The sequence below is a fragment of the Haemophilus paraphrohaemolyticus genome (assembly GCF_002015045.1).
In the GTDB taxonomy this organism is placed as follows: Bacteria; Pseudomonadota; Gammaproteobacteria; order Enterobacterales; family Pasteurellaceae; genus Haemophilus_A; species Haemophilus_A paraphrohaemolyticus.
In genome coordinates this window covers 181,710-225,569 of sequence record NZ_MUXX01000003.1, presented here as the reverse complement: position 1 = coordinate 225,569, position 43,860 = coordinate 181,710, and the positions used below count along the sequence as shown (strand labels likewise).

Genomic DNA, 43,860 nt, shown 5'->3' with positions numbered 1-43,860 from the left:
AGTAGGGCATCGCCAGATTTTATTTCCTTAGTTTTCTTAAAGAAAGAGCATTAAGGAAATAAAGAATTTGATTGATAACCAGAGTGCAGTGGCTCTACCTGATCCCATTCCGAACTCAGAAGTAAAAAGCTGTAACGCCGATGGTAGTGTGGGGTTTCCCCATGTGAGAGTAGGGCATTATCAATCTTCAAAATTTGCGGAGCGGTAGTTCAGCTGGTTAGAATACCTGCCTGTCACGCAGGGGGTCGCGGGTTCGAGTCCCGTCCGTTCCGCCACTTATATTAAAAGCGAGTAAGATGCTCGCTTTAACTTTAGGGGCGTAGTTCAATTGGTAGAGCACCGGTCTCCAAAACCGGGTGTTGGGAGTTCGAGCCTCTCCGCCCCTGCCATTAATTTATAATAAAAAAACCTACTAAAAGAATTTAGTAGGTTTTTTTATTTTATACACTCTTATCATTTTACTATCTTTAGAAGATTGTTTCTAAAAATCAGTGAAACCTGTCTAGAAATAAATATGGCATATAGGACAAAATAGTTGGTAAGTATTAAATTTGATAATCTTTACCAGCCTTTTTATTTAAAAAATCCTGTATAAACAATATCTTATGCTTCTCGTTAAACCACTTTGAGGGTGTAGTGGTCAACTAAAACCACAGTCTCCGATAAGTTGTTTTATTGAAAATCGATGGTAATACTTGATTATAGCGATGTGGTCGAACAAAATTGTAGTACATTACATAAATAAAAGGATAATATTACCTATAAATAAATAGAAAACTCCACTTCCACTTTTAACGCCTCTAATACCTTGGCCGAATGCTGTTCGGCTTCTGCTAGTAGGCTAACCCCATCACTTAACGTCCAAGCGGTTGGATTTTGAAAATATTTTGCAAAAAACTCGGCTAAATCGACCGCTTTTTCATTGAGTAGTTGAAAAATCAGCTGTTGGAAATTTTGCTCTCGCAAGCATTTTGGCACGGCTGAAATCATCAAGCGAGTTTGTGACTGCCAATGTTTTTCGCTGATTTGAAAACCAAGATTTTCCAGTCCATTTCTCACTTTTTCCCAATGCTGTTGTTGTGTTTCGTCTAGCGTTAAGCTAAGTGGAATCAGCAAAGTTTGTGGTTCGGCTTTTTTGAGCTGCTCAATAAATTTCAAACGTTGCAATTGATTGAGCGAAACTAAATAGAAATCGTCATTTTCTTTGAGCAATAATGCTTTATTTTTCACTACTGCAAGCACGCTGGAACGTGTTGAAATTGCTGTTTTTGCAACATATTCGGTCTTTTCGACCGCTTGTGTTTGAATCACTTCTGGCTTTGCAAAAATCGGGCTTGCTTGATGTGGTTTTAATCCTGCAAGCGGTGCAAAATCCGATTCTGTTTGCAAATCCGTATTGCTTTCGGTTTTGACGAGTTCGTTATACCAACGCTGAGCCGATTTGCTTGAAATGTTCAAACGTGGCGTATATTGAGGTGAATGTGCTCGATGTTGCATAGAATGATCTGAAAATTGTACCACTTGTGGGCGAGATTCACTCTCTGTAAACGAAGGTACAAATATATTCGAACCTGCGGCTTGACGGTTGCTATCTTGCACATAAGTAGGGAAACTCTCGTGAACTTTATCTACAGGTGTTGGATTTGCTGTGATTAAATTTGCTTGCGGTTGCAACGCTTGCAACACACCTTGTAAGATAAAATCGTGCACCAAGCGTCCTTGATGGAAACGCACCTCGTGTTTGGCTGGGTGTACATTGACATCTACGTGAGTTGGGTCTAAATCTAAAAACAGCACAAATGCTGGATAGTCGCCCTGTGCAATATGCTCTCCGTAGGCTTGGCGAATGGCGTGGTTAATGGTTTTATCCCGCATCATACGCCCGTTTACGTAGCTATAACAGAGATCGTTTTGCGGTCGATCCAGTTCAGGTGAGCCAATCCAACCGTGTAGATGTAAATCCCCGTGCTGCCAGTCCAAATAATTTGCGTGCTGAATAAACTGTTCGCCACAGATTGCTGCTACACGTTTCTGTTTTTGTTCAATCGAATTGTCTACAGTTTTGCGGTATTGGCGAACAATTTTGTCATTGTGCGAAAGGGTAAAACTCACGTGTGGTTTGGCAAGTGCAATGCGGCGAACCACTTCATCTATATGCTGAAATTCGGTTTTGTCGGTGCGTAAAAATTTACGACGTGCAGGAGTATTAAAAAAGAGATTATTCACCTCAATGGTTGTGCCGACAGGATGCGAAGCGGGTTGAATGTCAACTACCATTTCTCGCCCTTGAGCATAAGCCTGCCACGCTTCCGCTTGCCCTTCAGGGCGAGAGGTTAAAAGTAGACGCGAGACCGAGCTGATACTTGCCAATGCCTCCCCACGAAAGCCAAGGCTTAAAATTGCCTCTAAATCTTCCAACGAGCTGATTTTACTGGTGGCGTGGCGTGCTAAGGCGAGTACTAAATCTTGTTTGGCAATGCCACAGCCGTTGTCGCGGATTTTAATCAGTTGCGAACCACCCTTTTCAATCTCAATTTCAATCTGCGTTGCTCCTGCATCAAGGCTGTTTTCAACCAATTCTTTGACGACAGAGGCAGGGCGTTCTACCACCTCGCCCGCCGCGATTTGGTTAGCAAGTTGAGGCGGAAGAATATTGATGAGGTGTTTTGTAGTATGTTGTTCTGTCATTTTCAGTTGTCGAGTAATAAATGTTCAACTCATTCTGTGCGACGGTTCCTGAACTTGTTGAAGGATTAGTCGCAGCAAGTGTTTTAAGCATAATTAAAAATGAAATCACGCATATTTAGCCTAATCCTTCGACAAGCTCAGGAATCGTCTCAATATGCATCTTTTCAATTTTATTATTTGTTGCATTTTGCCAGATTTTAGCATAATTTGACCGCTAACGACGTTTTCAAAAAAGGATAAATGATGACCAACATTTTACAAATTGCTCAACAAGCAAAACAGGCGAGTGTAGAACTTTCCCCATTCGGTCAAACCGCCAAAAATCAGGCACTACTTACCATTGCCGACAGCCTTGAAAGCCGTTCGGCAGACATCTTACAAGCGAACGAAAAAGACATTGAATTTGCAAAAACACAAGGAATTTCAGCTGCCATTATCGACCGCTTGTTGCTTACCGAAAGCCGCTTAAAAGCGATTGCCGATGATGTCCGCAATGTGGCAAGCCTCGCTGATCCAGTTGGGCAAGTGATTGACGGTGGCGTGCTTACAAGCGGTTTGAAAATCGAACGCCAACGTGTGCCTTTGGGCGTGATTTTAACCATCTACGAAGCTCGCCCGAATGTCACCATTGATGTGGCTTCACTTTGCTTAAAAACAGGCAATGCGGTGATTTTACGTGGTGGTAAAGAGACCAAATTTACCAACTCGGTATTGGTTGAAGTGGTGCAAAATGCGTTGGAAAAAGCAGGCTTGCCTAAATTAGCTGTGCAAGCGATTAGCAATCCCGACCGAGCCTTGTTGCTTGAGTTGCTCAAACTCGATCGCTACATCGATATGGTTATCCCACGTGGTGGAGCGGGTTTGCATCAGTTTTGCAAAGAGAATTCGACCATTCCAGTAATTGTAGGCGGGATTGGTGTTTGCCATTTATTTGTGGAAAAAACAGCCGACCAAGAGAAGGCGTTGGACGTTATCGTGAATGCGAAAACGCAACGCCCAAGCACTTGTAACACCTTGGAAACCTTGCTTGTTGATCGTGCGGTTGCAGAGGAATTTTTACCGAAATTAGTTGCTAAAATGAAAGCAGTAGGCGTAACACTTCACAGCGACGATTTACAAAACTCAGACGGAATTGAACCGCTTGATCAAGAAAAATTACGCCAAGAGTGGCTTTCGCTTGATTTAAGCGTGGTTGTAGTTGATGGCTTGGATGCGGCTGTTGCCCACATTCGTGAATATGGCTCGCAACACTCGGAAAGCATTTTAACCAGTGATTACAAACGTGCTCGCCAATTCGTTGCCCAAGTGGATGCCGCAGCGGTTTACATTAACGCTAGCACACGTTTTACCGATGGTGCCCAGTTTGGATTAGGAGCAGAAGTGGCAGTGAGTACACAAAAATTGCACGCCCGCGGACCAATGGGATTAGAAGCACTCACCACTTACAAATGGGTGTGTGAGGGGGATTATTTGGTGAGGGGGTAGGTTTCTGACACGATAAGCGGTAGAATTGTGCCAGAGATTTACAAATAATTGGTTGATACAATAGCCTTTTTTAAGGATCCTATGAACTACTTACAAACCGCCAAAGAAACCCTTGACCTTTACACCCAAGAAATTGACCGCTTGAATCAGCGTTTATCAGATGAATTTAACCAAGCGGTTGAGCTAATGCTCCACTGCGAAGGGCGTGTGGTAGTGGCAGGAATTGGCAAGTCAGGCTTAGTGGGCAAAAAAATGGTGGCTACCTTCGCTTCTACGGGTACACCAAGCTTTTTCTTACATCCGACCGAAGCATTCCACGGTGATTTGGGTATGCTCAAACCGATTGATGTAGTGATTTTAATCTCTAATAGTGGCGAAACCGATGATGTGAATAAACTCATTCCAAGCCTGAAAAACTTTGGCAATAAGATTATCGCCATCACGGGGAATCCGCATTCCACGTTGGGTAAATATGCCGATGTGGTGCTGAACATCCACGTAGAGCGTGAAGCTTGCCCAAATAATCTTGCCCCGACCACATCCACATTAGTGACGATGGCATTGGGCGATGCTTTGGCGATTGCCTTGATTACCGCCCGTGATTTCCGTGCTGAAGATTTTGCACGCTTCCACCCCGGCGGCAGTCTAGGTCGTAAATTGCTCTGTCGCGTGCGTGATGTGATGAATGCGAATGTACCAGTAGCAGAACCAACGGCAACATTCAGTGAATGCCTCTCTGTGATGAACGAAGGCAGAATGGGCGTAGCGGTGATTATGCAAGCGGGCGAATTATGTGGAATTATTACCGATGGCGATATTCGTCGTACACTCGCCAAATTCGGGGCAGAAAGCCTGAATAAAACTGCTGAGCAGATTATGAGTCGCAACCCGAAAACCATTGCTGACAGCACATTCTTGGGCAAAGCGGAAGAGATGATGAAACAGCTACATATTCACTCGCTCATTGCTTTAGATGATGAAGGTAAAGTGAGTGGGTTGATGGAGTTTTCAAATTAACCATAAAATAAAACCGCTTGTAGGAGATACAAGCGGTTTTATTTACATGATTAAGCCAGCACCGCTAATGCAGCATCGTAATTTGGTTCTTCTTTAATTTCTGAAACCAATTGGCTGTATAATACTTTATTTTGATCATCTAAAACGATAACCGCTCGTGAAGTCAAACCTGCAAGCGGTCCAGTTTGGATGGATACACCTAATTGTGCGTGCACTGCGTGGTTACGGAAAGTTGAAACGGTTTTTGCGTTTTCAATCCCTTCTGCACCGCAGAAACGAGCCTGTGCGAACGGTAAATCAGCTGAAATGCAAAGCACAACGGTATTGTTTAAATCTGCCGCTCGTTGGTTAAATTTACGCACAGAAGTCGCACATACCCCAGTGTCGATGCTTGGGAAGATGTTTAACACTTTGCGTTTGCCTGCAAAATCATTTAATGAAACATCGGCTAAATCGTTGCCAACTAACGTAAAGTTTTCCACCGTTTCGCCCGCTTGTGGGAAGTGTCCGCCAACCTCAATTGGGTTGCCTGCTAATGTTACTGCCATAAAATCCTCTTTTTTGTTTGGAAAAAACAAGGTTACTATACCCAATCTGCTTTTCAACACAAGCCAAAATAAACCTTTTTCTCTAATAGTTTATTTTTTGCTATACTCTTTGCCTGACTTTTGAGGAAATTTTATGTTAAAACTTATTCGAATTTTGTTAGTGCTATGTTGCTCGATTTTTATCTCTGTGGCTGGTGTTTTTTATGCGTTAGTCCGTTTACGCAATCCAGATTGTGTAGGTGAGATTGCTTATTGGTATAGCAAAATGCATAAACTGCTTGGCATTAAGTTAATTCGCAGTCCGTATACTGGCGAACGCCAACCAGCGATTTATATCGCCAACCATCAGAATAACTATGATATGGTGACCATCTCTTCGATGATGCCTAAAAAAACGGTAACCATCGGTAAACGTAGTCTGATTTGGATTCCATTTTTCGGCTTAGTTTATTGGGCAACGGGTAATATTTTCATCAACCGTGAGAAACGCAGCAGTGCTATCAGCACAATGACAAAAGTGGGCGAGATTATCCAACAACGCCAGATTTCAATTTGGATGTTCCCCGAAGGCACGCGTAGTCGTGGACGTGGTCTATTACCATTCAAAACAGGGGCGTTCCATACCGCTATTTCTGCAGGCGTGCCGATTATCCCGATTGTTTGCTCAACGCTTCATAACAAAGTAGATTTAAACCGCTGGGATAATGGCACGGTGATTTGCGAAGAGCTGGAGCCGATTGATACCAGCGGTTACAACCGTGATAATTTGAAAGAGCTTATCGAACATTGCCATCAAGTCATGCAAAAGAGAATTGCGGAGCTTGATGCGGAGATTGAGCAGTTGGATAAATAAATTATAATTGTAATTGCCTATCGTAGGGGCGGGTTTTATTCCCGCCCGAAAATTGCATATGAAAATGGGCGGAGATAACCCCCGTCCCTACGCTAAGAGCAACATTGTTGTTACAACAAACACTTTATCATATACCCAATGAATAAACCTCTTCACTTAACCCGTCGCCAACTTTTACAACGCTCGGGCTTGGCTTCAGCGATGGTTGCACTGCCCTCGCCTGTGTGGGCAAATTCGCAACCTGCATTAAAAATTCCACCGCTTGTCGATGTGGGGCGTGGGCGTCCTGTGCGTATTGATCTTCGCCCTGCTCAAACGCAATTTAATACGGGGAAGTTGGTTGATGTGTGGGGCGTAAATGGGCAATATCTCGCCCCAACTGTTCGTGTGCGATCGCAAGATTTTGTGAAACTCACTTACTTAAACAACCTCCCGCAAGCAATTTCAATGAATATTCAAGGCTTGCTTACACCCAGCGAGATGCTCGGTTCTTCACATCGTAAGCTTGAGCCCAAAGCCAGTTGGTCGCCAATTGTGAGCGTAAACCAACCCGCTTGCACTTGTTGGTATCACGCCGATACTTTGCTCAATTCAGCATTTCAGGTTTATCGTGGCTTGGCGGGTCTGTGGATTATTGAAGATGCTGAAAGCAAAAAGACCAATCTGCCGAACCAATATGGTGTAAATGATATTCCACTCATTTTGCAAGACCAACAAATCAATAAAGAGGGCAAGCAGGTACTCGACCCGAACCAACCGCAATTTTTCGGTTCACGCCTGTTTGTGAATGGGCAAGAATCGCCTTATTTGAAGGTACAAGCGGGCTGGATTCGCTTACGAATTGTCAATGCCTCACTCTCTCGCACGTATGAGCTACGCTTGGACAATGGGCAGCCGTTGCAATTGATTGCTACTGGGTTAGGGATGTTTGAAAAGCCGATTGCCCAGGCGATGGTGATGCTCGCCCCGAGTGAACGGGTGGAGATGTTGGTCAAAGTGGAAGAAGATACGCCTGTGTCGCTGATTACTGGCGAACCACGCAGCTTGCTGGATAAGGCAAAATTGCTGTTTAGTGATGGCAATGAGCTGGCGGATAATGTCATTTTAACTTTACAGCCACAAGGCTTGGCAGCAGTATTCACGCAGATGCCAGAAACGGTGCCGTTTAAGCTAGAGGATTTCAAAATGAACATCGTCAATGAGCGAAAATTTAATCTTCGTCCGCTGGATTATCTGATTAACCAACAACGCTTCGACCCAAAACGGATTGATTTTAGCGTGAAAAAAGGGAGCGTAGAGCGTTGGTATCTCACGAGCAACAGCGATATTGGCTTTACCTTACAAGGGGCGAAGTTTGTGATTGAAACCCGCAACCGCCAACGTTTGCAAAATAAATATTTAGCGTGGAAAGATACTGTTTGGTTGTCGAAAGATCAGGAAGTTACGCTGTTAGTTAAATTTGAACACGAAGCCAGCAATGAGCTGCCATTTAATTTTGGCGTGTCGGATTTAATGTTGCGAGATCGCGGTGCAATGGGGCAATTTACGGTTGAGTCGTAAACTGAAGCGTAAAATGCAAGCGGTCGGATCTGTATAGAAATTTACAAAAAATTGCATAAAAATGGCCGCTTTTTAGCACAATTTGCTGTCTATCAGGTAAAATAAGCCGATTTTTCACATTACTATATTGGGTAGAGCAACTTCAGTTCGCCAACAATAAAATCAAAAAGTTATAAAATGACGGACTGAAGTCCGCCCTACAAAACCTGTTAATAACCCGATTTTCTATAAAATAGGATAACGTATGGAATATTTAGATTTTGAACTACCAATTGCCGAACTTGAGGCGAAAATTGAGTCGCTAAAGGCAGTGGCAGAACAAGATGACAAAATCAATCTTGATGATGAAATCAAACGTTTAGAGAAAAAAGCGCAAGAGCTTACCAAAAAAACCTTTGCGAATTTAGATGCGTGGCAAACATCCAAAATGGCGCGTCACCCGAACCGTCCTTATACTTTGGATTATATTGATCATATTTTCACCGAATTTGATGAGCTTGCGGGCGACCGTGCTTTTGCTGACGATAAAGCGATAGTTGGCGGAATCGCGCGCTTAGAGGGGCGCCCGGTGATGGTTATCGGTCATCAAAAAGGCAGAAGCACAAAAGAAAAAGTGATGCGTAACTTCGGGATGCCAGCGCCAGAAGGCTACCGCAAGGCATTGCGTTTAATGGAAATGGCAGAACGTTTTAACCTACCGATCATTACCTTTATCGACACCCCAGGAGCATACCCTGGTATTGGTGCAGAAGAGCGCGGTCAGGCAGAAGCGATTGCCCGCAACTTGCGTGAAATGTCACAACTTAAAGTGCCTGTGATTTGTACCGTAATCGGCGAAGGCGGCTCAGGTGGTGCATTAGCCATCGGTGTGGGCGATAAAGTGAATATGTTGCAATATTCCACTTATTCGGTAATTTCGCCAGAAGGCTGTGCCTCTATTCTATGGAAAAGTGCCGAAAAAGCCTCAACCGCTGCGGAAGTAATGGGCTTAACCGCACAACGTTTAAAAGAGTTGAAACTGATCGATGAAATCGTAGCAGAACCTATCGGCGGTGCTCACCGTGATTACGCTGAAATGGCAGAAAACCTCAAACAACGTATTCTGACTGATTTACACGAATTGGATAATCTGGATAAAGAAGCGTTGTTACATCGCCGTTATCAACGTTTGATGAGCTACGGTTATTGCTAATCTTGAATTAGCAAAGATAAGTGGTAAGGTTTTAAAAGAATCTTACCGCTTGTTTTTTATCGTTATGCTACTTGTTCCGTTGAAAGCTGCCAACCTTGCTGACGATATTGTTTATAACGCTCACGGGCTTGGGCTTTTTCGGTTTCATTTACAGGTACAAACTCAATCACTTGATTAAAACTTGTCACAAATTCAGGAATTTGCGTTTGCAAACTGATCAATAGATCTCGGCGTTGGGCGTTGCGTTTGCCTTTCCAGCTAATTTCAATCGGCGTTGGATATTGCGTCGTTTCGCCCGAAAGATTATGTGGCACAAAAGAATCCGGCTCTCTTGCCCAAAGTAGTTCATCAATTTCAAAAGCTTGTTGATCAGTTTCGCACGCGATCAATACGCGCTTGCCAAGTCGCCACGCTTTTGCTGCTAAATCACACGCTTGTTCGTGAATATTATCTTTGTTTAAAACGTAAAATTGAGCTTGTTTCACTACTTTTTCCTACTTTAAATCCCCTAACCCCCCCTTTCCAATTCAATCAATACGTGGTAATACAAAATACGCAATCACAATACAGAGTCACTTGTATGGGGCTACACAGTATGAGGTGAAACTGCCCGTGGTTTCTGCTTTAAATTTTAATTGCTATGCCTTAAGCGAGGTTGTATTCGCCTTAAATTGGAACGCCTAATTTCGATTAAATTTCGCTTAGCCAATTCGCCTGTTGAATTTGTGTATCCAATTGGCGATGCTGTTTGGCAAGCTCATCAATCTGTTTGCGAATAGCTTTCACATCAATTGCCGCAAGGGTTTTGATCTCGCTACGGCTATAACGATCAAAGGTCTGGGTTGCACTATCTGCAAGGTTAATTAAGGTGCTATGTTCTGCTTTTAAGCGGTCACGTTTTGCAAGTGCTTCAACCATCAACTGCCCGTTTTCAAGTGAAATGCGATTATTCGCAAGGTTGATTTTTATGATAAGTTGTTCAAGCTCTGTTGCGGTTTGGCGATACTCGGTGAGTAGGGTATTTGGATCTTCTGCAGGTTTTTCGCCCTCTTGATATTGGGCATTTTGGTTTAAGCGTTGTTTTAGTTGCTCTAAACGGCGTTGCAAATCGGCACGTTCAATTAAAGCTTCGGCTAATTTCATAAGTTATCCTTGAACTAAAAAAATTTACAATACTCTAACACAACACTGACACTATTTCGATAAAAATAGTGTTAAGATCATTTCTCTTTTTATATTGATAAACAAGGATATTATTATGGGTTTATTTGATTTTGTAGGCGATATTGGTCGCAAATTATTTAATAAAGAAGAAGAGGCTTCACAAGCCGTAACAGAACATTTAGCACAAGACAACCCCGGTGTAGAAAATGTGCAAGTCACAGTTGAGAATGGCGTAGCGACTTTATCTGGCGCAGCAACGACAGCCGCAGCGATTGAGAAAGCGGTGTTAATGGCAGGTAATGTAGCAGGGATTACTTCTGTCAATATTGATAATGTGCAGCTTGCAAGCGGTGAAAAAATCGGTGCGGATGACGAATTTTATGTGATCCAAAAAGGCGATAGCTTATGGAAAATTGCAGAAAAAGCTTATGGCAACGGAGCAAAATATACAGCTATTTTTGAAGCAAACCGTGAAGTGATTAAAGATGCGGATAAGATCTTCCCAGGTCAAAAAATCCGTATTCCAAAAGGTTTATAATTTCATTTAATATAGAAAAACGGAGAAAATTTTATCCCTCTCCGTTTTTTTATTTTATGTATTAAATCCCTTGCATTGTTAGTACTTGCAAGATATGGCTTTGAACGTTACAATGCCTGTCTATTTATCTATCTTTTATATACTCACCATTGAGGTTTAAGAATGTCAATTTCTATCGAAACTTTAGAAGGCTTACAACGCCGTGTAACAATTATCGTAGCAGCAGATAAAATCGAAGCAGCTTACAAAGAACAATTAAAAGGCTATGCGAAAAACGCTCGCGTAGATGGTTTCCGTAAAGGTAAAGTACCTCACTCAATTATTGAACAACGTTTTGGCGTGGCAGCTCGTCAAGATGTGTTATCTGATGAAATGCAACGTGCATTCTTTGATGCTGTTATCGCAGAAAAAATTAATCTTGCAGGTCGTCCGACTTTCACACCAAACAACTACCAACCAGGTCAAGAGTTCTCTTTCTCTGTCACTTTTGAAGTGTTCCCAGAAGTAGAATTAAAAGGCTTAGAAAACATTGAAGTTGAAAAACCAGTTGTGGAAATCACTGATGCGGATTTAGACAAAATGGTTGATGTTTTACGCAAACAACAAGCAACTTGGGCAGAAAGTCAAGAAGCTGCGAAAGCAGAAGATCGCGTTGTAATCGACTTCGTAGGTTCTGTTGATGGCGAAGAATTCGAAGGCGGTAAAGCAACTGATTTCGTGCTTGCAATGGGTCAAGGCCGTATGATCCCTGGTTTTGAAGAAGGTATCGTAGGCCACAAAGCGGGCGAGCAATTCGACATCGATGTGACTTTCCCAGCAGAATACCACGCTGAAAACTTAAAAGGTAAAGCGGCGAAATTCGCGATTACCTTGAAAAAGGTAGAAAATATCGTATTACCTGAATTAACGGAAGAGTTCGTTAAAAAATTCGGTAACGCAAAATCAGTTGAAGATTTACGTGCAGAAATCAAGAAAAATATGCAACGTGAATTAAACAACGCAGTCACTGCACGTGTGAAAAACCAAGTAATCAATGGTTTAATTGCACAAAACGATATCGAAGTGCCTGCAGCAGCAGTAGCGGAAGAAGTGGAAGTATTACGTCAACAAGCGGTTCAACGTTTTGGTGGTAAACCAGAAATGGCAGCACAATTACCAGCTGAATTATTCGAAGCAGAAGCAAAACGTCGTGTTCAAGTAGGTTTATTACTTTCAACCGTAATCGGTTCTAACGAATTAAAAGTGGATGAAGCACGTGTTGAAGCAATGATCGCAGATATCGCATCAGCTTACGAGCAACCAGCTGAAGTGGTGGAATACTACGCGAAAAACCGTCAATTAACTGAGAATATCCGCAACGTGGTATTAGAAGAACAAGCGGTTGATGCAGTATTAGCAAAAGCGAAAGTGACTGAGAAAGCGATGTCATTTGACGAGTTAATGCAATCACAAGTTCAAGCCTAATCTTTAAAGCCGCTCCGCTGTGAGCGGTTTTCGTGTACAAGCGGTTTGTTTTCGCAAAACTTTTGCAAAATCTGACCGCTTGATTTGCATTATTTGCAACCAAAGAGAGGATTTATGGACTTAACGTTTACTCAACAACTTCAACAATTTATTGGAAATCATCCTTTGCTGATTGCAGCGTGGGTGGCAGTATTTGTGATTACCCTTTATACCTTATTCAAAGGAGCAACCAGCAAATTCGAAGTGATTGAAAATGCTCAAGCGGTGCAGCTAGTGAATAACGAAGAAGGCGTATTCTTAGATGTGCGTACTGATGATGAATTTCGTAAAGGGCACATTGTGGAAAGCCACTTAATTCACCCAAGCAATATTAAAGATGGTAAAACCACTTCAATCGACAAATTCAAAGTCCGTCCAGTAATCGTGGTAGATGGCAATGGTTTTGGTGCAGCTAAAATCGCAGAAGAGCTTGTCAAACACGGCTTTGAGAAAGTTTATGCACTTAAAGAAGGTATGATGGGCTGGAAAGCAGCAAATCTGCCAACAGTGAAAAAATAAGGAAATAGTATGGCTGAAGAAAACAAAATTGCTGAAACAGCAGAACAAGAAGCACAACAGTTCGAATTCCAAATTCAACGTATCTATGTCAAAGATGTTTCTTTCGAAGCACCAAACCTACCAACCATTTTTAACCAAGAATGGGCGCCTAAATTAGGTTTTGAACTCGATACTGAAACGCGTGAATTAGGCGAAGATCTTTATGAAGTGGTATTACACATCAATGTTTCAACCACATTAGAAGGCAGTGGCGACACAGCATTCATCTGTGAAGTAAAACAAGCAGGCGTATTTACCATCAAAGGTTTAGAAGGCATTCAATTGGCTCACTGCTTATCTGCACAATGCCCAGAAATCCTTTACCCTTATGCTCGTGAGTTAATCGCAAGCTTAGTAAACCGCGGTACATTCCCTGCATTAAATCTTTCTCCAGTAAACTTTAATGCACTATTTGCGGATTACCTTGAGCGTTTAGAAGCAGCATCTGAGGAAGAAGACGAAGAGAAAAGCAAAGAAAAAGCAAACTAATTTTGTTTTTTTTAAAGAATAGGTATGTGAAAACATACCTATTTTTTTAGATGCGATATAATGCGAAAATCTTATTTTCCTCTTTACCTTGTGGGAAGAGTTTACAAGACAAAGGATGAACTATGACTGCAACCTACTCCGCGCCTGTAACCGTGCTCGGTGCTGGTTCTTACGGCACAGCATTAGCGATTGCACTTGCTCGCAATGGACACAAAACCTACCTTTGGGGGCACCAGCCTGAAGCCATGGCAAAATTGTCGTCTGAACGAATGAACCAAACCTTTTTGCCTGATATTCTTTTCCCTGAGGCACTTGAAATTGAAAGCGATTTGGCACAAGCATTAAGCAAAGCACGCGATTTGCTGATTGTTGTACCAAGCCACGTGTTTGCCGAAGTGCTACAAAATATCAAGCCGTTTATTAGCCCTGAGCATCGCATTATGTGGGCGACTAAAGGTTTAGAGCGTAACACAGGGCGATTATTGCAAACAGTAGCGGAAGAGATTTTAGGTAAATCGCATTCACTAGCGGTCTTATCTGGCCCAACTTTTGCAAAAGAACTCGCTGCTGGCTTACCAACCGCCATTGCTCTTGCTTCAAACGATCCGCAGTTTGCGGATGAAATGCAGCAACGCATTCACTGCTCGAAAACTTTCCGTGTGTATATCAACAATGATATGGTTGGCGTGCAATTGGGCGGTGCAATTAAAAACGTGATTGCAATTGGTGCTGGTGTTTCGGATGGAATGGGCTTCGGGGCAAATGCTCGCACGGCATTGATTACCCGTGGATTAGTTGAAATCAGCCGCTTAGGGGCTTCGCTTGGAGCCGATCCGAAAACCTTTATGGGAATGGCAGGTTTGGGCGACTTGGTGCTCACTTGTACCGACAATCAATCTCGTAACCGCCGCTTTGGTTTAGCGTTAGGGCAAGGCAAAAAAGCAGACGATATTATTGAAGAAATTGGGCAAGTGGTGGAAGGTTTCTACAACACTAAAGAGGCTTATTTACTCGCCCAAAAACAAGGTGTTGAAATGCCAATTGTGGAGCAAATCTACCAAATGTTGTTTGAAGGAAAAAGTGCGGTGGATGTTGCCAAGGCTTTGTTAGGGCGTGAGCGGAAAGGAGAGTAAAAAGGGAAAATATGATAAACGCACAACAACAGGACATCATTTGGCAAGAGCTCCGTCAAGAGGCACAAGCATTGGTTGAAAGCGAACCGATGCTTGCTAGTTTTTTTCATGCAACCATTTTAAAACATGCAAATTTAGGCAGCTCGCTTAGCTATATTCTGGCGAATAAACTCGAAAACCCGATTATGCCTGCGATTGCATTGAAAGAAATTATTGAAGAGGCTTATCGTGCAGAGCCTCAAATTATTACGAGTGCGGCTTGTGATATTGAAGCGGTTCGCACCCGCGATCCTGCGGTGGATAAATGGACTACACCGTTGCTCTATCTCAAGGGTTTTCACGCCTTACAAAGCTACCGCGTGACTCATTATTTATGGAAGCAAGGACGAAAAGCGTTGGCCGTTTATCTACAAAATGAGATTTCGGTCGCATTTGATGTAGATATTCACCCTGCAGCACGCGTAGGCTGTGGCATTATGTTCGACCACGCGACGGGCATTGTGGTGGGCGAAACAGCGGTGATTGAAAATGATGTTTCTATTCTGCAAGGCGTGACACTTGGTGGTACGGGTAAAGAACACGGAGATCGTCACCCTAAAATTCGCGAGGGCGTGATGATTGGTGCAGGTGCGAAAATTCTCGGCAATATCGAAATTGGACAATATGCGAAAATTGGAGCAAATTCGGTGGTGCTTCAGCCTGTGCCCGATCACGCGACCGCTGCTGGCGTGCCTGCCAAAATTATCAGTAAATCTTCCGACCAAAAACCTGCCTTTGATATGAACCAATATTTTGAGGACACTCAAGGAATGTTTGGGGATGGGATTTAGCAAATTGCTTATAGAAAAAGACCGCTTGTTGTTACAAGCGGTCTTTGCTTAGAGCCTTATTCAGCTTCATTTAAAATCAACCAGCCCATATCTAACCAATCGCAAATCGTATCAAGCAACAATTCTAATTCTGCCTGATCTTTCACTCGAGAAGCTAGTTTATTCCACGAAATTGAATCGCCATTTGCAATGCGAATTAACAAGTTGGTTTCAGCTTCGTTTAGCTCATCAATCCACTCGCCGTTCACATAAATACGTTGCGGATTTTCGGTGTAAAGCATTTTCACATTTGCATCTTGTTGCAACCAACCGCCCGCTTCGAGCACTTCTTGCACTTCGTCTGGATAATTTTCGCCTTCTTCGGTAAGTTGCTCATAGCGTCTTGAACTCACCGCAGAAGCCACTGCGTGGGTAAAAATAGCATCAAACTGCTCAGAATCTTGCAATAAGTTGATTAACTGGCGTTTGAAATTTGCGACCATTTTCGGATCTAACAACGCATTCGGCTGCTCATTTGGTGACAAACGGAACGGAATATTAAATTCGGATGTTGGCAATAAATCGTGCTCTTTATCTAAAGTCTCCGTGAATTTGCAGAGCAAATCTGCCGCATTTGGATAACGTAAACCGAACGAGAAAGTCAAACTATCGGTTTCTGACACACCATAATGTGCCATACGCGAAGGTACATAAAGCACGTCGCCAGGTTGCATCACTTCATCAATCACCAAATCGCCCATATCATCAAAAATGCGAATTGGCTGGTTTGGCTTAAATTCAGTAGAAGGATCGCACCATTTGCCTACTTGCCAACGGCGTTCGCCATAGCCTTGTACAAGGAATACATCATATTCATCATAATGTTTGCCTACAGTGCCATTTTTTGGTGAGCAAGAAACCATAATATCATCACGCTGCCATTGCGGAATATAGCCAAAGGCTTGCCATAATTCGCCCAATTCTGGCGACCATTGCTCTAAATTTTGCACCATTACCGACCATTGCTCTGGCAAGTTTTCCAAATCGCTCTCTTCAAACGGACTGTTTTTCACCGACCATTGCTCGTTTTGGCATTGAATTAGGCGAGCGGTAATCTCTTCTTCCAAAGCCAATTCCAAAATATCGTTTGGTTCGAACAAATCGACAATTTGCGGCAAACCGTTACGGATTAAAAGCGGTCGTTTTTGCCAATAATTTTGCAAAAAGTCTTGTGGTGTGATGTTTTCAGGTAAGCAGAATGGAATGTTCATAGGGCGTTCCTTCTTTTGAGAATAGTTGTTCTTATAATAGCGATTTTTTGTGCAAAATACACGGAAAGAATAAAGAAATGTGATTTTATATGCAAAAAAGCATACAAAAAAACCGACCAAACGGTCGGTTTTCTTTTTTATTTTGCAAATTATGCTAACGCTTTGATACGTGCAGATAATTTCGCTTTGTGGTTTGCTGCTTTGTTCGCGTGGATTAAGCCTTTAGATGCCATACGATCCACTACTTTTTGCATTTCAACGAAAGCTGCTTGAGCGGCTGCTTTATCACCTGCTGCTACTGCTGCGTATACTTTTTTGATGAATGTACGCATCATTGAGCGTTGGCTTGCGTTGTGTTGGCGGCGTTTTTCAGATTGAACCGCACGTTTTTTTGCTGACTTGATATTAGCCAAGGTCAAACTCCTAAGATATCTGTGTTAAATAAATAAGCATAAACGGGTTTATGCTGCTATCGATAGTTTTTAATTCATTTTCAACGAGACACGTGCTTGAAAATAACACCGTTTTTCTGTTTAAGAAAACGATAGAGCGAGATTTTATCAGCTTTTTGCCGATTTTCCTATAAAAAAGGATAATTTTCTGATCAATTTTGCAATTTAACTTCTAAAATCTTGCTTACGAATACCTAAAATAAAGAGCATCGCAAAATAACTGATTGCAGCAAGCACAATCAACCAACCAAGCCAATAGACTTTCACCAGCGTACTCATTTCAAACCACGCTTTTAAGTGTGGTGAGAAATAATGGACTAGCTCGCCCATTACTAGGGCTGCAATCACTATTTTTAAGATAAAGAAAATCGTTTTGCGAGAGATGTGATAAATGCCCTGTTTCGACAGCTGGCGATAAAGCAAAGAGGCATTTACCGCAGCGGATAACACTGACGCCATTGCTAAACCTAAGTAGCCAAATGGAATCGCAAGCAAGCCAAAACACATATTACAAGCGGTCGCAATTAAGCCAATTTTTACGGGGGTTTTGGTGTTCTGGTTAGCATAAAAACCGTTCGCTAAAATACTAATGAGCATATAGCTATTTAGTCCTAAACACATAATCCAGAGCGAATGGCTAGAGGCAATTACATCTGAAAGCCCAAATTTACCGCGCATAAAGAGCGTCATAATCATTGGCTGAGCAAGGGTAGCAATGCCGATCATGGCAGGAATCCCAAGCAGTAATACCATGCGCACGCCCCAGTCCATTGTAGTTTGGAATTGGGTTTTACGCTCAGTTTCATTTAGCTCTTTCTGCTTGGCAATTTTAGACAGGGTTGGAAGTACTACAGTCGAAATCGCAATACCGAAAATACCGAGTGGGAATTCGATCAAACGGTCGGAATAATAAAGCCACGTGATTGAGCCTGTAACCAAAAAGCTGGCAATCACTTGGTTTAATAATAAGTTGATTTGAGTCACTGATACGCCGAATAACGCAGGTAACATCAGTGTACGCACTTTTTTTACGCCTTCATCATTCCATGCCCATTTCGGTTTTACTAACAAACCCGCTTGCTTCATAAATGGAATTTGGAACAGGAATTGCAGTAATCCACCTAAGAAAATCCCCCACGCAAGGGCAATGTCTGGTCGCTCAAAATAATCTGCACCGAAGATTGCCATCGCAATAATCGCCACATTAAGCAACACAGGCGAAAATGCCATCACACCGAATTTGCCAAGCGTGTTAAGCACTGCCCCAGAAAGGGCAACAAAAGTGATAAACCAGAGGTAAGGAAAGGTGATTTTCAACAATAGTGAAGCCTGTGTAAATTTTTCCGCATCAGCCCCACCATTAAGCCAATCTATAAACCAGCCTGTACCGAAAAGTGCTGCTACAATAGGCGAGCCGATCATTGCTAATAATGTCACAGCCGACACTACCAACCCCAACGACCCCGACACTTTCGCCACAAATTCGCGGGTTTTGTTTAAGTCGTTATCAGAATTATATTCCGCTAAAACGGGCACAAATGCCTTAGAAAAAGCCCCTTCAGCGAATAAACGACGCAGAAAATTGGGAATACGATTGGCGAAAAGAAAGACATCTGACATCGCCCCCGCGCCGAGTACACTTGCCACGATCATATCGCGAATTAAGCCCAACACGCGGGAAACGAGGGTTAGCCCACTAACTAATATGCCTGATTTTAGAAGTTTTTTGCTCATAGCCTCTATTTTTTCTGGACTCCAAGGGAATACGCCCTAAATGTAAAATAGGGCTATAGATGTTACGTTAACCCAAATTATTCAACATCGCCAAAACCATCTCTGATGATTTCTCTGCGGCAAGCGGTAAAAATTCATCGAAAGAGAGATGCGATTCTTTATCGGCAACGTCTGAAATCGCACGCACCACTACAAATGGAATTTGCATTGCGTGGCAAACTTGAGCAATCGCAGCAGCTTCCATTTCAACGGCTGCGACTTGTGGGAAGTCTGCACGAATTTGAGCGATTTTATCTGCCCCGTTGATAAAGGCATCACCGCTACAAATTAAGCCAGAAACAGCATTTAAGCCTAATTTTTCCGCCTGTTTTTTCGCTACTTCTACTAATTGTTCATTTGGTAAAAATGCCGCTGGATTGGCGGGAAGTTGTCCTTTCTCATAGCCGAAAGCTGTAACATCCACATCGTGGTGACGTACATCCGTTGAAATAATCACATCGCCGACGTTTAAGTTTGGATCTAACCCGCCAGCAGATCCCGTGTTAATAATCATATCGGGTTTGAATTGCTGAATGAGTATTGTTGTGCCCATTGCAGCGGCTACTTTACCAATGCCTGATTGCAATACTGCAACAGGGCGGTTGTTAATTTTACCTTCAAAAATTTTGCAGTTGGCTATTTCTGTTGTTTTCGGTTCAAGCATTAAACCGCATAAAATTTCTACTTCTTGTGGCATCGCACCAATAATTGCAATTTTATTTGCCATCGTTATCTCCTTGTTCTTGTTGTAGTTTCTCAACTAAAAAATCTAGCACCCCGAAGGTGTAATCATCGTTGTAAAGCGTGTTTTGCAACAAAATATATTTTCCGTTTAACACTGCCATCGGCACATACTTCGGCGAACCGTATTGCTTAAACAAATTCACATCGGTTTCAATCTGTTTTTTCACTAGTTCAGAGTGGAAAAGCTGATGGAATCTCTTATCATCAATTCCGTTACGCTTAAGCCACGCTCGGATCTCATCATTGCTTTTTAGCAAACTTTTCTCTTCTTTGCGATCAAGGCTGTCGAACAGATAGAGTGGGCTTAAATCTGCCTTGCCGTATTCCTTAAAAGTTGCATTCATCGCACTGGTGAAATTATCCTCTTTGGCAAAGCTCGGTGAGGTTTGCAACACCAATTTATCTGCGTGATTTTTTACATAGAGATTAAGGGAATCCAACCCAATCAGGCAGTTTTTACAGCCATATTGATAGAAATATTGGATTAAAATTTTGTCCTTTGGCACATCGACTTTAATCGGTTTGATATAGGAAAAGAAATCCTTACCATCTTTGAAAAGCGGTCGTTTTTCTTCGGTTTTTTGCGAAGTTTCACTTGTAGTTTTCTTTTCAGGTTCGCTTGCAACGTTTGGAAGCGCAATCATCAAACCCAGCAAAGCGGTTAAATAATGTCGTAATTTCATCGTGGTTTTACTCATTTGGCGGATTTATCTTCTCGCTGATTTCGGGCGGAAACTTTCGCACACGCTTGCGTGGGTGTCGATATAAATCTCGCTGAGTAATTGCAAGCAATAAGGCACGGCGGAGAAAATGCCTTTTACCATTGTTTTGCCGTTTTCGTCTTTTACGCCTTCCAACGTTTCTTGGATTGCTTTCGGCTGCCCTGGTAAGTTAAGAATTAAGCTCTCACCTCGAATGACACCCACTTGGCGAGAGAGAATCGCGGTCGGTACAAATTGTAGGCTGACTTGACGCATTTGTTCACCAAAGCCTGGCATTTCACGATCTGCGACGGCAAGCGTAGCATCAGGGGTTACATCACGTTTCGCAGGACCTGTGCCGCCAGTAGTCAGTACTAAATGGCAGTATTGGTTATCTACCAAATCCACTAAGGTTTGCTCGATAAGCGGTTGCTCATCAGGAATTAAACGGATTTCGATATCAAATTCATCAATTAAGGTTTTTTCCAACCACGCTTGGAGTGAGGGAATGCCTTGGTCTTCATAAACGCCCTGTGAGGCACGGTCGGAAACGGAAACTAATCCGACTTTGAGTTTGTGTTTGTTTAGCATTTTATATTCTCTTTTTGTACTAATTTCTCCGTAAATGACTACTGCCAAATCTCCCCTCCCCCTCTTTACTAAAGAGGGGTTAAATCATACTAAAATTGGCTTTTAGTGTTCTACTTCAACATTAGTATGTTTAAAACTGTTGAGCATAATTTACTAAGGAATAACCCCCTCTTTAGTAAAGAGGGGGAGGGGAGATTTGGCAGTCTTGTTTCCGAAGAAATTGGTTTATTTGGTTATCTTACTTTTGATTTTCTTTCACCGCTTCAGCCGCTTTTTGCTCTTGCATTTTTTGCATTTGCATTGCCATATCAATACTTTTTTCTACCGTTTTACGACGCGGATTATCTTCAGGAATCAGCTTCAACATCATTCCCCACGTCATCGCTGCCATTTTGTAATCTTCCTCTTCGAAAGCACTAAATGCTAGCATACTTAACGCATCAAGGTTGGTGTGATCTTCCCGCAACAGTTCAGACAGTAAGGCTTTGCCTTTCTCTTTATCTGCTTTATCTTGAGAGAGCATCAATAATTGTGCATAGCTTGATTTATATTGCATATTTTTCGGCTCAAGTTGTGTTGCTTTGCCGTAGCTTTCATAGGCAAGCTGACCATCATCTTTTGCCATCCCCACTTGTCCAAGCATAAACCAGCCTTGTGCATTGTTTGGATGCTCTTGTAAATCGGCACGCAATGCTACTGCGAATTGGTTTAGCTCAGCTTCAGACAACGGGTTCGTGTCTTCGTTTTTAATACGATCGTAAAAATATTCCAGCTTTTTATGTGTCATATTGACCATATCTGCCGCTTGCCACGAGCCGACGGAGATATAAGCTGCCGTGCTAATCGCTCCAACCGCAACAAGAATTGCAACAAACCAGCCTTTTTTGACCGCTTGTATGCTGGCTTGTTGCTCGGCTTCTTCGGGAATATCGTCTAACAAGCTCTGTTGCAACTCTTGTTTGGTCTGCTCCGCATCTTCAATCACACCCTCGTTCGCCTCTTGCTCCACTTCTTTTAAACGTTGGAAGTAAAAGTGCTTGTTGAGCGTGGAACGTTGCGTACCGTTCAATTGCTGTTTGCTTTTTAAAAGCGGGTAAAAACCGATGAAGCAAATCACCAGCGTGATTGCCAAAGTAATGAGCCAAAAGGTCATAGATTATTCCTTATTATTAAGAATTTTTGCCAAACGTGCTTTATCTTGTGCTGATTTTGCAAGATCTTGCGATTTTTCAACCGCTTGTGAGCCTTTTTTCTTACGTATCAAAATCAAGCCTAAACCCGATAAAATGAGTAACACAGGCAATATCCACAAGAAAATAGTAGCAGGGGTAAGAGGTGGATCGTAGGTGACAAAATTGCCATAGCGTTCAACCATATATTCCACCACCTCGTCCTTATTTTTGCCCCGTTTGAGCAATTCTAATGTTTTCGCCCGCATATCGGTGGCGATAGTTGCATTAGAATCCGCAATATTGTTATTCTGACATTGCGGGCAACGCAAGGTCTGGATAAGCGACTGATAATCTGCCTCCTGCTGCGGGCTATCAAATTGGTTGAATTCGATGGGGGCAGCGGTGGCGATGTTGCTTGCGAAGAGTAAAAGTAATAGTTGTTTTTTCATTCTATTTTATATTCCAAATAGTCTAAATTTCTATATTGTTTGGTTGATTCACAGCTTATATGGTTATTTCCTTGATATTCAAAGATTTTATTCGATGGAATTTGTATGAATTTGTTGCTATGTTCTCTTTTGAATACAACAGTATCTCCCGTATTCCAATAAATTTTACCACAATGTGCACTATATTCATTGTATCTTGAAAGATCGTCTTTTGAAACGTCGTTTTCAGTTTTATATTTTTCTACTTTTATAAGTAGTTGTCTTGGTTCAAGAACTGTTTTTATAAAGCTTTCTTCTATGTAATAGATTTTATTATCTTTGTCTTGGTAGCCAAGTATTTGCATAATTCTATCAGAGTATTTTGTTTCAAGATTAGGTAAAAATGTAAGTTTTATTGGTTGTACTATAGAATATATAAAAATAGGCATCAAAATAGTTGATGTAGTAAATGAGAAAAAAACAAATTGAAAAAGTGATTTCTTAGTATGTGTATTTTTATTAATATCTGAAATAATTGTATTATTAATCCATACCAATGTAGGAATTAAAATCGAGTAAATAATATAGAAAAAATCATGTTCTCCATGTGTAACACCTAAAATAAAAAGTATGCTATATCCAGCAGATAAAATAAAATAAGTTGTCCTTTCGAAGTTGTTTATAAAATTTTTAGTAAAAAAATTTCCTATAAAATAAATAATTATCTTTTTATATGCGTATATTCGTTGAAAATATTTCTTTTTTATTGTAATTATTTTGTGTGTTTTTGTGATTGTAGTTGTTAGGTTTTCTTTTTTGCTTTCATGAGGGCTACTTTTAAGAAGAAAAAAATAAAGTATTAATAATATTAATGTTATAATGCATAAGATAATTGGTGTGTTTTCTATATACCAGTTTTCTCTGTTAATAAAGGAGAACGCATAGTAACAACATATAAATATAAATGAAACCAATGTCGGTAAAGAATAGGCGCAAACACCTGTTTTCATTTTATTTTTATAAACTAAATAGCTTGGTGATGTAGTAATAAAGAAGGTAAAAGAGTTTAACACTAAATATGCAGCTATGAATGAAATTAAGTTTGTTCCTGAAATGCTTTTATAGAATAAAGAAGTACTGTTTATGCTATTTAAATAAATGTACAGCACAATAGCTCCAGAAAATGCTCCTAAAAGCATAAAAGCTGTAGTGGATATATAAGTTATGTTGTATGCTTTTGTATAGTTTCCATCTTTAGGAAGTACTTGGCCTTTTGATTCTAAATCATGAGACTCTGTTTTTGTAATCTTGCTTGAAGTTTGGAAATGCACTTTTTTATTATTTTCTTTTTCCATTTTTGTTTAACTCGTCGGCTCTTAGTTTTTTTAGTTCATGTTTACCTTTTCCCATATAAACTCCTTATTGTTATTTCAACTTCTCATAAATCGGCTTCAACGTTTCATTCCACACGTGTTCATTTACATCCCCTGCATGGCGGTAGAGAATTTTACCGTTGCTATCAATCACAAAGGTTTCTGGTGCACCATATACGCCTAAGTCTAAGCCAAGTGAGCCTTTCGGGTCGTAGATGATTGCTTTAAATGGATTACCGTAATTCATGAGAAATTTCATTGCTTTGGCACGTTCATCTTTATAATCGATGCCAACAATCTCTATGCCTTGTTTAGCAAGCTCAGTTAAATAAGCGTGCTCCGCATAGCAAGTTGGACACCACGTTGCCCAAACAGTAAGAAGGCGAGGCGTACCTGTTTTAATGATTTTTTCATCTAGCATTTTGGTTTCGTCTTGCACCGATTCTAGTTTGAATGTGGGCACAGGCTTGCCGATAAGTGCCGATTCGAGTTTTTTCGGGTCATCGCCGTTGCCATTGCGAAAGAGTTGAACCATTAAAGCGATGCAAAGCGTGATAAATATAACTAAAGGAAGAAAGAGTTTTTTGTTCATAATTATTTCTCTATTGCCTAGTGCTTTCGCCCTAGGTCACGTATAAATTAGCCTCTTTGGGGCTAGAGTTATTTTCTTAATTTCACCGTCTGGATTTCGTGGTTTTCGCCTTTGGTGAGGATTAAATCCGCACGGTCTCGGCTTGGAAGTATGTTTTTCTTGAGATTTAAGCCGTTGATTTCTTCCCAAATAGTGGAGGCGGTTTGGATTGCCTCTTCTTCCGATAATGCTGAGTAATGATGGAAGTAGGAATTTGGGTCTGAAAATGCACTGCGGCGGAATTTCAGGAAACGGTAAATATACCACTGTTTTAATAAGGTTTCATCAGCATCGACATAAATAGAAAAATCTACGAAATCGGAGACAAAAGCATTGTGCGGGCTGGTAGGGTAATTCATTCCGCTTTGGAGCACGTTTAAACCTTCTAAAATTACGATGTCTGGCTGCTCAACGACGTTAAACTGGTCGGGGATGATGTCGTAGGTCAAATGTGAATAAATCGGGGCTTTCACCGATGGTTTGCCCGATTTGAGGTCGGAAACAAATTCGATTAAGCGGTAAATATCGTACGACTCAGGGAAGCCTTTGCGTTTGAGTAGGTTTTTCTCTTCCAAGGTTTTTAGCGGGTAGAGAAAGCCGTCGGTGGTGATTAAATCCACTTTTCTTGGCCCTGGATAGTTGGAAAGCAAAGCTTGTAGAATACGTGCGGAGGTGCTTTTGCCGACCGAAACGCTCCCTGCAATACTAATAATGTAAGGCACTTTTGGTGGTTCGACATCTAAAAAGCGGTGCAATACGGCTTGGCGTTTGAGATTTTCTTCGATGTAATAGTTGATTAAACGGGCAAGCGGTAGATAAATAGTGCGAACTTCCTCTAATGAGAGATCTTCGTTAAAGCCAAGCAGGGGTTTGAGATCTTGCTCGGTCAATTTTAACGGCACAGATTTACGCAGTGCTGCCCATTGGGTTCGATCAAAAGTTAAAAAAGGGGTAATTTTGCTGTTTTTTTCAAGGCTCATTGCCAAAATCTCTATTTTCTTAATCTAAATTTTGCTTTTTTAGCAAAAGAATGATGCGAACTATACAATATAAACGGGATTTTTTGGGGATTTATTCAGAGAAAAACGCTAAAAAGTTACAAAAAATCAACATTTAGATCGCAAAATAAGCAAAGAAACGGTTTTTTAAAATTTTTTAGAAAAAACGCTTGCACGGTTTCCAAAAATCTCTATAATGCACCTCACTTGCTTACGACAACGCAACGCCGACTTAGCTCAGTAGGTAGAGCAACTGACTTGTAATCAGTAGGTCACCAGTTCGATTCCGGTAGTCGGCACCATTCCTGCAATGTTTAATCAAGTATTCAATTATCGTGGAGGGATTCCCGAGCGGCCAAAGGGGGCAGACTGTAAATCTGTTGGCTCAGCCTTCGAAGGTTCGAATCCTTCTCCCTCCACCATCTCTTATTGAATCGCACATTGGGACAGACGAATTTAGAACAGCGGGCATCGTATAATGGCTATTACCTTAGCCTTCCAAGCTAATGATGCGGGTTCGATTCCCGCTGCCCGCTCCAAGCGCTGATATAGCTCAGTTGGTAGAGCGCACCCTTGGTAAGGGTGAGGTCGGCGGTTCAAATCCGCCTATCAGCACCACTCTCTTCTAAACTTCATCTTTTCAAAGTGTTCTTAATTTTGTAACAATTTCTACATGTGGTTAATGTGGTTATACGCCATTGTAACCGTGTTTGTTTAAGAGGCTTTAAAAATGTCTAAAGAAAAATTTGAACGTACAAAACCGCACGTTAACGTGGGTACAATCGGCCACGTTGACCATGGTAAAACAACTTTAACAGCTGCAATCACAACTGTATTAGCGAAACACTTCGGTGGTGCAGCTCGTGCATTCGACCAAATCGATAATGCGCCAGAAGAAAAAGCACGTGGTATCACCATCAACACTTCACACGTTGAGTATGATACAGCAACTCGTCACTACGCACACGTTGACTGCCCAGGACACGCGGACTACGTTAAAAACATGATTACTGGTGCGGCACAAATGGATGGTGCTATCTTAGTAGTGGCAGCAACAGACGGTCCTATGCCACAAACTCGTGAGCACATCTTATTAGGTCGCCAAGTAGGTGTTCCATACATCATCGTATTCTTAAACAAATGCGATATGGTTGACGATGAAGAATTATTAGAATTAGTTGAGATGGAAGTGCGTGAACTTCTTTCACAATACGACTTCCCAGGTGATGACACTCCAGTAGTACGTGGTTCAGCGTTACAAGCGTTAAACGGCGTAGCAGAGTGGGAAGAAAAAATTCTTGAATTAGCAAACCACTTAGATACATACATCCCAGAACCAGAGCGTGCGATTGATAAACCATTCTTATTACCAATCGAAGACGTATTCTCAATCTCAGGTCGTGGTACAGTAGTAACAGGCCGTGTAGAGCGTGGTATCATCAAAGCGGGTGAAGAAGTTGAAATCGTAGGTATCAAAGACACTACGAAAACAACAGTAACTGGCGTGGAAATGTTCCGTAAATTATTAGATGAAGGTCGTGCGGGTGAAAACGTTGGTGCATTATTACGTGGTACAAAACGTGAAGAAATTGAACGTGGTCAAGTATTAGCGAAACCAGGTACAATTACACCACACACAGACTTCGAATCAGAAGTATACGTATTATCAAAAGAAGAAGGTGGCCGTCACACTCCATTCTTCAAAGGTTACCGTCCACAATTCTACTTCCGTACAACTGACGTAACTGGTACTATCGAGTTACCAGAAGGCGTAGAAATGGTAATGCCAGGCGATAACATCAAAATGACAGTATCATTAATTCACCCAATCGCGATGGACGAAGGTTTACGTTTCGCGATCCGTGAAGGTGGTCGTACAGTAGGTGCGGGCGTTGTTGCTAAAATCATCAAATAATTGATGGCTTAGTCAAAGCTTCACAAGAGAAGGCGTATCGAAAGGTACGCCTTTTTGCTATATTGAGAAAATGATCCTATGAAACCCCTCGACAGCATTATTGAACAATTCCTCGATCAACTCTGGCAAGAATACGGGTTATCGCAAAATACAATAGAATCTTACAGCTTGGATCTTGCTCAATTTACCGATTGGCTTGATTCACCTCGCGAATTTTTAACGGTAGATCATAGTAAACTCCAAGATTTTCTCAGTTTTCGTATTGACCAAGGTTATAAAGCGAGCAGTTCTCTTCGAATGCTGAGTTGCTTGCGTAAATTTTTCCGCTTTTTATATCTTGAGAATTACCGCAAGGATGATCCAACAGCTACATTAGAATCATTTCGTAAGCCAACTCGGCTGCCAAAATCATTAAATGAAGAACAAGTAATGGATTTGCTCAATGTGCCGAATACACTTGACCCAATTGAACTGCGAGATAAGGCGATGTTGGAGCTGCTTTATGCAACTGGGCTTCGTGTTACGGAATTGGTTTCGCTTACTACTGAAAATATGAGTTTGCGACAAGGCGTGGTACGGATTATCGGTAAAGGCGATAAAGAGCGATTAGTGCCGATGGGGGAAGAAGCCATTTATTGGATTCAAGAGTATTTTCAACAAGCTCGACCGATTTTGCTGAATCAGCAGCAATCAAATGTAGTGTTTCCAAGTAAACGTGGAACACAAATGACACGTCAAACATTCTGGCATCGCATTAAGCATTACGCTCAATTGGCTGGTATTGAAAGCGAAAAACTTTCTCCGCATGTGCTTCGCCATGCCTTCGCTACCCATCTGGTTAATCACGGAGCCGATCTCCGCGTGGTGCAAATGTTACTCGGACACAGTGATTTATCCACTACCCAAATTTATACTCACGTGGCAAAAGCTCGTTTGAAATCATTGCATGAAAAATATCATCCTCGGGGATAGAGTAAGCCTAATAGAATATTTTTGTTAAATACAAGAGGCACCCTATCCCTCAACCACATAGGAATCTGGTGCTTTTGCCAGATTTTTTTTATCTCTTCGTGATGGTTTTTGCCATATTCCTGCACTTTGCCTGAAAATCCTATTTGAATGGTTAGAGGTGAATTTTGATGATTGAATGGAATCGGTAAGCGGTTAATTTTTCCTGTTTTTTGGTAAATCAGTTCATGACCAAGATGTTGAATCTCGCCTAATTGATAAGGCAGTGTAATGTATTCATTTTGCTTAATTTGTTGTGAAAAGGGAGCGATCTTGCTCAATTTTTCAGTAACAAAAAGCTTTTGTTGATAACGACGAATAATCCATTTTCCCAATTTTAATTGCGGATTTTTATCTTCTAGTGCCAAAACTACATGCTCCATGAGCTGTTGTAATTGGGCTGATGTTGGCATTAACAAGCCTGATTTTTCCAACCAAAGGCGAAGAAGAGCGGCTTGTTTTTCGTGTGAAAATTGGGGAAAGTCGTGAATGGCGAGTGTTTTTGCTTCAGTATCAATATAGTGAGCTAAACTCTCGGCTAATAATTCATTCAGCAAGCGCCGTTCGCTGGCTAAATGCTGGCAAGCTCGAGCAACGTTACGAGAAAACCCCGCCCATTGTTGTTCCATTTGAGGCAATAATGTATTTCGCAGGAAATTGCGGTCGTAAGCGTTTGATTGATTACTTTCATCCTCCACCCACGCCAATTGATGTGCATTGGCATACGCTAAAATCTCTACTTTACTGATGTTTAATAGCGGTCGGAAAATTGCAAAGCTTTGCGAAAAACTGACCGTGTGCATTGCAGAGAGTCCTTTTAAACCTGCACCACGCTTGAGTGCAAGGAAAAAGGTTTCCGCTTGATCGTCCAAATGATGTGCAGTAACGACCACTTCATTTGGTTGCAACACTTCTCGAATGGCTTGATAGCGAGCTTCGCGAGCGGAAGCCTCAACGCCTTTTTTCCCGCTTACCGTTACTTTTTGCAAAATAAAGGGAATATTCCACCGCTTGCAAAGCTGTTCGCAGAAGCTTGCCCATTGATCGGCATTGGGGCTTAATCCGTGGTGGATGTGAACGGCACGAAGGTTTAAGTTCAGTGTGGAAAAAAGATCTAGCAACACCACAGAATCCACTCCACCGCTGAGGGCGATGAGGAAGTTTTGTTGGGCGGGAAGATGCTGGATGAGCTGGGTTTGTAAATAAGAACGCATATGAAAATGTAGGGGCAAATTATATTTGCCCTAATATACCAACAATTTGGGGCAAATGTAATTTGCCCCTACAATTGAATTATTTTCCAATACAAAACGAGCTAAAAATATTGCCAAGTAAATCATCTGAGGTAAATTGCCCTGTGATTTCGCTTAACGCGTTTTGCACCATACGTAACTCTTCGGCGAGCAATTCGCCTGCATGGAATTGGGTGAGTTGCACGTGCCCCATTTCCAGATGTTCTGCGGCAGACTCAAGTGCTTGCAAGTGACGGCGGCGGGCAAGGAAACCGCCTTCAGTGGTGCTTTGGTAGCCCATTGATTTTTTCAGATGATCCCGTAATAAATCTACGCCCACTTTGGTTTGAGCCGATAAACGAATAAGTGTGAAGCCATCTTTTTCTCCATCTTTTTCTCCATTTTTTTCTTCTAAGCCCTCCATTTCGCCTGATAAATCGACCTTGTTACGAATGACGGTAATCGGCATATTTTGCGGTAATTTTGCCAAGAAATCTGCCCATTCGGTTTTGAAATCGTCCGCTTTTTGCTCGGTGCTATCGATCATCAATAAGACGTGGTCAGCTTGCTCGATTTCGTTCCACGCACGTTGAATCCCGATGCGTTCCACTTCATCGCTTGCATCGCGCAAGCCCGCAGTATCGATAATATGCAGAGGCATTCCATCGATATGGATATGCTCACGCAACACATCACGGGTTGTGCCTGCAATGTCGGTCACGATAGCGGCTTCGCGTCCTGCCAAGGCATTGAGTAAGCTAGATTTTCCCGCATTTGGGCGACCTGCAATCACCACTTTCATCCCCTCTCGTAAAATCGCCCCTTGTTTTGCTTCTTGGCGAACTTGGCTGAGCTGTGAAATAATGTCGTTCAAATGCCCTTCAATTTTGCCATCTGCAAGGAAGTCGATTTCTTCATCAGGGAAGTCGATTGCCGCTTCCACGTAGGTGCGGAGGTAAATTACGCTATCCACCAAGCGGTTGATTTTAGTTGAAAATTCGCCTTGTAGTGATTTCAGTGCTGAGCGAGCAGCTTGTTCGCTGGTGGCGTCAATGAGATCGGCAATCGCTTCAGCTTGAGCAAGATCGAGTTTGTCGTTTAAAAATGCCTGCTCAGAGAACTCACCCGCACGGGCAATGCGTACGCCTTTGATTTCCAGAATGCGTTTGAGCAAAATATCTAAAATGACTTGACCGCCGTGCCCTTGCAGTTCAAGCACATCTTCGCCCGTGAAGGAATTTGGGGCTTTGAAGAAGAGGGCGATGCCTTGGTCTAATACCGTGCCATCACTATCTTTGAATGGCAAGTAATTTGCTAGGCGAGGTTTGAGTTCTTTGCCAAGCACTTCTTGGGCAACAGTATTTGCAAGAGGCCCAGAGACGCGTAAAATTCCCACGCCCCCGCGACCAATTGGGGTGGCTTGGGCGACAATTGTTTCTTTCATTGTTGTTCCTTTGGTTGAAAGTGGTCGATTGGTAAAAGGTTTTGCGAATTTGACCGCTTAGTCGTAGAAGAATGATATTCTAATAATTTACTCTCTCTCACAAGGGGTAAGGGAGGTATCGCATTGCAGATGCCTGATTATATCAGCATTTCCCTCACAATAAAAAAGCACGCTTGTGCGTGCTTTTTATCAATTATTTTTTCTTACGTGAATGTAACCCTTTTTTCTCTAATTGGCGATAAATCCACCATTGTTGGAACAGGGTAATACAGTTCGAGGTTAGCCAGTAAAGTACTAAACCTGCTGGGAAGAACAGGAAGAATACCGTGAAGATCACTGGCATAAAGGTCATCACTTTTTGTTGCATTGGGTCTGCCACTGGTGTTGGTGACATTTTTTGCAACAAGAACATTGAAGCACCCATTAAAATTGGGAAAATGTAGTATGGGTCTTGTGCCGACAAGTCTTGAATCCAGCCAAAGAATGGTGCGTGGCGTAATTCCACTGCTTCCATAAATGTCCAATATAATGCGATAAAAATTGGCATCTGGATTAAGATTGGTAAACAACCGCCCATTGGGTTTACTTTCTCTTCTTTGTAAAGCTTCATCATCTCTTGGCTCATACGTTGGCGATCATCCCCGAAACGCTCACGCATCTCTTGGATTTTCGGCTGTAACATACGCATTTTTGCCATTGAGGTGTATTGTGCTTTGGTTAATGGGTAAAGAATTGATTTCACCACGATGGTCACTAAGATAATCGCAATACCCCAGTTAGACACAGCTTTTTGGATAGTGGTTAATAACCAGAATAATGGCTTCGCAATGAACCACGCCCAGCCGTAATCTGCGGTTAAATCTAAGTGGTTTGCGGTTTCAGCCATCTCTTTTTGATCTTTCGGACCCGTCCATAAATGAGTGTTTATGCTCGCTTCTGTATTCGGGGCAACGGTTGTTACCGCACCACGATAGCCGATAGTGGCAAAACGTTTGTCATCAGATACGCGAGTGAATAAGGTCATCGCTTGGTCTTGAGCAGGAATCCACGCAGACACGAAATAGTGTTGCAATACTGCAATCCAACCTGTGTTGGTTTCAACAGATAAACCCGCTTTTTCCATATCTTGGAAGCTATATTTTTTATAGTTGGTTTCTGAAGAAGAGTACGCACCGCCTGTGTAAGTTGGCATCGTTAAGTTGCCAGAGTTTTCCACGATGGTGTGTTTTAACTGACCGTAAGGTTGTACTTCAATGGCTTCTGCTGTACCGTTTTTAATGTTGAAATTCACATCAACATTGTAACTACCACGTTTAAGCGTGAAAGTTTTGGTGTAAACCACGCCATCTTTTTCAAAAGTTAAAGGCACGCTTACCGCATCTTGACCCTCTGCTAATTTGAAGCTTTCTGCAGTTGTTTGGTATTGTGGACGACCAGAAACCGTATCGATTCCGTTTTTACCCACTAAGCCACTTTGAGCAATATAAACGCGGTTAGCGTTATCTTGTAATAATTCAAAAGGTGTGTTTGAGTGAAGTTCTGCATTGTGTTTAAGCAAATCAGAGTCCACCACATCACCACCAAGCGTATCAATGGTTAAGCGTAATACATCGCTTTCAACCGTGATGGTTTTACCTTTAACGCTTGCCACATCAGCGGGCTGTGAAGTGCTTGATGCAGGTACATCGTGAGATTGTTGTTGAGCTTGGATCTGAGCTTGTTTTTGTGCTTGAATTTCAGGGTTGAAATCTTGTTGCCATTGTGTAAACAATAGGAACGACACTAATAACAATCCCATCACCAGTAAACTACGATTTGAATTCATAGGGAATTTCTCTTGTTAATGAAAGTGAATGGATAAAAGAAGAGCATTTTATAATAGGTTGCGGGTAGATCCAACTCACTTTTACGGCTTTTCTTGGATTTTTATGCTGCTGGCTTATCTAAAACTTTAGTAGACAAGCGTGCTACCGCACACAAATTTCCTTCTTCGTCTTTAGTTTCAATATTCCACACGTGCACTTCACGCCCTAATTTAAGCGGGTAAGCTCGGGCAATCGCTTTTTTACCTGCTTTAACCGATTTTAAGTGGCTGATGTTCAATTCCATTCCAACAGCGATCTGATGCGGCTCGCACACTAAAAGCGAGCCTGCATTTGCTACCGTTTCAGCAAGCGTAGCAGAAATGCCGCCGTGTAATACGCCGAACGGCTGCATGGTTTTTTCGTTTACGGTGAGTTCTGCTTCCAGCCAATCTTCACCAATTTGGGTGAATTGAATGCCTAAATGCCCAACAGCATTACCTTGGCAGAGTTGATTTAATTGTTCAGGGGTGGCAGTTTGTTTCCAGATGGTGGTCATGGGTTCCTCGGAGTTTATTGAAAAGTAGGGTGTATGGATTTGAAAAATCCACGCCCGCAAAATAAAGCCTGCGTGAACTGCGTTCACACACCCTACGATTAGATAATGGATAATAGAGCCTGTATTGGATGCTTAATCTGTTGATGCTCCATTCGTTTCACTTGCGAACGGCAAGAGTAGCCTGTCGCTAAGCATCGTTCAAGCGGTGCGTTTTTCAGTTTTTGTTGCCAAGATTGTTGGTAAATCGCTTTTGACATCTCCACGTGGGCGGTTTCGTGCCCAAATGTGCCTGCCATTCCGCAGCAACCTACTTTCTCGCTTACCAACGTTTCGCCAAAATGGGCGAAGATCTGTTGCCACTCTTTGCTTGAGGTAGGAAGTTCGGTGGTTTCGGTGCAGTGGGCGAATAGATGCCACGGCAAGCGGTCGGTTTCTTTTGCTTTTTTGCAATTGTCTAATACGCCTGATTTGATTTGCTCAATCAACCATTCGTGGGCGAGTAGCACTTTGAAATCGCCGCGTTCCGCTTTCAAAATATCGCGGTATTCATCGCGATAAAGAAGCGTTAATGCAGGATCGATTGCCACCATCGGTAAGCCGAGTTTGGCGATGCGGTTTAAGAAATCCGCTTGATTTTTGGCAGTTTTGGCGAATTTAGTCAAAAAGCCTTTGATGTGTTGTGCCTTACCTGTTGGTTTATATGGCAAGACCACGGGTTTGAAGCCGAGTTTTTGAATAAAGGCAACGAAATCTGCCACCACTTTTGCATCGTAGAAGGTGGTAAATGGATCTTGCACTACGAGTACAGTTTGGCAATTTTCTGCGGAAAATTGACCGCTTGCCTGTTGAGCTTCAAGATTTTCAAGTGTTTCGCCTTGATAGCCAATTTCTACCAATTGCTTTTGCAAGTTTGGCGCGGAAAGGGCAGGCAAGTAAGTCATTCCAATTGTTTTATTGGCGGCGATTTCTGCCAAATGACTGGTGCTGAAGAAATTAAAAAATTTCGGGACTTTTGCCATTAAAGGGGCGATAAACTCCAAGTTTGACACCACGTAATCTTTCGCAGGGCGAAGGTAGCGTTGGTGGTAAAGCTCATTAAATTGTGAGCGGAAAGTCGGCACATCAATTTTAATTGGACATTGGCTGGCACAGGCTTTACAAGCAAGGCAGGTATCCATCGCTGCTTTTACTTCGTGTGAGAAATCATATTCCTGCGTTTTCTTGAATGAATGACGTACTTTTGCCACAAAATCGGTTAATTTCACTGCTTTTGAGCGTTTTTCAAAAATCAAATCATTAGGGTTAACTTGCTGATCGGCAAGCAAACGCAGCCATTCGCGGATGAGCGTTGCTCGTCCTTTCGGGGAATAAAGGCGGTTGCCCGAAATTTTCATCGACGGGCACATCGTGCTGTGCACGTCAAAATTAAAGCATAAGCCGTTGCCGTTACAATTCATCGCCCCTTTAAATTCTTCACGCACTGCAATTGGAATACGGCGATCGAAATCGGCTCGCATTGTTGCATCGATTTTGTAGAGCTCCGCGTCAGAATCTAATGGCGTACAGATTTTGCCTGGGTTGAGACGATTTTGCGGATCGAACAGTTGCTTGATGTAGCGCAGTTCTTTCCAAAGCGTTTCGCCGAAAAAGCGTTCGCCATAGTAGGAGCGCATCCCTTTGCCATGTTCGCCCCAAATTAAACCACCATATTTATAGGTGAGTTCCACTACTTGGTTGGAAATCGCTTTGAAGGTTTTGACCTGTTCTAAATCGCATAAATCGAGGGCAGGGCGAACGTGTAGCACGCCAGCATCCACGTGCCCGAACATACCGTAGGCAAGGTTGTGGCTATCTAATAAAGCACGAAATTCGGTAATGTAATCGGCAAGGTTTTCAGGCGGCACAGCAGTATCTTCCACAAAGGGAATCGGTTTTGCCCAGCCTTTTGCATTGCCAAGCAAGCCCACCGCTTTTTTCCGCATTGCGTAGATTTTTTCGATGCCGTCTAACTCTTTGCAAATTTGGTAGCCAATTAGACCGCTTTCCCCTTGTGCGATTTTTTCATCAAGGCTAGTACACAAGGCTTGAACTTGCGTTTCGATTTGTTCGAGATCGCTGGAGGCATATTCAACAATGTTAATCCCCAAAATCGGGTTGTTTGGATCTTCGGTGATTAAATCCGACACCGAGTGCCAGATGATGTCTTGTTTCGCCAAATTCAACACTTTGGAATCGACCGTTTCGACGGATAAGGCTTTCGCTTGCAACATCATTGGTGCAGAGCGGAGTGCGGCATCGAACGAGTTGTATTTGATGTTAATCAGCGTGCGATATTTCGGAATCGGCAGAAGGTTGAGTTTCGCTTCGCAAATAAAGGCAAGCGAACCTTCTGAGCCTGTCAGAATACGGGTAAGGTTAAATTCGCTTTCATCATTATTGAAGACATTTTTTAAGTCGTAACCCGTGATAAAGCGGTTCAGTTGTGGCAACTCTTTGAGAACAGTCGGACGTAGCGTTTTACAACGTTCAAAGACCTCGTTATGTAATTTTTTGCCTAAACTAGAAAGTGGTAGTTGCTCAAGGTTTGTAGAAAAGTTCTTGGTTTTAACCGCTTGCGTTTCTAGAATTTCGCCATTTACTAACACCGATTTGATTGCCAAAATATGGTCGGACGTTTTGCCATATTGCAACGAGCCTTGCCCTGATGCATCGGTGTTGATCATCCCGCCTAGCGTAGCTCGGTTACTGGTAGAAAGTTCGGGTGAGAAGAATAAACCGTGTGGTTTGAGGAATTGATTAAGCTGATCTTTGACCACGCCTGCTTGCACGCGAACCCAGCATTCTTTCACATTTAGCTCTAAAATTTGGGTCATATGGCGGGAGAGATCGACAATAATATTGTTATTGAGCGACTGCCCATTTGTACCTGTGCCACCGCCGCGGGGTGTGAAAGTGAGGCTTTGATAGGCTTCTTTTTGGGCGACTTTAGTCAGAATCACTACATCGGTAACCGATTTCGGAAAAAGTACCGCTTGTGGCATGCGTTGATATACGCTGTTGTCGGTTGCCATTGAAAGTCGGTCGGCATAGCTTGAGGCAATATCGCCTGAAAAATGCTGTTCGGTAAGTTCGTTAAGATATTGCTGAACTAAAGGATTTTGGTCTGGAGTGTTTGCAAGTCTAGGAATCATTTTTTGTTCCTTTATATAAAGATAAAATCGTTTGCATCTTAGCAAGAAATGGGGGGAATGGGAACGAAGATATTTTTAAATGAAGTGAAATCAATAAATAAAAACTCCATTCCATTTATTATTTATTGGCGTTAATTTTCTGTTATGTAAAATTACGTCAAGAAAGTTGATTTTATTTTATATCATCCCCATAATAAATGCAGTTTAGCTAAGTTCTTGATATTTTTCCTATTAAAATAGCATTGTTGATATAAATATCAGATTGATTGCAAAATAACCATTCGATGGGGTTTTGTATGCTATTTATACAGAAAATTATTGATCTTAAGCGAACTTCTTTAGATAATAACACGCATTCTTGCCCATCTTCTTAAGGACAAGAATGAGTGAAGGCTATTTTTCTTTATGTTATAAAGTAAAAATATTCGGCATTTCACTTCTTTAGTCTTTCTATCAAAAGAAGATGAAAGGCGTGGTTAAGATTCAACATTTTTATTATGTTGGAAAATTTTATTACATGGAATGACAAATTATAGAGGGTCATAAAATGAAAAAATCATTAGTTGCATTAGCAGTATTAGCTGCATCAGCAGCAGCAACAGCAGCTCCACAAGCTAACACTTTCTATGCAGGTGCTAAAGCTGGTTGGGCAAACTTCCGTGATGGTTTCACACAATTTGAGTCAAGCCAACCAAATGCTAAATTTAACGGTGGTTATGGTGTTAATAAAAATACTGTAACTTATGGCGTATTTGGTGGTTACCAAATCTTAAACCAAGATAACTTTGGTTTAGCAGCTGAATTAGGTTACGATTATTTTGGTCGTGCACGTGGTAATACAACATTCCCTGGTGACAACAACCAAGAAAAACGTGCTGCAAAACATGCAGCACACGGTGCTCACTTAAGCTTAAAACCAAGCTACGAAGTATTACCTAACTTAGACGTTTACGGTAAAGTAGGTGTTGCATTAATCCGTAACGACTACTATGTTCAACCAACAGTTGCTCACGATTCACGTGTTAAAGCTCACAACTTAAAACCATCTTTAACTTTAGGTGCGGGTGTTGAGTACGCAATTCTTCCAGAATTAGCAGCACGTATCGAATACCAATACGTGAATAAAGTAGGTAACTTAGACAAAGCTATCTCTAAAACAACTAATAAGGCGTGGCAAAATACTCAATATAGCCCAGACTTACACTCAGTATCTGCAGGTTTAAGCTACCGTTTCGGTCAAGGTGCAACACCAGTTGCTCCAGCAGCTCCAGAAGTAGTATCTAAAAACTTCTCATTCAGCTCTGATGTTTTATTCGCTTTCGGTAAAGCAAACTTAAAACCAGAAGCAGCACAAGCTTTAGATGCAGCTAACAACGAAATCAACGCTTTAGGTTTAGCTAACCCAGCAATCCAAGTAAATGGTCACGCAGACCGTATTGGTAAACAAGCAGCTAACTTAAAACTTTCACAACGTCGTGCAGAAACAGTAGCTAACTACTTAGTTTCTAAAGGTCAAAATGCAGCGAACGTAACTGCAGTAGGTTACGGTTCAGCTAACCCAGTAACTGGCAACACTTGTGATGCAGTTAAAGGTCGTAAAGCGTTAATCGCTTGCTTAGCACCAGATCGTCGTGTTGAAGTTCAAGTACAAGGTTCAAAAGAAGTAACAATGTAATTTGTTAGTTTCTTAGAATAACGAGAAGCCCGCAGTAATGCGGGCTTTTTCATTACTAGGACGCTAGTAGGCAGATAGTATTTTTGCCAAATAAAAAGCGGTTGATTTTAAGAGAGAATTTGCGAATCTCTTACGAAAATCAACCGCTTTGGGCTTCAATCTATTCGGTTACTGGCGCAATTTCTTCCGATGGAATGCTTTGTTGTTCTTCGGAAACTTCCGCCTTGGTATTCTCTGTTTTAGATTTTCCAAGTGAGAGAGCATCTAACACTGTTGGTTTTTGGGCTTCCACAATTGAGCCACCAGAGGAGCAATAAATTTGCCCACGGTCACGCCACATTGGAATTTGTCGCCCGCTTTCACAAGCAATACTGCCGTAGCTGTTAATTCCTACCCATTGAATATCTTTCATTTTCGGCAAGTTAAATTTCAGCGGTAAGGCACGGCGGATATACTCTTTATAAACATACAATGCCCCGCTTGAACCCGTTAAATACGTATCGGCATTGTTATCTTTACCTAGCCATACCGTTGCCACGTTTTCGCCATCAATCCCCACAAACCAAGTATCGCGCGCGTTGTTGGTTGTCCCTGTTTTACCTGCCAAGCGTAAGTCGGCAAACTCACTTTGCAGGCTACGAGCTGTGCCTCGTTCAACCACTTGTTGCATTGCATAAAGTGTTTGTGTTGTTGCTTCTTCAGGGAGCACCTGCTTGCTCACATCTTCAATATTGCGCTGGTAAAGCGGTTTGCCGTTAAAGCCTGTGATAGATTCTATAGTTGTTAATGGCACTCTCAAGCCATTATTTGCAAGCACTTGGTAAGATTTGGTTACGTCATACGGTGAAATTGAGTAAGAACCAAGCAACATTGATGGGTAAGCAGGGATATCCACTTTGTCCCATCCCATCTCTTTTTGCTTCGCAATCACTTTTCGCAAGCCGAATTTCATTCCAATATTTACAGTTGGAATGTTAAGCGAGCGAACGAGCGCATCCATTAACATCACTGAGCCACTAAAGCGTTTGTCGTAGTTTTTGGGTGACCACGGTGGTGAGCCTTTAATAGTAATGGTGATCGGTTTGTTATCAATCGGCGTATTCAAGCGGAAATTTTTCGGATCAGACAACGCAATTGCATAAATAGAAGGCTTCACCAATGAGCCGATTTGGCGTTTGGTTTGGATCGCACGGTTAAAGCCCGCGTATTGAGTTAAACGGTCGCCCACAATCGCGCGCACTTTACCCGTGCGATATTCCGATACCACAATAGCGGCTTGCAAGTCCTTGATTTTCTTATCTGAATTTTCCAACTCTTCCAAGCCGTTAATCACTGCTTGCTCAGCAGAACGCTGTTGTTTGCGGTCAAGCGTGGTAAAGATTTTCGCACCAGAAAGTAAAGCAGAGCGGTTCTCTCCAAACTCATTTTTCAAGTCCATATTCAACGCTTGCATAAAGGCAGGTTGTTGGCGATAAATCGTGCCTTTTTCTTTTACGCCCAGCGGTTGTTTGACTAGAAATTCGTAGTCGCTTTGGCTAATCGCATGATTTTCTTGAAGCAGTTTGAGCACCACATTGCGTCGTTCAAGTGCCGCTTCAGGATGTCGCCATGGGTTATAAAGGGAAGGACCTTTTACCATTCCCACCAATAATGCCATTTGTGAGGGGGTGATTTCTTGGATTGGTCGCCCAAAATAGAACTGACTTGCCAATGCAAAGCCGTGTACTTGATAACTACCGTTCTGCCCTAAATAAATTTCGTTTAAATAGGTTTCAAGAATACGGTTTTTGTCGTAGCGTGCGTCTAAAATCAGCGACATCAAGGCTTCGTTAATTTTACGGCTTAGTGATTTTTCGCTGCTCAAAAAGAGATTTTTTACCAACTGTTGAGTGAGTGTACTTGCCCCCTGCACCGTTTTGCCCGCTTGATAGTTCGCTACTAACGCACGAGCAATTCCCATCGGGCTGATACCGTCGTGCTGGTAAAAGCGTTTATCTTCGGTTAAAAGTAGGGCTTGAATCAGAAAATACGGATATTGCTGCAATTTCAACGCTTGGCGTTCTTCATCGCTTTCTGAGTGCAACATCGCTATTAGTTTTGGGTCAAGCCTAAACTCTTCCACCAAACGTTGAGCACCCAAGTCTTCGATGTAAGTCAACTTGTCATCTTGGAAGCGCAAACGTAAGACACGCTGTGCTTCAGGATTTTCAGGAAACGGAAAGGCGCGACGTAGCACCACAATATTATTGCCTTCGATTTTGAAATCGCCAGGGGCAACAATTTGCGATACCTGACGATAGCCGTTGTCTAGCAAGGCGGTTTTGGTTTGCTCAAGCGTGAGATTTTCTTCAAGAGTGATACTTTCGATGCGAGCATAAACCTCAGCAGGCAATTGCCAGACTTGTCCGTTCATTTTGGTACGGATTTTTCCGTCCAAATAAATGGCATAAACTGCTATAAAGCTCGCCCCAACCACGCCTAATTTGAGCCCTGTGGTCAGCAATCGAGAACAAAGAGAGCGACTGTTTTTTTGCTTTTTTTCACGCGTTGACATAGTTCAAACCAAAAGGAAAAAGCGGTGAGATTTTGCAAGAAATTTACGAAATGCCACCGCTTGTAAGGAAGTAATAGAGATTACGGATTACGTTTAAATTTACTGAAATCAGGTTCACGTTTTTCGTTGAACGCGTTGCGGCCTTCTTGACCTTCCTCTGTCATATAGAACAACATTGTCGCATTGCCTGCCAATTCTTGAAGACCAGCCTGACCATCACAGTCTGCATTTAATGCCGCTTTCAAGCAACGCAGCGCGATTGGGCTATTTTGTAACATTTCACGACACCAACGCACGGTTTCTTTTTCTAAATCAGCATAAGGCACAACGGTGTTCACTAAGCCCATATCTAGTGCTTGTTGCGCATCGTACATACGGCATAAGAACCAGATTTCGCGGGCCTTTTTCTGACCTACAATGCGAGCCATATAGCTTGCACCCCAACCACCATCGAATGAACCCACTTTCGGGCCAGTTTGACCGAATTTCGCGTTATCTGCAGCGATGGTTAAATCACACATCATATGTAACACGTGACCACCACCTACGGCATAACCTGCTACCATTGCCACCACTGGTTTCGGGCAAGTACGGATGTCACGTTGGAATTGTAAAACGTTTAAGTGGTGCACGCCGCTGTCATCTTTATAGCCGCCGTAGTCGCCACGAATTTTTTGGTCTCCGCCTGCACAGAAAGCATATTCGCCTTCGCCTGTAAGCACGATTACGCCAATTTTTTCATCAAAACGAGCATCTGCGAATGCGTGAATCATCTCTTTTACCGTTTGTGGACGGAAAGCGTTACGCACTTCCGGGCGGTTGATGGTGATTTTTGCAATACCGTCGGTTGATTTGTGATAACGAATGTCGGTGTAACCTTCGCTGTGGTCAACCCATTCAATAGGTGCGTATAAAAATTCTTCGCTTGGATATAACATTGATAACGTTCCTTTTTATGTCAAAAATTCGTGCCATTATAGCGGTTTTTGTCGCTAGTGAAATAAAAAGCGGTTAAATTTGCCAACATTTTTGTAAATTATTATGCAAATTTAACCGCTTGAAAATTGGATTAACGCTTATCGACTTTCACTACGCCACTCAACTTGGTTAATCGTTGAATAACGACATAAAGATGAGCGTTGTCAGTAACTGAAATTTGTAATTTCACTTGGTAATTGCCGTTTTCGATTGGGTAGCTTTGCACCGAGCCGATATTGCTATTAAGTGATGCAATCGTATTGGTGAGGCTTGCTAACACACCAGGTTGGTCTTTAATTTCTAACACTAATTCTACGTGAATTTCCTCAGGTTCTTCAGTTTCTAAGGCTTCGTCTAAGGCATCCAGTTGTTTTAAGGCTTGTTTGATTTTCGAACGAGCTTTCGCACTTACTGCAAAATTCAACCAACTTGGATGCGGATAACGCCCTTCTTCGGTCACAATTTCAATTGTTTGCCCCGATTGCAACGGCTGTGAAATTGGATATGGCTGGCGATCTACTATCGCACCCACGCAGTGATCACCAATATCTGAATGCACCGCATACGCGAAGTCAATAGCGGTCGATTTTGCTGGCAATTCTACAATTCTGCCTTTCGGTGTGAATACGTAAATATCGTTTGAGAACAACTCTGATTTTACGCTTTCGATAAACTCTTCCGCATTGCCTGCACTTTGTTGCAATTCGATGATGCTTTGTAGCCATTTTTGCGCTTTTTGTTGCACGCTGGTGGCGTGAGTTTGCTCATCGTTATATTGCCAGAATGCAGCAACACCAAGTTCTGCCATCTGATCCATCTCTTCGGTGCGGATTTGCACTTCAATCGGCAAGCCTTTATGCCCAATCATTGATGTGTGGATCGATTGATAACCGTTACTTTTCGGTACGGCGATGTAGTCTCTCACTTGATACGGGCGCGGTTTATACAAAGCGTGTACCTGCCCCAATGCTCGGTAGCAATTGTCTACATTGTCTACCACGACGCGGAAAGCATAGATATCCAAAATCGAACGGAAACGTTGATCGCGTTGGCGAAGTTTGTGATAAAGGGTGTAAAGATGCTTTTCTCGACCGTAAATGCGAGCAGGAATCCCCACTTCTTTGAGACGACTTTCTAACTCGTGAGAAATAGTTGCAAGCAAGTCTTGACGCGTACCGCGTGCCATTTCAATCGCCATTTTCAGCACGTTATAACGGTGCGGGTACATCGCTTTGAAGCAAAGATCTTCCAGCTCATTTTTCAGATGTGTAATGCCTAAACGATGGGCGAGAGGGCTGTAAATTTCGAGCGTTTCTTTCGCAATGCGGACACGTTTATCTGGACGTAATGAGCCAAGCGTTCGCATATTATGAGTACGGTCGGCAAGTTTGATTAACACCACGCGGATGTCTTTGGTCATTGCCAAAATCATCTTGCGGAAGTTTTCTACTTGTGCTTCTTGGCGAGTGCGGAATTTTAATTTATCGAGTTTAGAAACCCCCTGCACAATTTCGGCAACGTTCTTGCCAAATTCAGCTGCAAGTTGTTCTTCGGTATAAGGCGTATCTTCAATTACATCATGTAAAAGCGCCGCCATCACGGCTTCGTGGTCGAGTTTCATTTCCGCAATAATGCCTGCAACGGCAACAGGGTGCGTAATGTAGGGTTCACCGCTTGAGCGAGTCTGCCCCTCATGGGCGTCTCTGGCAACAATAAAGGCACGTTTGACCAGCTCAATTTTATCGGCTGGCAAATACTGACGAATTATGCGATCTAATGGTTCAAAAAGATACACGATACCCCCAACACTAAAAATGGATAATGGACAATA

Annotated in this window: 37 protein-coding genes, 6 tRNA genes and 1 rRNA gene; 21 read left to right on the top strand and 23 right to left on the bottom strand. The window is 42.3% G+C overall.

What is annotated here, in order from left to right; translation table 11 throughout:
- Positions 1-70 precede the first annotated feature (70 nt).
- The 3 genes from rrf to B0184_RS03290 all read left to right on the top strand — a co-directional run bounded on the left by rrf (position 71) and on the right by B0184_RS03290 (position 389).
- Positions 71-186, top strand: a 5S ribosomal RNA gene (gene rrf / locus B0184_RS03300).
- 12 nt (positions 187-198) lie between these two features.
- Positions 199-275, top strand: a tRNA-Asp gene (locus tag B0184_RS03295).
- Positions 276-313: 38 nt separating this feature from the next.
- Positions 314-389: transfer RNA gene (locus tag B0184_RS03290), tRNA-Trp, on the top strand.
- 370 nt (positions 390-759) lie between these two features.
- Here the strand turns inward: B0184_RS03290 and mutL are convergent.
- Entirely contained in the window at positions 760-2,688 is a 1,929-nt protein-coding gene (gene mutL, locus B0184_RS03285) for a DNA mismatch repair endonuclease MutL (protein ID WP_005707649.1), read from the bottom strand.
- Between the two features lie 243 nt (positions 2,689-2,931).
- Here mutL and B0184_RS03280 point away from each other — a divergent pair, with 243 nt between their 5' ends.
- Both B0184_RS03280 and B0184_RS03275 read left to right on the top strand, forming a co-directional pair.
- Positions 2,932-4,173, top strand: a complete 1,242-nt coding sequence (locus B0184_RS03280) for a glutamate-5-semialdehyde dehydrogenase (protein ID WP_005707666.1) — start codon at positions 2,932-2,934, stop codon at positions 4,171-4,173.
- An 81-nt stretch (positions 4,174-4,254) separates the two neighbouring features.
- Positions 4,255-5,190 (top strand): KpsF/GutQ family sugar-phosphate isomerase, encoded by a 936-nt coding sequence (locus B0184_RS03275; protein ID WP_005707650.1) that lies wholly within the window; start codon positions 4,255-4,257, stop codon positions 5,188-5,190.
- A gap of 50 nt (positions 5,191-5,240) precedes the next feature.
- On the opposite strand, the gene tpx is transcribed toward B0184_RS03275, so the two are convergent.
- Positions 5,241-5,738 (bottom strand): thiol peroxidase, encoded by a 498-nt coding sequence (gene tpx, locus B0184_RS03270; protein WP_005707655.1) that lies wholly within the window; start codon positions 5,736-5,738, stop codon positions 5,241-5,243.
- A gap of 133 nt (positions 5,739-5,871) precedes the next feature.
- Between tpx and B0184_RS03265 the strand changes: the two genes are divergently transcribed.
- The 3 genes from B0184_RS03265 to accA all read left to right on the top strand — a co-directional run bounded on the left by B0184_RS03265 (position 5,872) and on the right by accA (position 9,343).
- Entirely contained in the window at positions 5,872-6,591 is a 720-nt protein-coding gene (locus tag B0184_RS03265) for a 1-acylglycerol-3-phosphate O-acyltransferase (protein ID WP_005707662.1), read from the top strand.
- A 138-nt stretch (positions 6,592-6,729) separates the two neighbouring features.
- On the top strand, positions 6,730-8,151 hold the full coding sequence (locus B0184_RS03260; RefSeq protein ID WP_005707665.1) for a multicopper oxidase domain-containing protein: 1,422 nt from the start codon (positions 6,730-6,732) through the stop codon (positions 8,149-8,151).
- A 244-nt stretch (positions 8,152-8,395) separates the two neighbouring features.
- Positions 8,396-9,343, top strand: a complete 948-nt coding sequence (gene accA / locus B0184_RS03255; RefSeq protein WP_005707658.1) for an acetyl-CoA carboxylase carboxyl transferase subunit alpha — start codon at positions 8,396-8,398, stop codon at positions 9,341-9,343.
- 62 nt (positions 9,344-9,405) lie between these two features.
- Here the strand turns inward: accA and B0184_RS03250 are convergent, their stop codons facing one another.
- The gene (locus B0184_RS03250) at positions 9,406-9,828 is read right to left on the bottom strand and encodes a DNA polymerase III subunit chi (protein WP_005707648.1); all 423 of its coding nucleotides are present in this window, start codon (positions 9,826-9,828) and stop codon (positions 9,406-9,408) included.
- A gap of 205 nt (positions 9,829-10,033) precedes the next feature.
- Positions 10,034-10,486, bottom strand: a complete 453-nt coding sequence (locus tag B0184_RS03245) for a DIP1984 family protein (protein WP_005707656.1) — start codon at positions 10,484-10,486, stop codon at positions 10,034-10,036.
- A 115-nt stretch (positions 10,487-10,601) separates the two neighbouring features.
- On the opposite strand from B0184_RS03245, the gene lysM reads away from it, so the two are divergent.
- The 6 genes from lysM (at position 10,602) to cysE (ending at position 15,558) form a co-directional block, all read left to right on the top strand.
- Complete coding sequence (lysM, locus tag B0184_RS03240; RefSeq protein ID WP_005707643.1) at positions 10,602-11,045, top strand: peptidoglycan-binding protein LysM; 444 nt, start codon at positions 10,602-10,604, stop codon at positions 11,043-11,045.
- Positions 11,046-11,207: 162 nt separating this feature from the next.
- On the top strand, positions 11,208-12,509 hold the full coding sequence (tig, locus tag B0184_RS03235) for a trigger factor (protein WP_005707657.1): 1,302 nt from the start codon (positions 11,208-11,210) through the stop codon (positions 12,507-12,509).
- 114 nt (positions 12,510-12,623) lie between these two features.
- Complete coding sequence (locus tag B0184_RS03230) at positions 12,624-13,067, top strand: rhodanese-like domain-containing protein (protein ID WP_005707651.1); 444 nt, start codon at positions 12,624-12,626, stop codon at positions 13,065-13,067.
- Positions 13,068-13,076: 9 nt separating this feature from the next.
- On the top strand, positions 13,077-13,595 hold the full coding sequence (gene secB / locus B0184_RS03225; protein ID WP_005707641.1) for a protein-export chaperone SecB: 519 nt from the start codon (positions 13,077-13,079) through the stop codon (positions 13,593-13,595).
- Positions 13,596-13,717: 122 nt separating this feature from the next.
- On the top strand, positions 13,718-14,728 hold the full coding sequence (gene gpsA / locus B0184_RS03220; RefSeq protein ID WP_005707640.1) for an NAD(P)H-dependent glycerol-3-phosphate dehydrogenase: 1,011 nt from the start codon (positions 13,718-13,720) through the stop codon (positions 14,726-14,728).
- Positions 14,729-14,739: 11 nt separating this feature from the next.
- Entirely contained in the window at positions 14,740-15,558 is an 819-nt protein-coding gene (gene cysE, locus B0184_RS03215; protein ID WP_005707652.1) for a serine O-acetyltransferase, read from the top strand.
- Between the two features lie 56 nt (positions 15,559-15,614).
- On the opposite strand, the gene B0184_RS03210 is transcribed toward cysE, so the two are convergent.
- The 11 genes from B0184_RS03210 to coaA form a co-directional block, all read right to left on the bottom strand.
- On the bottom strand, positions 15,615-16,808 hold the full coding sequence (locus tag B0184_RS03210; protein ID WP_005707663.1) for a ribosomal protein uL16 3-hydroxylase: 1,194 nt from the start codon (positions 16,806-16,808) through the stop codon (positions 15,615-15,617).
- 149 nt (positions 16,809-16,957) lie between these two features.
- On the bottom strand, positions 16,958-17,221 hold the full coding sequence (rpsT, locus tag B0184_RS03205; RefSeq protein WP_005707639.1) for a 30S ribosomal protein S20: 264 nt from the start codon (positions 17,219-17,221) through the stop codon (positions 16,958-16,960).
- Between the two features lie 204 nt (positions 17,222-17,425).
- A complete protein-coding gene (gene murJ / locus B0184_RS03200; protein WP_005707647.1) occupies positions 17,426-18,994 on the bottom strand; it encodes a murein biosynthesis integral membrane protein MurJ in 1,569 nt (522 codons plus the stop codon).
- A gap of 67 nt (positions 18,995-19,061) precedes the next feature.
- Entirely contained in the window at positions 19,062-19,760 is a 699-nt protein-coding gene (mtnN, locus tag B0184_RS03195) for a 5'-methylthioadenosine/S-adenosylhomocysteine nucleosidase (protein WP_005707642.1), read from the bottom strand.
- Complete coding sequence (locus B0184_RS03190) at positions 19,750-20,475, bottom strand: thioredoxin domain-containing protein (protein WP_005707638.1); 726 nt, start codon at positions 20,473-20,475, stop codon at positions 19,750-19,752. The genes mtnN and B0184_RS03190 overlap by 11 nt, the downstream gene beginning before the upstream one ends.
- Before the next feature lie 9 nt (positions 20,476-20,484).
- The gene (gene mog, locus B0184_RS03185; RefSeq protein ID WP_005707646.1) at positions 20,485-21,069 is read right to left on the bottom strand and encodes a molybdopterin adenylyltransferase; all 585 of its coding nucleotides are present in this window, start codon (positions 21,067-21,069) and stop codon (positions 20,485-20,487) included.
- Between the two features lie 238 nt (positions 21,070-21,307).
- Positions 21,308-22,222 (bottom strand): c-type cytochrome biogenesis protein CcmI, encoded by a 915-nt coding sequence (ccmI, locus tag B0184_RS03180; protein ID WP_005707654.1) that lies wholly within the window; start codon positions 22,220-22,222, stop codon positions 21,308-21,310.
- A 3-nt stretch (positions 22,223-22,225) separates the two neighbouring features.
- On the bottom strand, positions 22,226-22,690 hold the full coding sequence (locus tag B0184_RS03175; protein WP_005707645.1) for a cytochrome c-type biogenesis protein: 465 nt from the start codon (positions 22,688-22,690) through the stop codon (positions 22,226-22,228).
- A complete protein-coding gene (locus B0184_RS03170) occupies positions 22,687-24,024 on the bottom strand; it encodes a hypothetical protein (protein ID WP_005707664.1) in 1,338 nt (445 codons plus the stop codon). The genes B0184_RS03175 and B0184_RS03170 overlap by 4 nt, the downstream gene beginning before the upstream one ends.
- Positions 24,025-24,094: 70 nt before the next feature.
- Positions 24,095-24,634: a DsbE family thiol:disulfide interchange protein gene (locus B0184_RS03165; RefSeq protein WP_005707660.1), complete on the bottom strand. Its 540-nt coding sequence runs from the start codon at positions 24,632-24,634 to the stop codon at positions 24,095-24,097.
- Between the two features lie 68 nt (positions 24,635-24,702).
- Positions 24,703-25,653 carry a type I pantothenate kinase gene (gene coaA, locus B0184_RS03160; protein WP_005707637.1) on the bottom strand — a complete coding sequence of 317 codons (951 nt, stop codon included), beginning with the start codon at positions 25,651-25,653 and terminating at the stop codon, positions 24,703-24,705.
- A 244-nt stretch (positions 25,654-25,897) separates the two neighbouring features.
- On the opposite strand from coaA, the gene B0184_RS03155 reads away from it, so the two are divergent.
- The 6 genes from B0184_RS03155 to xerD all read left to right on the top strand — a co-directional run bounded on the left by B0184_RS03155 (position 25,898) and on the right by xerD (position 28,558).
- Positions 25,898-25,973, top strand: a tRNA-Thr gene (locus B0184_RS03155).
- Positions 25,974-26,008: 35 nt separating this feature from the next.
- Positions 26,009-26,093, top strand: a tRNA-Tyr gene (locus tag B0184_RS03150).
- A gap of 42 nt (positions 26,094-26,135) precedes the next feature.
- Positions 26,136-26,210 (top strand) — tRNA-Gly (locus B0184_RS03145).
- Positions 26,211-26,213: 3 nt separating this feature from the next.
- Positions 26,214-26,289, top strand: a tRNA-Thr gene (locus B0184_RS03140).
- A 112-nt stretch (positions 26,290-26,401) separates the two neighbouring features.
- On the top strand, positions 26,402-27,586 hold the full coding sequence (gene tuf, locus B0184_RS03135; protein ID WP_078177606.1) for an elongation factor Tu: 1,185 nt from the start codon (positions 26,402-26,404) through the stop codon (positions 27,584-27,586).
- A gap of 78 nt (positions 27,587-27,664) precedes the next feature.
- The gene (gene xerD, locus B0184_RS03130) at positions 27,665-28,558 is read left to right on the top strand and encodes a site-specific tyrosine recombinase XerD (protein WP_005709549.1); all 894 of its coding nucleotides are present in this window, start codon (positions 27,665-27,667) and stop codon (positions 28,556-28,558) included.
- On the opposite strand, the gene tilS is transcribed toward xerD, so the two are convergent.
- The 5 genes from tilS to ydiJ form a co-directional block, all read right to left on the bottom strand.
- A complete protein-coding gene (gene tilS, locus B0184_RS03125) occupies positions 28,543-29,808 on the bottom strand; it encodes a tRNA lysidine(34) synthetase TilS (RefSeq protein WP_005709484.1) in 1,266 nt (421 codons plus the stop codon). The genes xerD and tilS overlap by 16 nt on opposite strands.
- Before the next feature lie 79 nt (positions 29,809-29,887).
- Positions 29,888-31,270, bottom strand: coding sequence for a tRNA uridine-5-carboxymethylaminomethyl(34) synthesis GTPase MnmE (mnmE, locus tag B0184_RS03120; RefSeq protein ID WP_005709559.1), 1,383 nt, complete (start codon positions 31,268-31,270; stop codon positions 29,888-29,890).
- Positions 31,271-31,463: 193 nt separating this feature from the next.
- Entirely contained in the window at positions 31,464-33,095 is a 1,632-nt protein-coding gene (gene yidC, locus B0184_RS03115) for a membrane protein insertase YidC (protein WP_005709371.1), read from the bottom strand.
- Between the two features lie 101 nt (positions 33,096-33,196).
- Entirely contained in the window at positions 33,197-33,631 is a 435-nt protein-coding gene (locus B0184_RS03110) for a PaaI family thioesterase (protein ID WP_005709395.1), read from the bottom strand.
- Between the two features lie 98 nt (positions 33,632-33,729).
- Positions 33,730-36,822, bottom strand: coding sequence for a D-2-hydroxyglutarate dehydrogenase YdiJ (ydiJ, locus tag B0184_RS03105; protein WP_005709493.1), 3,093 nt, complete (start codon positions 36,820-36,822; stop codon positions 33,730-33,732).
- 547 nt (positions 36,823-37,369) lie between these two features.
- Here ydiJ and ompA point away from each other — a divergent pair.
- On the top strand, positions 37,370-38,497 hold the full coding sequence (ompA, locus tag B0184_RS03100; RefSeq protein WP_005709502.1) for a porin OmpA: 1,128 nt from the start codon (positions 37,370-37,372) through the stop codon (positions 38,495-38,497).
- A gap of 160 nt (positions 38,498-38,657) precedes the next feature.
- Here the strand turns inward: ompA and mrcB are convergent, their stop codons facing one another.
- The 3 genes from mrcB to B0184_RS03085 all read right to left on the bottom strand — a co-directional run bounded on the left by mrcB (position 38,658) and on the right by B0184_RS03085 (position 43,824).
- The gene (gene mrcB / locus B0184_RS03095; RefSeq protein ID WP_005709417.1) at positions 38,658-41,051 is read right to left on the bottom strand and encodes a penicillin-binding protein 1B; all 2,394 of its coding nucleotides are present in this window, start codon (positions 41,049-41,051) and stop codon (positions 38,658-38,660) included.
- 80 nt (positions 41,052-41,131) lie between these two features.
- Positions 41,132-41,989: a 1,4-dihydroxy-2-naphthoyl-CoA synthase gene (gene menB, locus B0184_RS03090; protein WP_005709561.1), complete on the bottom strand. Its 858-nt coding sequence runs from the start codon at positions 41,987-41,989 to the stop codon at positions 41,132-41,134.
- Positions 41,990-42,120: 131 nt separating this feature from the next.
- The gene (locus B0184_RS03085) at positions 42,121-43,824 is read right to left on the bottom strand and encodes a bifunctional (p)ppGpp synthetase/guanosine-3',5'-bis(diphosphate) 3'-pyrophosphohydrolase (protein ID WP_078177605.1); all 1,704 of its coding nucleotides are present in this window, start codon (positions 43,822-43,824) and stop codon (positions 42,121-42,123) included.
- Between the last annotated feature and the right edge of the window lie 36 nt (positions 43,825-43,860).

What these genes read in the sequence shown, in the direction of transcription:
- mutL (WP_005707649.1), bottom strand. Translation starts at nt 2,688, where the DNA reads ATGACAGAACAACATACTACAAAACACCTCATCAATATTCTTCCGCCT.
- B0184_RS03280 (WP_005707666.1), top strand. Translation starts at nt 2,932, where the DNA reads ATGACCAACATTTTACAAATTGCTCAACAAGCAAAACAGGCGAGTGTA.
- B0184_RS03275 (WP_005707650.1), top strand. Translation starts at nt 4,255, where the DNA reads ATGAACTACTTACAAACCGCCAAAGAAACCCTTGACCTTTACACCCAA.
- tpx (WP_005707655.1), bottom strand. Translation starts at nt 5,738, where the DNA reads ATGGCAGTAACATTAGCAGGCAACCCAATTGAGGTTGGCGGACACTTC.
- B0184_RS03265 (WP_005707662.1), top strand. Translation starts at nt 5,872, where the DNA reads ATGTTAAAACTTATTCGAATTTTGTTAGTGCTATGTTGCTCGATTTTT.
- B0184_RS03260 (WP_005707665.1), top strand. Translation starts at nt 6,730, where the DNA reads ATGAATAAACCTCTTCACTTAACCCGTCGCCAACTTTTACAACGCTCG.
- accA (WP_005707658.1), top strand. Translation starts at nt 8,396, where the DNA reads ATGGAATATTTAGATTTTGAACTACCAATTGCCGAACTTGAGGCGAAA.
- B0184_RS03245 (WP_005707656.1), bottom strand. Translation starts at nt 10,486, where the DNA reads ATGAAATTAGCCGAAGCTTTAATTGAACGTGCCGATTTGCAACGCCGT.
- lysM (WP_005707643.1), top strand. Translation starts at nt 10,602, where the DNA reads ATGGGTTTATTTGATTTTGTAGGCGATATTGGTCGCAAATTATTTAAT.
- tig (WP_005707657.1), top strand. Translation starts at nt 11,208, where the DNA reads ATGTCAATTTCTATCGAAACTTTAGAAGGCTTACAACGCCGTGTAACA.
- B0184_RS03230 (WP_005707651.1), top strand. Translation starts at nt 12,624, where the DNA reads ATGGACTTAACGTTTACTCAACAACTTCAACAATTTATTGGAAATCAT.
- secB (WP_005707641.1), top strand. Translation starts at nt 13,077, where the DNA reads ATGGCTGAAGAAAACAAAATTGCTGAAACAGCAGAACAAGAAGCACAA.
- gpsA (WP_005707640.1), top strand. Translation starts at nt 13,718, where the DNA reads ATGACTGCAACCTACTCCGCGCCTGTAACCGTGCTCGGTGCTGGTTCT.
- cysE (WP_005707652.1), top strand. Translation starts at nt 14,740, where the DNA reads ATGATAAACGCACAACAACAGGACATCATTTGGCAAGAGCTCCGTCAA.
- B0184_RS03210 (WP_005707663.1), bottom strand. Translation starts at nt 16,808, where the DNA reads ATGAACATTCCATTCTGCTTACCTGAAAACATCACACCACAAGACTTT.
- murJ (WP_005707647.1), bottom strand. Translation starts at nt 18,994, where the DNA reads ATGAGCAAAAAACTTCTAAAATCAGGCATATTAGTTAGTGGGCTAACC.
- mtnN (WP_005707642.1), bottom strand. Translation starts at nt 19,760, where the DNA reads ATGGCAAATAAAATTGCAATTATTGGTGCGATGCCACAAGAAGTAGAA.
- B0184_RS03190 (WP_005707638.1), bottom strand. Translation starts at nt 20,475, where the DNA reads ATGAGTAAAACCACGATGAAATTACGACATTATTTAACCGCTTTGCTG.
- mog (WP_005707646.1), bottom strand. Translation starts at nt 21,069, where the DNA reads ATGCTAAACAAACACAAACTCAAAGTCGGATTAGTTTCCGTTTCCGAC.
- ccmI (WP_005707654.1), bottom strand. Translation starts at nt 22,222, where the DNA reads ATGACCTTTTGGCTCATTACTTTGGCAATCACGCTGGTGATTTGCTTC.
- B0184_RS03175 (WP_005707645.1), bottom strand. Translation starts at nt 22,690, where the DNA reads ATGAAAAAACAACTATTACTTTTACTCTTCGCAAGCAACATCGCCACC.
- B0184_RS03170 (WP_005707664.1), bottom strand. Translation starts at nt 24,024, where the DNA reads ATGGAAAAAGAAAATAATAAAAAAGTGCATTTCCAAACTTCAAGCAAG.
- B0184_RS03165 (WP_005707660.1), bottom strand. Translation starts at nt 24,634, where the DNA reads ATGAACAAAAAACTCTTTCTTCCTTTAGTTATATTTATCACGCTTTGC.
- coaA (WP_005707637.1), bottom strand. Translation starts at nt 25,653, where the DNA reads ATGAGCCTTGAAAAAAACAGCAAAATTACCCCTTTTTTAACTTTTGAT.
- tuf (WP_078177606.1), top strand. Translation starts at nt 26,402, where the DNA reads ATGTCTAAAGAAAAATTTGAACGTACAAAACCGCACGTTAACGTGGGT.
- xerD (WP_005709549.1), top strand. Translation starts at nt 27,665, where the DNA reads ATGAAACCCCTCGACAGCATTATTGAACAATTCCTCGATCAACTCTGG.
- tilS (WP_005709484.1), bottom strand. Translation starts at nt 29,808, where the DNA reads ATGCGTTCTTATTTACAAACCCAGCTCATCCAGCATCTTCCCGCCCAA.
- mnmE (WP_005709559.1), bottom strand. Translation starts at nt 31,270, where the DNA reads ATGAAAGAAACAATTGTCGCCCAAGCCACCCCAATTGGTCGCGGGGGC.
- yidC (WP_005709371.1), bottom strand. Translation starts at nt 33,095, where the DNA reads ATGAATTCAAATCGTAGTTTACTGGTGATGGGATTGTTATTAGTGTCG.
- B0184_RS03110 (WP_005709395.1), bottom strand. Translation starts at nt 33,631, where the DNA reads ATGACCACCATCTGGAAACAAACTGCCACCCCTGAACAATTAAATCAA.
- ydiJ (WP_005709493.1), bottom strand. Translation starts at nt 36,822, where the DNA reads ATGATTCCTAGACTTGCAAACACTCCAGACCAAAATCCTTTAGTTCAG.
- ompA (WP_005709502.1), top strand. Translation starts at nt 37,370, where the DNA reads ATGAAAAAATCATTAGTTGCATTAGCAGTATTAGCTGCATCAGCAGCA.
- mrcB (WP_005709417.1), bottom strand. Translation starts at nt 41,051, where the DNA reads ATGTCAACGCGTGAAAAAAAGCAAAAAAACAGTCGCTCTCTTTGTTCT.
- menB (WP_005709561.1), bottom strand. Translation starts at nt 41,989, where the DNA reads ATGTTATATCCAAGCGAAGAATTTTTATACGCACCTATTGAATGGGTT.